Below are 49,243 nucleotides of genomic sequence, written 5' to 3'. Positions count from 1 at the left end.
CCGGCGAACAGCGGCGTCGCGAACATCAGCAGCATGATCGTGCCGTGCATCGTGAACGCCTGGTTGAACTGCTCGTTCGACATGATCTGCAGACCTGGCCGGGCCAGCTCGGCGCGCATGAACAGCGCCATCACGCCACCCAGGCAGAAGAAACCGAACGCCGTGACGAGATACAGCGTCCCGATCGTCTTGTGATCGGTGGTCGTCAGCCATCTGACGCCCTTGATGTCGGGGATCCTGAGGTCGATGCTCTTCACACCCCGCCTGTGTCCGCACGGTCGGCGCAGGTCACACTCGAAGGACGCGACAAGAATCACGGAGCGGGGGTGTGACGATCCGGCCGGTGCCGGACACCAACCGGGCATGAGCAACGACGAGATCTTCGCCGCTGCCTATCGCGAGCACTACTGGGCGGTCACCCGCTATGTCGCACGGCGACTGGCGGGGCGTACCGACGCGGTGGAGGAAGTGGTGGCGGAGGTGTTCACGGTCGCCTGGCGCCGCCGGGCCGAACTGCCGCCCGCGCCGCTTCCCTGGCTGTACGGGGTGGCACGCAACTGCCTGGCGAACGCGGTACGCGGCTGGGGCCGCCGGCGCCGACTGGTCGACCGGCTCGGCAACGACGACGCCGCGCACCGCCGGCACATCGTGGACAGCCCCGACACGGAGGCCCCCGGCGCCTGGGTGCATGACGCGTTGGCCCGGCTCTCCCCGGCGGACCAGGAGGTGCTGCGCCTGACGACGTGGGAGGACCTCGCCGTCGACGAGGTAGCCGTCGCCCTCGGCTGCGGCACCCGGGCCGCCGCGATGCGTCTGCACCGGGCGCGGCGCCGCCTGAAAGCCGAGATCGACCGCATCCGCCCGGCCGCACCCACCGCCCCACCACCGCCCACGGACGCCCCACCACCGTCCACCGCCGGCGCACACCCGTCCCCCGCCGGCCCGTCACCGGCCCTCGCCGGTACACACCCGGCCACCGACGATGCACACCCGGCGCCGCGCCCCGCCCCCGCCGCCGCGACCCCCTCGGAGGACCACGGCCATGGCTGACGAACTCGACCTGCTGCGCCGCGCCAACCCGGTGCCGGCGAACAGCGCGCACACCGGCGACGGACCGCTGGACCAGCACGGCGAACGCGTCCTGAACCGGCTGCTGCACGACCCGCACCCCGGCCGCCGCCGTCGCCGTACCCGGCTGGCCTGGTCCCTCGCGGCCTGCGCCGTCGTCATGGCGACCGTCCTGGCCGCGCTGCTCGGCAGCACGGGCACCACCCCCGCCATCGCCGCGCCCCGCCCGCTCGTGGTAAGCCCCCACTCCGCCGCCGTACCCCTGGACCGCCTCGCCGAACTGGCCGAGGCGGCCGCCGCGGACGGCTCCCCGCGGCTGCGCAAGGGCACCCACGTGCAGACCTGGAGTCTCGGCATGAGCGACGACCGGCCGCCGATCACGCTGCCCGAGGAACGCGTCGTGCGCTGGCACCCCGACGCCAGCCGCACCGAAGTGGTCGTCGCGACCGACCCCCTCCACCCCGGCCGTCCCGTCCTCACCGACGAGGACGACGGGCCGCGCCGGGTCGCGGACGGGCAGGTGCTCAGCCGGCGGACCTACCCGCCGAGCTGGAGCGACGCCCCGCCGGAGGCAGAGCCCCCGCACGAGCCGGCTCAGTTGCGCGACTACCTCGCCGAGACCGTCCGCACCGGCACCCTGACCACGGCCGAACTCCTCGACGCCACGAAGGAGTTGCTGGACCACTGGACACTCGGTGCCCGCGAGTCGGCCGCGCTCGTACGCCTCTTCGCCGACGCCCCGGGCCTGCGACCCGCCGGCCGTGTGACGGACCGGCTCGGGCGGCCCGGCCAGGCGTATGTGTATGACGCGCACGGCGCCCGCCGGATGCTGATCCTGGATCCGGCCACCGGAACCGTGCTCGGGCTGGAGACCACCTTCCGCGTGGCCGCCCCCGAGTACGGCGTGCAGTCCGGCGACGTCATGGACTACAGCGCCTGGCTCCCCTGATCACCCGACCAGCCCCCCGGCAGCCGCAACGGTCTGCGCCAGCAACACAGCAAGCGTCACAGGCCCAACCCCAGTTGGTGGGGGTGGCGTTCAGTGGGGGTGGGGGGTTCGGGGTTTGCGTGGGGGTGGGTGGGGGCGGGTGGTGCGGAGGAGCGTTCGGAGTAGTGCCAGGGCTGCCGGGCGGCTCACGGTCAGCGTCCGGGTACGGTGTGCGCCCGGTCGGCCCCCGAATGTCGCCCGAGCCGAGAAGGTCCAGGTCAGACGGGAGGTGACCTGGACTCTCGCGGCCCTTCTCGCTACTCGTCCCATGCCTGGATCAGGATCTGCTCGGCGATCTTTCCGTCGCGCAGCGTGATCATGGACTCGGCGAGGACACGGACGCCGTCCGCGTACTCGCAGGACTCGCTGTAGGCGGCATGGTCGCCCTGCACGACGCACTGCTCCAGGTGGTGCGTCATGTCGCGGCTGTAGATGTCGTCGATCATCTCCGCGATCTGCGGCCGGCCGCGCAGGACCTTGGGGTGACTGGGCTGGGTGTGGTGGTCGACGATGCGGATCTCCGCGTCGTCCGCGTACAGCGACAGAAGGCTGTTCCCGGTGTTCCCCTCGATGCCCCGGCGCAGCGTCTCGGCGGTGAAGGCGGAGCCGGTCGCGGTGCCCATGGTGACCTCCTTCGAAGGGCCGCGGCCCGGCGAGGAGCGGGCCGTGCGGGCCCCTTCTTCGAGCGTCCTCCGCCCCGGCGGCCCCGGCAAGCGCAGTCCGGCCGCTGCGCCTCACGGGTGAGCGGCGCCGGGCGCCCGTGTCCGCCGGGTATCCGGTGCCGTTGCTGAGGACATGATCCCAACACGACGTATCGTCGCCGCCGTCGGGCTCGCCGCGGGTGTCACCGGCCTCGCCGCACCGCTCGCGCACGCGGCGCCCGCGCCCGCCCAGGACGCCGGGAAGATCAGCCCGATGGCGACGCTCGACTCGCTCGCCGTGAGCGACATCCCCGCGGCGCACCGGGGCGAGGTTCCGCGCGTCTCCGAGCAGCTGCGGGGGCTGAACGGGCTGCACGGCCTCGGGGAGCTGCACCAGGTCACCGATCTTGCGGCCCCCGTGACCGGGCTGCTGCCCGCCGTCGAGTAACCGGCCGCGCCCTGCCGGCCGACCTGGGGCCGTCCGGAAACGGGCGGCCTCGCGCATGTCCGGGATCATCCGGGACCATGGGGTGGGCGGGGAGAATAGTATACCCCTGAGGGTATACAGGGAGTGGAGGGGTGGCCGTGGAGCTGCGGTTCGAGGGTGATGAGCTGTCATCGGTGCTCAACCGGTTGCGCCGGGCGCAGGGACAGATATCGGGTGTGGTCAGGATGATCGAGGAGGGCCGCGACTGCGAGGACGTGGTCACCCAGCTCGCCGCGGCCTCGCGCGCCCTCGACCGGGCCGGTTTCGCGATCATCGCGACGGGGCTCCAGCAGTGCCTCAACGGCGAACAGGAGGCCGCCGACGGCGCCACGGCCGAGCAGATGAAGGCTCGGCTGGAGAAACTGTTCCTGTCCCTGGCGTGAGCGCTCCGCTGGGGCGCCGTCGGGCGTCTGTCGTCGGTTGTCTGCGGCGGCGTCGTGGCTGGTCGCGCCCGCGCGGCGGAGCCGCATATCGATACAGCCCCGCGCCCCTTCGGGGGCGCGGTCGCTCAGGGTTGCTCGCCTGACTTTACCGATCAGTCACGCGTAGGGTCGGAGGAGAGTCGTATCCACGGGGTACATCGACAGACAGAAGGGGCCAGGACATGGCGCAGGAAGTACGCGGCGTGATCGCACCGGGGAAGGACCAGCCGGTGCGGGTCGAGACGATCGTCGTGCCGGACCCGGGTCCGGGGGAGGCGGTCGTACGCGTCCAGGCCTGCGGTGTCTGTCACACGGACCTGCACTACAAGCAGGGCGGCATCTCGGACGACTTCCCCTTCCTGCTCGGTCATGAGGCCGCCGGTGTCGTGGAGTCGGTCGGCGAGGGCGTCACCGACGTCGCCCCCGGCGACTTCGTGATCCTCAACTGGCGTGCCGTCTGCGGCAGTTGCCGGGCCTGTCTGCGTGGCCGCCCCTGGTACTGCTTCAACACGCACAACGCGCGGCAGAAGATGACCCTGACCGACGGCACCGAACTCACCCCGGCCCTCGGCATCGGCGCCTTCGCGGAGAAGACGCTGGTCGCCGCCGGGCAGTGCACCAAGGTCGACCCGGCCGTCTCCCCGGCCGTGGCCGGCCTGCTGGGCTGCGGCGTGATGGCCGGCATCGGCGCCGCGATCAACACCGGCAACGTCGGCCGCGGCGACTCCGTGGCCGTCATCGGCTGCGGCGGCGTCGGTGACGCGGCCGTCGCCGGGTCCCGCCTGGCCGGCGCGGCCAAGATCATCGCCGTGGACATCGACGACCGCAAGCTGGCCAAGGCCCGCGCCCTGGGCGCCACCCACACCGTCAACTCCCGCGAGAGCGACCCCATCGAGGCGATCCGCGAGCTGACCGGCGGCTTCGGCGCCGACGTCGTCATCGAGGCGGTCGGCCGACCGGAGACCTACCGGCAGGCCTTCTACGCCCGCGATCTCGCCGGCACGGTCGTCCTCGTCGGCGTGCCCACCCCGGAGATGAAGCTGGAACTGCCGCTCCTGGACGTCTTCGGCCGCGGTGGCGCGCTCAAGTCCTCGTGGTACGGCGACTGTCTGCCCTCGCGGGACTTCCCCATGCTGATCGACCTGCATCTGCAGGGACGCCTCGACCTGGCGGCGTTCGTGACCGAGACCGTCCAACTCGACGAGGTGGAGAAGGCGTTCGAACGGATGCACGGCGGCGACGTGCTGCGCTCGGTGGTGGTGCTGTGATGGCCGCGCGCATCGAACGCCTCGTCACCTCCGGCCGGTTCACCCTCGACGGCGGCAGCTGGGAGGTGGACAACAACGTGTGGATCGTCGGCGACGACGAGGAGGTCATCGTCATCGACGCCGCGCACGACGCCCGCGCCATCGCCGAGGCGGTCGGCGACCGGCGGCTGACCGCCATCGTGTGCACCCACGCCCACAACGACCACATCGACGCGGCCCCCGCGCTCGCCGACCTCACCGGCGCCACCATCTGGCTGCACCCCGACGATCTGCCGCTGTGGAAGCTGACCCACCCCGACCGGGACCCGGACGAGCATCTGGTCGACGGTCAGGTGCTGGAGACCGCCGGCGCCGATCTGACCGTGCTGCACACCCCCGGCCACGCGCCGGGCGCCGTCTGCCTCTACGACCCGGGTCTCGCCACCGTCTTCACCGGCGACACCCTCTTCCAGGGCGGCCCGGGCGCCACCGGGCGCTCCTACTCCCACTTCCCGACGATCATCGCCTCGATCCGTGACCGCCTGCTGACCCTCCCGCCCGAGACGAAGGTCCTCACCGGGCACGGCGACGCCACCACGATCGGCGTCGAGGCCCCGCACCTCGAGGAGTGGATCGCGCGCGGCCACTGAGCCGGAAAATCGGGGGAACCGGCGCCGCGGCGTCCGTAGGATCGGCTGTCATGACCTCGAACACGCTGGTGACCCTGCGGGACGTACGCGTCCTGAGCTGCGCCCCCGACGGCCCGCTCCTCGACGGTGAGCGCGCGGCGCTCGATCTGATCGGGGACGCCCTCGGCCAGGAGGCGCAGCTGGTCGCGGTGCCCGTGGAGCGGATCGCGGACGAGTTCTTCCGGCTGCGCTCCGGCGTCGCGGGCGCCGTCGTCCAGAAGTTCGCCACCTACCGGCTGCGGCTCGCGGTCGTCGGCGACATCTCCGGGCACCTCGCCGGGAGCACGGCGCTGCGGGACTTCGTCTACGAGTCGAACCAGGGCGACCAGCTGTGGTTCCTGACCGACCCCGGCGAACTCGACGCCAGACTGCACCCCTAGCACCGAAGGACCGGCCCGGGGCGACGGACCAGGTGGGAACCGAGCGCGCCGATCACGACGCCCAGCAGGGCGGGCAGTAGCGGGAGGAACGCGGATGTGACCGCACGCTGTCCCGGCCAGGCGAAGGCGTGCCGGGGTCTGTCGTATCGATGGTCGCGTCCGTACGGTCGTTGCCATGACCGAACCCCAGCGCTTCGCAGGACACGCGGTTCTCGTCACGGGTGCCGCCCGTGGCATCGGTGCGGCCGTCGCCCGTCGGCTCGCCGACGAGGGCGCGCGGGTCCTGGTGACCGACCGGGACCTGCCCGAGGCGGAGCTGACCGCGGGCGTGTTGCGTGAACGCGGCCTGACGGCACGGGCGTTCGCCTGCGACGTGGCCGACCGGGCCGACGTGGAGGCCGCGGTCGCCCATGCCGTCGACGCCTTCGGCTCGCTCGACGTCCTCGTGTGCTGCGCCGCACACTGCACCCCCGACGCCCCGCTCTTCGAGGACGAGCCGGACGAGGGCTGGGCACGGGACCTGGACGTCACGCTCACCGGCGGCTTCCGCTGCTGCCGCGCCGCCCTCCCGCACCTGGCCGCCTCCGGACGGGGCGCGATCGTCCTGGTCGGCTCCGTCAACGGCATCCAGGACTTCGGCAACCACGCCTACAGCGCGGCCAAGGCCGGACTCGAATCGCTGACCCGCACCCTCGCCGGGCATGCGGCCCCGCGCGGGGTCCGGGTCAACATGGTGGTGCCCGGCACGGTGCGCACCTCCGCCTGGGAGGGGCGGGACGCCGAACTCGACGCCGTCCGCGGGCTCTACCCGCTAGGGCGGGTCGGGGAACCGGAGGACATCGCGGCTGCCGTGGCCTTCCTCGGCTCTCGTGATGCGGCCTGGATCACCGGTACCGCGTTGCGCGTCGACGGCGGACTCACCGCCGTCCACACCGGGTTCCGCGCGGCCCTGGACGGCGCGGACGGCTGACCGGACCGCGTTCACGCAGCCCGACTTCACCATTTGGTCACAACCCGAGCGGCCGCGCAACCGAAGCCGTCACACCGGGGTCTAGGTTTCCGGGACCGCGGGAGCCGCGGACGCAGCAACGGGGAGGCCCGACATGGGGCACATAGGCAGGCGCGGCGCCGCCGCGCTCGGCATCACGGGACTGGTGGCACCGCTCACCCTCGCGCTCGGCGCCGCACCGGCGCAGGCCGCGAGCTGCACCACGCAGACCGGGCCGTACCAGAAGCAGGTGGAGAAGTTCCTCGGCCGTCCGGTCGACGGAAAGCAGTCCGCCGCCGACTGCAAGGCCATCCGGGCCTTCCAGAACAAGCACGGCATCACACCCAACATCGGCTATGCGGGCCCGGTGACCTGGGGTGTGATGAACCTGATGAACAAGCAGAAGGCCGTCGGGAACAACCCGAACAAGGCAGGCAAGTGCCCGGTGAACAAGGGCCGCATCGCCTGCGTCAACCTGACGCTCCAGCTGAGCTGGATCCAGGACGGCAAGAAGCTGGTGTACGGGCCGGTCCCGGTGCGCACCGGCCGCAACGGCTACGAGACCCGCACCGGCCTGAAGAAGATCTACTGGCGGGACATCGACCACGTCTCGTCCATCTACGACGTGCCGATGCCCTACAGCCAGTTCTTCGACGGCGGTCAGGCCTTCCACTCGGTCGGCCTCAGCATGTGGAACCCGCCGGGCTCGCACGGCTGCGTCAACATGACCACGAAGGACGCCAAGAAGTACTGGTCGCTGCTGAAGAAGGGCGACGACGTCTTCGTGTACGGCCGCAAGCCGGGCACCTGAGCACACCCAGGCACCCGGCTAGCCGGTCCTCAGCTCCCCGGCGCCGGAGGGCAGGGCGCGGGTGTTCACCGCGGTCACGAAGTCGTCCTAGTGACGGGTCGTCGGGGGACAGGGCCGGTCTGGCTCCAGCAGTTGGCTGATGTCCCGCACCCCGCTCTTGTCCTGCCAGAAGGCCACCGTGGCGAGCTGTTCCGAGCCGCCGCCCGCCACCTCGAACAGCGCGGTCGCGTTGGAGACGTCGTTGTCGAACCGGCTGACCGAACGGTCGAAGACGCCGTCCCGGGGTGGGCCTGGAAAAGGGCGGCGAACTGGCCGGCGCCGGGATGAAGTGCCCTGTGATCCCGGTGGGTTGACGTGATGAGCAACACGGTCCGTTATGTCCCATATCGGGGGTACTTGCTCACCTCGTCTTCACGCCGATCGGCATATGCTTCACACCATGTCCACCACAGTTGAAGCCGCCTCCGAGCGATCGGCCGCGGAGGTCAACGAGCAGATCCGGGCCCTGTGGCTGCGGTCGGGCGGGACACTGAGCGTCGAGCAGCGCGAGGAGTACCAGCGGCTCGTCCTGGAGTGGGCCGCCGCGGTCCCGCAGTCGCCGAAGGCGGCCTGAGCGCCGCCGTCAGCTCCCCTGCCCCGATGCGGGCAGCGACTGCTCGAACCAGACCACCTTGCCCGTGCTCAGCCGGGTCGCTCCCCAGCGCAGCGCCAGCTGATCGACCAGGAACAGCCCCCGGCCGCCCTCGTCGCTCGGCTGGGCGTGCCGCAGCCTCGGCACCAGCGGCGAGTCGTCGCCGACCTCACAGCGCAGCACATCCGTGCGCAGCAGACGCAGGGTGATCGGCCGTCCGGCGAACCGCACCGCGTTCGCCACCACCTCGCCGACCAGCAGCTCCGTCTCCTCGTTCAGCACGTCAAGACCCCAGCGCTGCAGCGTGCGCCGGACGAGCCTGCGGGCCTGCCCGGCGGTGCGCGGATGCGGAGCGAGATACCAGGAGGCGACGGTCTGCGGATCGAGGCCGACGAACCGGGCGGCCAGCAGCGCGATGTCGTCGTCCCGGTCCCGCGACCCCAGGATGCCCAGCGCCTCCTCGCACAGCGTCTCCAGCGCCGGGGGCGCGGCCCCGGCGGGCCCGGCGGCCGCGGCGCGCAGCCGGTCCCGCAGCCGTTCCACCCCCGCCATCACGTCCGAGTCACGGGACTCCACGAGGCCGTCGGTGTAGAGCAGCAGGGTGGCGCCGGCGGGCGCGGACAGCTCGGTGGTCTCGAAACCCCCGGTGCCCACGCCGATCGGCGCCCCGGGCGGCACCCGGACGATCTCCGCCCGGCCGTCGGGGCGCAGCAGCAGCGGCGGCGGGTGGCCCGCGTTGGCCACCAGCAGCCGGTGGCGCACCGGATCGTAGACGGCGTACAGACAGGTCGCGATGTGCCGCCCGCCGAGCCGTTCGGCCTGTTCGTCGAGGTGGTGCAGCACCTCGTCCGGCGGCAGGTCGAGCCGGGCCAGGGTCTGCGCGACGGTGCGCAGCTGCCCCATGATCGCCGCCGAGGTCAGTGAGTGCCCCATCACATCGCCGATGACCAGCGCGACACGGTTGCCGGGCAGCGGCACCGCGTCGTACCAGTCGCCGCCGACCCGTGAGGTCCGGGAAGCGGGCAGATAGCGGCTGGCGAGCCGCACTCCCGTCGGCGCGGGCAGCGACGGCGGGAGCATCGTGCGCTGCAGCGCGTCGGCGAAGGACGCCTCGCGGCCGTACAGCACCGCCCGGTGCGCGCCGAGGGCGGTGTACGCGGCGAGCTGGGCGGCGACATACCGGTCCTCGTCGGTGAACGGCGGCCGGCCCGCCCCGCGGGTCAGGACGACGCAGCCCAGGAACCGGCCGCCGGCGCGCAGCGGGGCGACGAGCAGACGCCGTCCGTACGGTACCGGTCCGGGTGTGTCCGCCGCCGTCGGCAGCGCGCCCACCACCTCGGCGACGCCCGGGCCGTCGCCGAACACGGGCCCGCCGGCGTCGAGCAGCCCGGCGAGCCGGACGGCCGCCTCCGGCGGCGCGGTCGGACCGGACGGGGGCGGGGCCGGGACGTCCGGCGGTCGTGCGGGCGTCCGCTCGGTGGCGTACAGCCGCAGCACGGGGTCGGCGGCGGGCAGCTCCTCGCCGAACGGCAGCGGATCGCTCAGATGGACGAAGACATGGTCGGCGAAGGCCGGGACGGCGGCCTGGCACAGTTCGTACAGCGTCGCGTCGAGTGCCAGACCGCGGGAGATCCGCCCGGTCGCCTCGTCGAGGAAACGCAGCCGGTCGAACTGCGCCCCGGAGTGCTCCGGGCTGGCGTCCCGGCCGAGCCGCAGCGGACGGCGGCCGGCCCCGAGGCCCTTCGTCACCGCTCGGGCTTCCGTCTGCAGCGCAGGAAGATCTGCTCCTCCGGCTGGACGTCCGCGGAGGCCGGCGCATACGAGTAGAGGGATTCGCCGACGATGTCGAAGCCCGCCCCGTCGACCACCTCGCGCAGCTCCTCCCGCAGATAGCCGGAGACCCGGACGGTGCTGCCGATGAACGGGATCGCGAAATCGTCGACGTCGGCCTCGACCATCGACAGGGCGAACAGGCCCTGCGGGGCCAGCAGCCGGCGGACGGTCTCCAGCGCGAGCGGGATCTCCGCGCGCGGCAGCATGAGCAGGGCGAAGAACGCCACGACCGCGTCGAAGGTGCCCAGATCGCGGGGGCCGCCGGGGCGCAGGTCCGCGATGTCCAGCCGGTGGAACTCCGCCTCCGGCACGTTCGCCCTGGCCAGGTCGACCATCACCGGCGACAGGTCGACGCCGACGACCTCGAACCCCGCGTCCGCCAGCCGGCGCGCGGTGGGCCGTCCGGTGCCGCATCCCAGGTCCAGCACGCGGGCGCCGGGCGGCAGCGACCCGACCAGCCACTCGGCGGCGGCCACCTGGCCCTCCTTGTGCGGGAAGGCCTCGTCGTAGCGGTCACCGATCGCGTCGAAGGCCGCGGCCTGGCCACCGCGGTCCGGCTGTATGTCCCCGTAACCGGGCCGGCTGCTCGGGCTGCTCACGGATCATCTCCCCTTGGCGACCTCTGGGTGGATCTTCGCACGGATCGTCCGGTGGTGAGGGCCTGAGCCGCCCGGACGACCGGTGCGGAAGTCGTCACCAAGAGTAGTTGCCTTTGGGGCAGGATCAACCCCAGGTGGCCGAGTAGTACCGCTGGTACGCCTTGCGGTCCTGTTCCGCCCGGATGTAGCGGGTGGCGACCAGGGCGATCAGACTGCCCGCGATCACCAGCAGGCCGGGCCCGACGGCCCGGCCGTCCGTGAGCCGGGACAGCGCACTCGCCTCCCGCGCGACACCGGTGACCGGAGCCGAGGAGCCGGGTGAGGCCGCGCCGGGGGCGAGCGCGCCCTGCGTGGCGGCGGCGGACGGCGCGGGGGAGGGCGCGGCGCTCCCGGCCCCGCCTCCCGGCGCCGCGACGATCAGCCGCACATCGAGCGCGGCGAGCGCCTTGGTCACCGGCTGGAAGAAGGTGGTGCCGCCCGTGGTGCAGTCGCCGCTGCCGCCGGAGGTCACGCCCAGCGCGATGCCCTCGGAGAACAGGGGGCCGCCGCTGTCGCCCGGCTCGGCGCACACATCGGTGCGCACCAGACCGGTGACGGTGCCCTCGGGATAGTTGACGGTCGCGTCGAGCCCGGTCACCTGACCGTCGCGCAGCCCGCTGGTGCTGCCGCTGCGGAACACCCGCTGCCCGACCGTGGGGTCGGCGGCGCCCGTGATCCGCACACCCCGGCCGCCGCCGACGGCCACCACGTCCGCCCCGTCGCCGGCCCGGCCGGACGCGTATGCGACGAGGGAGAAGTCGCTGCCCGGGAACTCGGTGCGCACCGTCGTGCCGAGCTGCCGGCCGCCCCGGCCGTCCGCGAACCAGAGGGTGTCCGCGGGCCCGCAGTGCCCGGCCGTCAGGATGAAGTCCCGCTGTCCGTCGGTGACGTTGAAGCCCGCCGAGCAGCGCCCGCCGGTGGACAGGATCGGCTGCGCCCCGTTCAGGCGGGTGGTGAACGCGCCCCGGGTGCGCTCCATGTGGACGAAACCGCCGATGCCCGCGGCCACCCGGGACAGCCGGGACCAGTCGCCGGCGGAGACGGTCGCGTCGCCCTGCACCACGACCCGGTTGGTGCGGTAGTCCAGGGCCCACGCGGTGCCCGCGACCCGGGGCGCGGAACGCAGCGCCGCCGTGGCCGACCTCAGCTCGTTCATGCTGTGCCGCACGACCTTCGCCTCGGCCCCGGCCCGGCGCACCGACCGCGCGGCCCCCTCGTCGGTCACCGCCACGACCGGGCGGCCGTCGGCACCGGTCCAGCTCCCCGCCGTACGGGCGGTGCCGAGCCGCGCCACCAGATCGGCACCGGGTCCGGCGGCGCCTTGCGCCGCGCTGAACGGGGCGGCGGACGGGCCGGGCGGCTCGCCCGCCACGGCCCGGGCGACCATCGTGCCGCCCAGGAGGAGTCCGCCGACCGCCGCCAGCTGTGCCGTCCGCCGGACGAACCGTCGTCGTGCGTGCCTCATGCATGGCTCCCGAACCCCGAACGCGCGGTGCCGACACCGCGGGGCCCTCCGGTCGTCGAGCGCCCGCCCCTGCATACGTGGCCCGGCACGCGTGCGTTCACCGCGCCCCGGCCCCGGATGCGGGACGGTGCGCCGCACGGCCTTCTAGACTGCCCGGCATGACGGATTCGCCGCTGGACCGGCTCGGCGCGGGCAAGTACCTCCTCGTCACCAGCTACCGCAGGGACGGCAGCCCCGTCGCCACCCCGGTCTGGGTGGTGCGCGACGGGGACGCGCTGGGCATCTGGACGGTCGCCGACTCCTGGAAGGTGAAGCGGATCAGGCGCCGCGCCGATGTCCTCGTGGGGCCCTGCGATGTGCGCGGCAGGCCGACCGGCGAGCAGGTCCCCGCCACCGCCGAGATCGGCGACGCGGCCACCACGGCCCGCTACCGCGACCGGATCGCCCGCAAGTACGGCGTCGTCGGCCGCCTCACCCTGCTCGGCAGCCGGCTGCGCCGCGGCGTCCGGGGAACCGTCGGTATCCGGCTGACGCTCACCCCCTGAGCCGGCACCCACGCAGCGCCGCCGCCTCGTCCGGGACGGGCGGTCGCATCGCGCCCGGCCGGGAACCGGCCCTCGTACCGCGGGCGTTCCTGCGCCGGAACCGTGATCGGGACGGACGGGCCGGGGGCCGGCGGGCCGTCAGGTCCAGGCCCCGTACGGCTCGTCCAGCAGTTGGAAGACCGGCTCGCCGCGCACCGGGTCCTGGGCCGTGGACAGCCGGACCCGGTCCCCGCTGTGCACGCCCACCGGCGGCCCCATGACCCGGCCGCGCAGGATGAAACCCTCGGCCATCTCCACCAGGGACACATTGCGGGCGGCGGGTGTGTTGCGGTGCAGCACGGAGGAGTGGCGGACCGTGCCGATGCCCTCGCTGCGCTCGGTGCGCAGATCGCTGCCCCGGCACACCGGGCAGAGCAGCCGGTGGTACATGGTGGTGCCGCACCAGGTGCAGCGCTGGAAGAAGAGGACGGTGCCGGAGCCTTCCGGCGTGGGGTCGAGAACGCCCGTCGTGGTGCCGGCCACCGCGCGGGCGGCGTTTGCTGAGTGGTGGTACACGCTGGTCAACTCCCTGCACTCGGCCGGAATCCGGCGTGCCCGGCACCGACCGGGCACGCGTGTGCGCGGTACGCCGTGCCACCGTGCACGCCGACAGGTTATGGCACTCAGTGTCAAGCGTAAAGGCACTCGGTACCCCGAATTTCCCGTCAGTCGCGGCCCAGCGCCGACTCCAGTTGCTGCACCACCCGCCACAGGGGCGCGTCGCGCCGGGAGACGAGGACGACCACGTCCTCGGGGCCCTCGGCGCGCGGGACTTGGGGTGCCGCGCCACCCTCCGTGCGCGGGCGGGCGAAGGCCGACTGCACATGGCCCAGCGCATGGTCGACGGCGGCGCCCGGGTCGCCCCGGCCGTCCGAACGCAGCCAGGAGCGCAGGGCGTTGTTGTGCGCCGCGACGACCGCGGCGGCGATGACGTCGGCCCGCAGCGTGCCGTCCGGCTCGCCGGCGAAACGGCGGCGCAGATACCCGGCCAGCGCACGCTCGTAGCGCCACACCACCGACAGTTCGTACGCGCGCAGCCCCGGCACCTGCCGGGTGAGCCGGTAACGCTGCACGGAGAACGCCGGGTTGACCGCGTACATCCGCAGCACGAGGCGGGCCGCGTCGCACACCCGCCGCACCGGCTCGTGCTCCTCGCCGTCCTCGGCAAGGAAGGCGGTCATCTCGGCCAGGCAGCGCTCGTGGTCGGGGAAGACCACGTCCTCCTTGGAGGGGAAGTAGCGGAAGAACGACCGCCGTCCGACCCCCGCGAGCGCCACGATGTCGTCGACGGTGGTCCGTTCGTAGCCGCGTTCCAGAAACAGCCGGAAGGCCGCCGCGACCAGGGCGTCCCGCATCGGCGGCTTCGCGGCCGGGGCCGCGCTGCTGGAGCTCATGGACGCGAACGTAGCACCCGCGCGGGCCGGAACGGCACTCCGTGCACGCTCCTCGGGGTACTGAGTGCTCCCCGGCGGTCCGCGCCCGTCCCGGGCCCGGCTGAACCGGCGGGCCGCCGCGGCCGTATCACTGGCCGGGGATCGCTGCCCGGGGATCGCGGAAGGAGAGCGGCGTGCCGACACCGCCGGATGCCGAGGAGCCGCAGCGCGGCCCGGTCCTGGAACCCGTCCGGGTGCTGCGGCCCCGGCGCTTCGACGCGCTCGCCGAACTGATGCGGGAGATACGCGAGGACGCCGAGGGGTACGAGGCCGTCACCGCGGAGCGGCGCACGGACCGGGCCGAGGAGCAGACGCAGGAACTGCCCACGGTGCGCACACCCGGCGCCCGCACCGGTGCCGGACTGCGCCGGGCCGCCGTCGCGGCCGTCGTCGGCGCCGCCGCCCTCGTCGGGTTCGGCGGCGCCCTGCTGCTGCCCGGCCGCGGTGACGCCGCCCCGAGCGCCGGGCCGTCCCGCTCCGCCCCGGCCGCGCCACCGGCGGTGAGCGCTTCCGCCGCCGACCCCGACGGCCCCGGCACCCTGCGCGAGGGCGACAGCGGAGCCGAGGTCGTCGCGCTCCAGCAACGCCTGCTGCGCATCCCGGACGTCTACCGCGACGGGGCCACCGACGGCCGCTACGACGCCGTGCTCGCCGCGGCCGTGGCCCGCTTCCAGCTCTGGTACGGCATCAGGGGGGACGAGACCGGCGTCTACGGCGACGACACCCGCCGCGATCTGGAGTCCCGCACGAACTCGGGCGGCGGCTGACCGCGTCTCCCTGCGGGGCGTCTGCCGTTTGTTGGCTGGCTCGTCGTGGTGGTTGGTTGCGCAGTTCCCCGCGCCCCCCTGCGGGGCGTCTGTCGGTTGTTGGCTGGTCCGCCGTGGTGGTTGGTTGCGCAGTTCCCCGCGCCCCTTGGGGGGTGTCTGTCGGTTGTTGGCTGGCTCGTCGTGGTGGTTGGTTGCGCAGTTCCCCGCGCCCTCTGGGGGGTGTCTGTCGGTTGTTGGCTGGTCCGCCGTGGTGGTTGGTTGCGCAGTTCCCCGCGCCCCTTGGGGGGTGTCTGTCGGTTGTTGGCTGGTCCGCCGTGGTGGTTGGTTGCGCAGTTCCCCGCGCCCCTTGGGGGGTGTCTGTCGTCTGTTGGCTGGCTCGCCGTGGTGGTTGGTTGCGCAGTTCCCCGCGCCCCTGCGGGGGCGGGGCTCAGCGGCTGGGGGGGTGTGCGAGCAGGGCGTCGGTGACCGCGCGTACGCTGCGGGCGATGTACTGGAGTTGGCGTATCTCGGCCGCGTACATCTTGATCGTGTGTTCGATGACCGACTCGGGCAGGCCCAGTGAGGGCAGTTCGGAACGGGCGGTCTGCAACGCCGTACGGGCCACCCGCATCTCGTGGTGGACCTGTATCTGCGCATGCCGGGCGAGCAGCACCGGATGCCGGATCAGCGCCGGGTAGCCGGAGTAGCGGGCCGGTACCAGTTCGCGCAGCCACTTGGCCGCCGAGCGCTCCCAGTCGTAGCTGCCGGGCTGCTTGACCTGGCGGGGCCAGTCCGGACTGATGCGCGTGGTCGTCAGGGGCATGATCATCGCTTCCGGGTGTGCTGCGTCGTGCGGGGTGGTGCGACGGGTTCGGGCGGCCCCGGTCTAGGGGATGACCGGGGCCGCCACGGGCGAATCGCGCAGGCGATGCCCCACCGAACACCCCAGGTGCCGGCGCGGGTAGGGAGCGACGGCTCGGGGTGCTCGTAGCGGGGCCCCGGGGGCCGGAGCCGGCGCGATGAGCGGTGCGGCGGCGTGCGCATGGGCGGTCCGGCTTTCTCGGGGCGGTGCGACAGGTGCGTCCTGGGGTGCGGAACGCTCCCGGAGGGAAGCCGGGTGCGATCTGTTGAGCAGTATTTATATATGCCGTCGTCTTGGCAAGAAGCATGAAAACATTCATGACGGATCTGTGGTGAATGATCCCGATCGGTCCCGGTGACCCGCCGCCGAGGCGCCTTCCCGGCTCAGTCCTTCAGGAAGAACTGGTGCTGCTCGGCGACCTGTTCGTACTCCTCGAGACGGGCCTGGGTGCGCTCGGGATCGGCGTCCGTCATGGCCTGGAGCAGCGCCGCGGACAGCACGCCGGGCGCGGCGTAGGAGTCGAAGACCAGCCGCGAGCCGGTACCGGTGGCGAAGGTGACGTCCGCCTCGTCGGCCAGCGCCCCGAGCGCCAGATCGGTCACCAGGGCGACCCGCAGCCCGGCGCCGCGCGCGACCCGGATCGCGGTAAGGGTCTCCTGCGCGTGCCGCGGCATGCCGAACGCCAGGATCCAGGTGCCGCCCGCTTCCCGCGACTGCAGCAGCGCGTCGTACGCCACGCTCCCGCCGCGGGTCACCAGCCGTACGTCGGGATGGATGCGGCGGGCGGCGTAGGCGAAGTACTCGGCGAGCGACACGGAGATGCGCAGCCCGAGCACGGTGAGCGGGGTCGACCGGGACAGCTCGCGGCCCACCCGGATCACCCGGTCCGGATCGGCGAAGTCCCGCCGCAGATTCTCCAGGTTCGCGATCTCGGCGTCGACGGCCGCCTGGAGTTCGTTGCTGCGCCGCATCTCCTCGGCCGCCGCCGCGGCGCCGCCGGGGAGGGCGGCCAGCGCGATCGACTGGAGCCTTTCCCGCAACGCGGGGTAACCGCTGAAGCCCACGGCCGCGGCGAACCGGGTCACCGAGGGCTGGCTCACGCCCACCCGCTCGGCGAGATCGGTGATCGAAAGGAACGCGGCCTCGGTGATGTGCTCGATCAGGTACTGGGCGATCCGCCGCTGGCCCGGGGACAGCCCATGGCCGTCGAAAAGCTCTCTGAGCTGGGAGGTCGGTGCGGCTTCCGCCTCCGGCACGGTCTTGCCCGAGGTGATCGCGGACGCCTGCGCGCGTGCCTGCTGCGGCGATGGCACCGGGGTGCCTCCTTTGTCTCCCACGAAGACTCAACATAGCTCACGGACCGTGGCGGCCAGGGGCGTGGCTCAGCGCCGGTAGATCATGATCGAATGACCGACCTGGTCGATGGAGCGGCTGCTGTCGATCAGTTCGGCCAGCCTTCCGCGGGCCTTGGCGACCGAGGAGTCGGACACCACGAGCACGCCGCGCACCTCGGACGGCGGCACCCGGCGCGGATCGGCCGCGTGGATGCCGTAGTAGGCGGGCACCCCACTGCCCTTGTAGACGAGCCAGATCCGCTCGCCCCGGTACCGCTCGGCGAGCCGGTCCGCGAGCCGGCCCAGGTCCTGACCCCAGTCCACGTTGGAGTCGTGCAGTCGCAGCCGGGTGTGCCCGGGCCCGCCGAACGCCTCGTTGGAGTACGGCAGATAGGCGGGGTAGGTGCGCAACGAACTGACGGCGGCGAACACCACAAGGGCCCCCGTGACCACCGGGCCCCACCGCCACCGCGCCGCGAGCACACAGGCCGCCGCGACCGCCAGGAACATCGGCACGAACACGGCGTAGCGGGTGCCGAAGTCCCGCGACCCGGTCATCGCCACGGCCAGCAGCACCGCCGGCGGCAGCAGCAGATACGGCGCGGCGGGCCGCAGCCGGCGCACCGTCACGACCGCCGCGCCCCCGGCCGCCCCGAGCGCGAGCAGCCCGAGGGGCGTCTTCACCAGCAGGGCAGCCGGCAGGTAGTACCAGAGGGAGCCCGTGTACAGCCGACCGAACAGGAAGCCCTGCCAAGGGTGTTCCTCCAGGCCGAACTGCATCCGCATCCCCACCCGGTACGCCTCCGGGAACGGCAGCAGCCCGACCAATCGCCCGCGAAGCCCGTGCAGGGCGGGCACCGGCTCCGCCGAAGCGAGGCGCAACCGCGGATCGACGGCCAGATAGACGGCCCACACCACGGCGACCGCGGTCAACGCCACGACCGCCGCCCCGGCCGCGCACTCCGCCGGCGTCGCGCGCCGGCCGGTCCGCCCCGCCGCGCCCCGGGCATGCCGCACCGACACCGCGGCCAGCGGCATCAGCACCACGATGGCGGGCAGCGCGCTCATCTTGGTCGCCACGGCGGCGCCGAGCGCCGCCCCGGCGAGCGGCAGACACCGCCAGGGCCGCCGCCGCGCCCGCCACACCAGCCAGACCGACGTCAGCACGAAACCGGCCGCCGGAATGTCCAGCGTGGCCAGCGAGCCATGGGCGACGACATCCGGGCAGAAGGCGTACAGGGCGAGCGCGACCAGCCCGCCCACCGGTCCGGCGACCTCGCGCGCGAAGGCCAGGACGACCAGCCCGAACAGCAGCGTCAGCACGATCACCGGCAGCCGGGCCCACAGCATCAGCCGCCACGGGTCGTTGCCTGACTCGTACAGCAGATGCCGCCCCACCTGGCCCTGTGTACCGGGGTACGAGGAGTCGTAGTGCGGATCGGCCACCGCCACCCCGGCCATGACGACGAGCTTGCCGAGCGGCGGATGTTCGGGATTGAGCCGCAGCCGGTGCTCGTGCAGGTAGTCCGCGGCGGCGGCCACGTACACCGGCTCGTCGATGGTCGGCGTCTGCTGCACGGCCGCGGTCACCATCGCCACGGCCGACTGCCCCAGCAGCAGCACCACGAGGAGCGGCACCGGCCAGCGCCGGGGGCGGCGCAGCGCCGCGCGCAGCCGCGACCCGAACGCGGCCTTCGCGCGCGCCGGCAGCGGCGGGGTCGCGCCGCCGGCGGACACCTCGGAGGTGGGTGTCCCGGGGATCCCGGGTGCGCGGACCGAGTGCTGTTCGTGTGCCATCTTCCGCCCCGCGGCGCCGAGCCGGACGGCGGCCGGAGCGATCCGGGGCCGCGTCCGGGCCCCGCCGCCGCCCCGCTCCCGCCGCCGGGCACGTCACCGCTTCACGCGTCGTACCGGCAGACCCTCTGCCGTACACACCGGTACGGCCCGCGACCGGCCGCGGTTCAGCCCGAGGTGGCCGGACCGCGCCCGGACGCGGACCCGACGGGCTCGCGTCCGCCGCCGGGGACGGCCCGGCCGTCCGCACCGGGGCGTGCGCCGCGGGGTCGAGCCCGCTGTGATCCGCGCCGGCCCGCGGTGCGCCGATGAGTTTCCGCGCGGCCCGCGGTCCTCACCTCGACGCCCCGCCGCTGGGCGGGGCAGGAAGGAGGACCGGACCGTGTCCGACGACGAGACACAGATCCGCGGCCTGATCACCCGCTGGGCCGAGGCCGTCCACCGCGGCGACCTCGACGGCGTGGCCGCCGCGCACACCGAGGACGTCGTGCTGTTCGACGTGCCGCCGCCGCACGACGGGGTGCGTGGACTGGCCGCCTACCGGGAGGTCTGGCCGCCCTTCTTCGTCTGGCAGGCCGAGGGCGCCTGTTTCGAGATCGACTCCCTCGATGTGACGGCCGGTACCGATGTCGCCTTCGCGCACGCCCTGTTGCGCTGCGGCACCCCGGCCGAACTCGCCGAACACCCCGCCCGGCGGCTGCGGCTGACCATCGGACTGCGCAAACGGGACGGCCGCTGGCTGATCGCCCATGAACACCACTCGTTCCCGCACGGCTGACCGGCGCGCCGCTCCAGGAGGGCACGGCCGGGTATGAATTCGCCGAGAAGGACACCCGATGTGGCACGCGCCACTCAGTGCCGGGCTTGTTGTGGGGAACAGTGCTGGGTATGACACAGCTCGGTCTGCCCGACCCCATCCTCGCCTGCCTGTTCGACCTGGACGGCGTCGTCACCAAGACGGCCGTCGTGCACGCCGCCGCCTGGAAGGAGACGTTCGACGCCTTCCTGCGGGAGCGGGACGGCGAGCACTTCCGCCCCTTCGACGCCACCGCCGACTACGCCGAGTACGTCGACGGCCGCCCCCGGGCCGACGGCGTGCGCACCTTCCTGGCCGCCCGCGGCATCGAACTGCCCGAGGGACACCCCGACGACCCGCCCGACGCCGCCACGGTGCACGGCCTCGGCAACCGCAAGAACCGGCTGCTCCTGGCGAAGATCCGCAACCAGGGCGTCGAACCGTACGAAGGCACGCTGCGCTACGTCGAGGCCGTCCGGGCCCACGGGCTGCGCACCGCGATCGTCTCCTCCAGCGCCAACACCGTGGACGTGCTGCGCTCGATCGACGCCGAGCACCTTTTCGACGTCCGCATCGACGGCGTGGTCGCCGCCGAGCGCCGGCTGCCGGGCAAGCCGCACCCCGACACCTTCCTCGCCGCCGCCCGCGATCTGGGCGTGCCACCGGCGCGGGCCGCCGTGTTCGAGGACGCCCTGGCCGGGATGGAGGCGGGCCGCGGCGGGCACTTCGGGTACGTCGTCGGCGTCGACCGGGCCGGCCGGTCCGACGCCCTGTACGCGCACGGCGCCGACGTGGTCGTCGCGGACCTGGCCGAACTGGGGGGCAAGCAGTGATCACCCAACGGGCGTACACCGTCGAACCGTGGGCCGTGCGCGAGACGGACCTCGACCTCGACGTCCTGGCGCAGAGCGAGTCCGTGTTCGCCCTGTCCAACGGGCACGTCGGCTGGCGCGGCAACCTCGACGAGGGCGAACCGCACGGGCTGCCCGGCAGCTATCTCAACGGCGTGCACGAACTGCACCCGCTGCCGTACGCCGAAGCCGGCTACGGCTACCCGGAGTCCGGCCAGACCGTCATCGACGTCACCAACGGCAAGGTCCTGCGGCTGCTGGTCGACGACGAACCGTTCGACCTGCGCTACGGCCGGCTCGTCCGCCACGAGCGGACGCTGGACCTGCGCCGCGGCGTCCTGGAGCGGACCTGCGAGTGGACCTCGCCTGCCGGTTCGACCGTCCGGGTCCGCTCGACACGGCTGGTCTCGCTCACACAGCGGGCGGTGGCCGCCGTGGCCTACGAGGTGGAGGCCGTCGGACGCCGCACCCGCGTGGTGATCCAGTCGGAGCTGGTCGCCAACGAGCAACTGCCCGAGTCCGACGCCGATCCGAGGGCGGCGAAGGCGCTGCAGTCGCCGCTGGAGCCGGAGGAGGACTTCGCCTCGGGACACCGGCTGCGGCTGGTGCACCGCACCCGGCGCAGCGGTCTGCGGGTCGCCGTGGCCGCCGACCACACGGTCACCGGGCCCGAGGGGACCACGACGCGCAGCGAGAGCACCCCCGACGTGGCCCGGCTGACGGTCACCTCCGTGCTGGAGCCGGGCGCGCGGCTGCGGGTGCAGAAGCTGGTCGCCCACGGCTGGTCCGGGACCCGGTCGCTGCCCGCGATGAGCGACCAGGTCGACGCCGCCCTCGCCGCCGCGGCGCACGGCGGCTGGCCGGGCCTCCTCGACGAACAGCGTGCCTTTCTGGACGACTTCTGGGAGCGCGCGGACATCGAGGTGGACGGCGACGGGGAGATCCAGCAGGCGGTCAGGTTCGCGCTGTTCCATGTGCTGCAGGCCGGTGTCCGCGCCGAACGGCGGGCGATTCCCGCCAAGGGGCTGACCGGGTCGGGCTACGACGGGCACGCGTTCTGGGACACGGAGATGTTCGTGCTGCCCGTCCTCACCTACACGGCGCCCGAGGCGGTCGCCGAGGCGCTGCGCTGGCGGCACGACACACTGCCCGCCGCCCGCGAACGGGCGGCCCAACTCGGTCTGGAGGGCGCCGCGTTCCCCTGGCGCACCATCGCGGGCTCGGAAGGGTCGGCGTACTGGCCGGCCGGCACCGCCGCCTTCCATGTGAACGCGGGCATAGCCGACGCCGTGGTGCGCTACGTGACCGTCACGGGGGACCGGCGCTTCGAACGCGAGGCGGGCGTGGAACTGCTGGTGGAGACCGCCCGGTTGTGGCGCTCCCTGGGCCACCACGACCAGCACGGCGCCTTCCACATCGACGGCGTGACCGGACCGGACGAGTACAGCGCGGTCGTCGACGACAACACCTACACCAACCTCATGGCCCGCGCGAACCTGCTGGCCGCCGCCGACGCCGTCGAACGCCACCCGCGTCAGGCGGACCTGCTCGGCGTCGACGCGGAGGAGAGCGCCGCCTGGCGGGACGCGGCCGAGGCCATGCACATCCCGTACGACGACGAACTCGGCGTGCACGAACAGCACGCCGGCTTCACCCGCCACCAGCGCTGGGACTTCGCCCGCACCCGCCCCGACCAGTACCCGCTGCTGCTGCACTTCCCGTACTTCGACCTCTACCGCAAGCAGGTGGTCAAGCAGGCCGACATGGTGCTGGCCATGTACACATGCGGCGCGTTCTTCGACGAGGAGCACGTCGCGCGGAACTTCGCCTACTACGAAGCGCTCACCGTGCGGGACTCCTCCCTGTCGGCGTGCTGCCAGGCCGTCATCGCCGCCCAGGCGGGCCATCTCGGGCTCGCCCACGACTACGCGGCCGAGGCCGCGCTGATGGATCTGGCCGACCTGGAGCACAACACGCGCGACGGGCTGCACATCGCGTCGCTCGCCGGTACCTGGATGGCGCTGGTGGCGGGCTTCGGCGGACTGCGCACGCAGGGCGACGGGGTGCGGTTCGCGCCGCGACTGCCCGAGCGGATCAGCCGGCTCGCCTTCAACCTGTGTCTGTTCGGCCGCCGCCTGCGTGTGGAGATCCAGGCGGACAAGGCGACCTACACGCTGCTGGACGGGCCGCCGCTCGCGCTCCACCACCACGGGGAACCGCTGACGGTGCGCACCGACGGACCGGTGATCCGGGCCGTACCACCGCTCACCCCACGCCCGGCCCCCGACCAGCCCGAACACCGCCGCCCGCACCACGCCTGACGAAGCGGGCCCCCTGCCGGAGGCGTACCCGCGCCATGGACGAACGGATCCACCGCGGGACGCCGCCGGGCGCTGTACCGGACGACGGCGTGTGGTGGGCGCCGGGTCGAACGAGGGCGGGCGCCGGGCGCTGTACCGGACGTTCGCGGGCGCCGGGCCCCGGGCCGGACGTCGGCGGGCGCCGGGCAGCCCGGCCGCCCGGCGCTCCCGCACACCCGCGTCCGCGCCGGGTGTTCAGAGGAGGGCGCTGGTCAGTGGGGTGAGGAGGTCGTTGGTGGCGTCGGCGGCGCAGAGGGGGGCGAGGATGGCGAGGGCGAGCACGGCGAGTGCGGCGGACCACAGGCGTGGGGGCGGTGCCGTCTGCAGGGCGGCGACCCGACGGACGACGGCCCGCTCCGCGAAGCCGAGCGCACACACCGGCCGGGCTCGGCCGGCGCAGAGCGCGGCCCGGGCCAGGGCGCGCGCGGCGGTCCCGCGGTCCCCGACCGCTCCCGCGGCCTGCTCGTCGGCCCAGCGCTCCACCAGGAACGCCACGGCCCGGCGGGTCGGAGCGAGCAGCGGATCGGCAGCGGCGGCCAGCGTCACCGCCGTCACCAACGCCCCGTGCCGGTGGGCGAGATGGGCCCGCTCATGGGCGAGCAGCACCCGCCGCTCGGCCGGCTCGAGCGCGCCCAGCATGGCGGAGGTCACCAGGATCCGCCCCGGACGGCCCGGGATGGCGAACGCCAGCGGCACGGGGGAGGCGGCGACGATCAGCTCGGTGTCCGCGGGATGCCCCTGGGCGAGGCGCCGCAGGGCCCGCCGGGTGGCGCGTTCGGCCCGCACCGCGCGGTGCACCCGCCAGGCGACGACGGCCAGCGCAGCGCACGCCGCGACGCCGATCGCCTCGGGCACCGGGTCGGCCAGCCGGTGCCCGTCCTCGCGGGCCTCGGCGACCACCGGGGGCGCGCTGCCGACCAGCGCGGTGGCGAGCAGCACCAGGGACCAGGCGGTGGCCGCCGCGGTGAGCACGGCCGCGGCGGTGAGCACGCGGGCGGCCAGCGCCGGGGCCATCCGGCGGCCGATCACCGGGCTGACGGCGGGCAGCAGCAGCGACAGCAGCAGCGGTGTGTACACGTCCACCCTCATGCGCCGCCCCCGCCCAGCAGGTCCCGCAGGGCCCGCTCCTCCTCGGCGCTCAGCCCGGTCACGAACTGCTGGAGGGCGGCGATCGGGTCCGGGCCCCGGTCCAGGGCCTCATGCATGGCCTCGGCGGTCAGCTCGGCCGCGTTCTTCGCCGGCCGGTACGCGCCGCGCCGCCCGTCGGCGTCCCGCAGCACAAGCCCCTTGTCGTACAGCCGTTTCAGGATGGTGTGCACCGTGTTGTAGGCGAGTCCGCCGTCGATGTCCGCCTGGACCTCGGCGGGGGTCAGCGGCCGTTCGGTCGCCCAGAGCGCGGCCAGCACCTCGCTCTCCAACTCCCCGGCGCTGCGCCGTTCCGCCCTGCCGCGGGAATCCGTGCCAGCCATGCCCCCAACCTTACAGCGCGTAGGGCCGTCCTACTTATGGCCGTAGCTGCGCCGCACGACCGGGTGAGGAGGGTTATTTTGCTCGTGTTTATCCTCGGCTCCCACCCTAGGCACTACAGCCTGTAGGGTGTCGGGAACCCTACACACTGTAGGGCTGGAGGGGTGGATGATGGCCGGCAGCGCGAACGTCACACTCACCGGGGCACGCCGCGACGGACGGCGCCCCCGATCCGGCGCCACCCGCGCGTTGCGCGCGGACCGCCCGCTGGCCGCCGTGGCCGCCGCCTTCACCCTCGCGCAACTCGTCCTCGTACGGCCCGCGATGGGCCTCGGCTGGGACGAGACCGTGTACGTCAGCCAGGTCAGCGGGCACGCCCCCGCCGCCTTCTTCAGCGCGCCCCGCGCCCGCGGCATCTCCCTGCTCGTCGCGCCGGTGACCAGTTGGTCCTCGTCCACGCCGCTGCTGCGCGGCTATCTCGCGGTGCTCTCCGGGCTCGCCCTGTTCCTGGCACTGCGCGCCTGGCGGGGCCTGTTCCCGGTGCGTGTCCTGGCCCTGGCGGGAGCCCTGTTCGCCTCCCTGTGGGTGACCCTCTTCTACGGCCCGCAGGCCATGCCCAACTACTGGGTCGCGGTCGGCGCGCTCGCCGCCGTGGCCTGCTTCCTGCGCGCCCGCGCCGACCGGGCCGACCGCGCCGCGCTGTGGGGCCTGGCCGTGAGCGCGGCGCTGATGGCCTGGATGCGGCCCACCGACGCGGTCTGGACCACCCTGCCGCTGCTCGCCGCCGCCCTGTACCGCCGCCACTGGCGCCCGCTCGCCGCCCTTCTGGCCGGTCTCGCGGCCGGCGCCGTCGAATGGGTCGTCGAGGCGTACGTGAGCTACGGCGGTCTCGCACGGCGGCTGTCCGACGGCTCGGACATCCAGGGCGGCCTAGGCTGGCACCTCGCCGTCGCCGACCAGCTGCGCAGCCTCGGCGGCCGTGCACTGTGCCGGCCGTGCACCGGGGCGATGCCGCATCCGCTGGTCACGGTGTGGTGGTTCGTGCTGCCCCTGCTCGCCCTGTACGGCCTGGCCGTCGCCGTACGAGCCCGGCGCACCGCCGGCACCCTGCTGCCCTCGGTCTGCGCGGCCACCGCCGCCTTCCCCTACCTGTTCCTGATCGGATACGCGGCGCCCCGCTTCCTGCTGCCCGCCTACGCCCTGCTCGCCATCCCGGTGGCCGGCGCGCTCGTCCACCTGGTGACCGCGACCGGCCGGGCCCGGCGTACGGCCGCCGTCGGCCTGGTCACGGCCGGGCTCGTCGCACACCTCACGGTGCAGATCGCCGTGCTGGAACACACCGTCGCGCGCACCACGGCCGCCCACCGCGACTGGGCGCGCACCGCGGCCGAACTGCACCGTCTGGGCGTCCGGCCGCCCTGCCTGCTCACCGGACAGGACGCCATCCCGATCGCCTTCTACGCCGGCTGCTCCTCGGCCGCGACCTCGGGCCACAACGCCAACACCACCCGGGCGGGCATCGAACAGGCAGCGCGCCACACCCCCGTGGCCACGCTCGTGACGGCGGACGGCCGGCCACCCGCGTACGCCCGCTCCTGGCCGTCCACGGCCTTCGGCGGACTGCGCATCTACCACGTCACACCGGCGGCCGGCTCATGACGGCCCCCGCGGACCTCGTCACCGCGGCCGGCCGGCGGCGCGCGTACTGGCACACCGGCTGCTGCCTCGCCGTCCTCGTCGTCGCCGGCTGGCTGGCCCTGCGGCACTGGCCCACCGTGGAGACGGGCGCCGTGCGCCTGGCCGTCGCCGACCAGGGCTGGCTGCTGGTGGGTGCCACCGCGGCGGTCGCCACCTGGGCGTCCGCGGCACTCGCCCAGCAGGGCGCGGTGCCGTGCCGGCTGCCCGGCGGCCGGCTGGTGGCCGCGCAGTTCGCCGCCTCCGCCGCCAACCACGTGCTGCCCGCCGGGCTCGGCGCGGGTGCCGTCAACCTCCGCTTCCTGATGCGCTGCGGGCTCCCGGCGGGCCGCGCGGCGAGCGCCCTCGCGGTCAAGGCCACCGCGGGCGCCGCCGCCCGCGGCGCGCTGATCGCGGTGCTCGCCGCGGCCTGCCCGGGACTGCTGCGCCTGCCGCGCGTCCCCCCGGTCGTCTTCGGTGCCCTGCTCGCCGCGGTCGCCCTCCTGGCGGTGCTGCCGCGCACCCGGCTGTGGCCCCGCTGCCGGCGTGCCGTCGGCGCGGTGCTCGCGGACATCCGCGCCGTGCACGCGAACCCGCCCCGCGCCGCCGCCCTGTGGGGCGGCTCGCTGGCCTTCGCCGCGCTGCACTCCCTGGTGCTGATCTCCGTCACCCAGGCCGTCGAACTGCCGCTGTCCCCCCTCCGGGTGGCCCTGCTGTACCTCGCCGCCAGCAGCGCCGCCGCCCTGCTGCCCACCCCGGGCGGCATCGGCTCCCTGGACGCCGCGCTCGCCTTCGCGCTCACCGTCAACGGGGCCCCGGGCGCCGCGGCGGCCTCCGCCGTGCTCGGCTACCGTCTGCTGACGGTATGGCTGCCCCTGGTTCCGGGCCTGCTGGTGCTCGGGGTGCTGATGCGGCGCAACGCGCTGTGAGCGGCCCGGCGTTTCCCGCGGGCCCGCGCCAGGTAGGAGTCGGATGCCGGCGCCTGCCGCACCGGACGAGGCCGTACCACACAGAACGACGCAGAACGACGCAGAACGACGACGGACTAGGGGGGAATGCCATGGTGGGAGACGACACCGGCGGGCGGCTCGGGGAGGAGTTCTTCACACCCGGCAGCGCGTCCTTCACGGAGTTCCTGGCCGCGCACCGGCCCGAACTGCTGCCGACGCGCCGCCCCTTCCCGGACGGCGTACGGGCCGCGGACGACCGGTTCCCGCACGGCACCACGGTCCTCGCCCTCGCCTACCGCGACGGCGTACTGATCGCCGGCGACCGCCGGGCCACCATGGGCAACCTGATCGCCCAGCGCGACCTGGAGAAGGTGCACCCCGCGGACGACCACGCGGCGGTCGCGTTCGCCGGCACGGTCGGGCTTGCGCTGGACATGGTGAAGCTCTATCAGGTCGAGCTGGCGCACTTCGAGAAGATAGAGGGCACCCCCATGACCCTCAACGCCAAGGCGACCCGGCTGGCCGGCCTGATCCGGCAGAACCTCGGCCAGGCCATGCAGGGCCTCGCGGTCGTCCCCCTGCTCGCCGGATACGATCCGGCGGCGCCCGAGGGGCGGCGGGGCCGCATCTTCAGCTTCGACGTCGCAGGCGGCCGCTACGAGAAGTCCGACTTCCACGCGGAGGGCTCCGGTTCCCCGTATGCGCGCGGCGCGTTGAAGAAGCTGTTCCGGCCCGGCATGCCCCGCCGTGACGCCGCACTCGCGGCCCTCCAGGCGCTGTACGACGCGGCGGACGACGACTCGGCGACCGGCGGTCCCGACATCAACCGGCGGATCTTCCCCCGGGTCTCCGTCATCACCGAGGACGGCTTCGAGCGGCTGTCCGAGACCGAGACGGAGGCGCTCAGCCACGCGATGGTGGAACAGCGCCGCAGCCGCCCGGACGGCCCCGGCACCACCCCCTGACCGGCCCGCGGCGCACGGGTGGTCGCGGGCCCCTAGAACAGGTCCGTCTCCAGCCGGTAGGCGCGCCCGCGCACGGTGGAGATCCGGGGCAGCCGCACCGGACGCGGCGCGGTCCTGGCCGCGTCGGCCAGGCGGCGGCTCAGGCTCGCCACGGTGACGTCGAGCGCCGCCCCCGGTCCTGAGGGGTCCTCCACCCGTGCCCTGGCCGCCAGGTGTTGCCCGGTCACGGCCGTGTCCGCATACCGGGCGAGCACGATGAGCACGGCGAACTCCTCGGGCGGCAGCGGGACTTCGGCACCGTCCAGGGTGCAGCGCCGGGCCGCCGCTTCGATCACGAGGTCGCCGAGGCGGACCGGATCGCTCAGCGGGGCCGCCGAGTACCGGGGGCGCAGATGCACCCGCAGCCGGCTCAGGAGCGCGTCGAGGCCGAACGGTTTCGCCAGATGGTCGTCGGCGCCCGCCTCCCGCCCGGTGACCACGTCGGCGCCGTCCTCGCGGGAGGTGAACACGACGATCCGCAGACGGGGGAACCGGTCCCGCATCCTGCGGACCACGTCGAGGCCGTCGGTGTCCGGCAGCCCCAGGTCCAGCAACAGCGCGTCGTACGACGCCCGTTCGGCCTCGGCCAGCGCATCAGCCCCGGTGCGGCGCCAGGTCGGCGCATAGCCGTTGCCGCGCAGCCCGCTCTCCAGCCGACGGCCGAACGTGTCGTCGTCCTCGACGAGCAGAACGCGGAAGGGGCGGGGGTCCGGTGTTGCCGCGGGTGTGCGCATGACCGTCAGCGTAGAGCCGGCGCCGTTGCGCGGGGAGCGGCGGTGGGCGGTCAGGATGCGTTCAGGTTTCCGATGGCACCGTCGGGCCTCATGACCTCACAGACCTCCCGGACCCCCGTGGCCGCGACCGTGGCGCCCGGCCGCCCGTCGCGCTGGAACAAGGTGCCCGAAATCACCGTCTACTTCTGGGTGATCAAGGTGCTGTGCACCACCGTCGGCGAGACCGCGGCGGATCTGCTCAACGAGAAGGCGGGCCTCGGCCTGACCGGTGTGTCGCTGCTGATGAGCGCGCTGCTCGCGGTCGTCCTCGTCGTGCAGTTCCGCATGCGGGCCTACCGGGCCGCGGTGTACTGGACGGCCGTCGCCCTGATCAGCGTCGTCGGCACCCTCATCAGCGACAACCTCACCGACAACATGGGCGTGCCGCTGGAGGCCAGCACCACGGTGTTCGCTCTCGCCCTCGCCGTCGTCTTCGGCGTCTGGTACCGCCGCGAGCGGACGCTGTCGATCCACAGCATCGACACCGGCGCCCGCGAGACCTTCTACTGGCTGGCCGTGCTGTTCACCTTCGCCCTCGGCACGGCGGCCGGCGACCTGGTCGCCGAGCGCATGGCCCTCGGCTACTGGCTGTCCGCCGTGCTGTTCGCCCTCGCCATCGCGGCGGTCGGCGTCGCCCACTTCGCGCTCGGCCTCGACGCCGTGCTGGGCTTCTGGATCGCCTACGTCCTCACCCGCCCGCTCGGCGCCTCGGTCGGCGACTACCTCTCGCAGCCGGGCGGCGACGGCGGCCTGGGGCTGGGCACCGTGGTGACCAGCGGGCTCTTCCTCGCGGTCATCCTCGGCCTGGTCACCTATCTCACCGTGACCCGCAAGGACGTCACCGAGGAGCGGGCCGTCCCCGCATCCGGGTGAGTGAGGTGCCCGCCCGGCGGGCGGCGGCGCCCGGAGCGGGTCCCTACCCGGCGGGCAGCGTCACCCGGAAGCGCGCCCCCGTGACGCTCCCGGGCTCGTAGGAGACCTCACCGCCGGCGGAGCGGGCCAGGCGTCGCGCCAGCGGCAGCCCCAGGCCCGCCCCGCCGTGCCCGTCACCGGGGTCGGCCCGCCGGCCCGGCTGGAAGAGCCGGCCCGCGAACCACTCCGGTACGCCAGGACCGTCGTCCGTGACATCGACGCGTACGCCGTCCGCCGTCGCGCGGGCGGCGATCGTGACCTCCGTACGGGCGTAGCGCAGCGCGTTCGCGACGAGCGGGCCGACGATCCGCTCCAGGAGTGCGGCCCGCACCCCGGCACGCAGCGGCTCCGGCCCGGTCACCGCGATGCGCACCGCGTCGGGTGCCTCCACGGCGGCGACGAGACGACGCAGCGCGGGCAGCACGTCACTCGTGCCGGGGGCCGGTCCGAGGCCGTCGCGGGCCTCGTCCAGCAGGGTGTCGTAGATGGTGCCCATCGACCGGGCCGCCTCGGCGATCACTTCGTGGGTGGCCCGGGTCTCGGCGCCCGACCGCGGGCGGGCGTGCCACCAGTCGAGTTCGGCGACGATCCGGCTGAGCGGCGTGCGCAGTTCGTGCGACAGTTCCGCGGTGAGTTGCCGCTCGTGCCGCAGCACCGCCCGGATGCGGTCGAGCAGGGCGTCCAACGAGGCGCCGAGACCGGCGAGTTCGGCCGGGCGCCCGGCCGAGCCGAAACGCTCGTCGGAGGCCGTGGCGCTCCACTGGGCGGCCTGGTCCGTCATGGTGCGCACGGGCCGCAGTGCCCGGCCGACCGCGAGCCGGGTCAGCCCGTAGGTGCAGGCGAGCATCGCGACGTCGAGGGCGAACGAGCCCAGCAGCAGCGTCTTCGCCGAGTTGCGGTACGGCGACAGGTCCAGGGCCGTGACGACGGTGGCGGCGCCCGCAGCGCCACCGGAGACCGGCTCGGCGCACAGCCGGACCGGATCGCGGCCCTCGACGGTGCCGCAGCCCCGGCCCGCGCGGACGAGTGCGTCGACCGCCCCGGTGAGGGCGTCGGCACGGGCCGTGGACGGCGGGCGTTCCAGCAGCCGGGGGCCTGCGTAGATCCACACGTTCGTGTCCAGGAGGGTGTCGTCCGCGCTCTCCAGGACCCGTACCGAACCGCCGCGGGTGTCGACGGTGGTGGCGACGGCCGCCGCCCGGGTGCGCAGTTCGTCGTCCGCCTCGCGCTGGAGGCGCTGCCCGGCCACGGTGTTGAAGGCCACGGTGAGGACCGCCATCAGCAGCGCGGCCGTCGTCAGCGCGATCAGCGACAGCCGGCCGCGCAGGGTCCGCGGCGCCCACCGCGAGGACGTCCTCATGTCAGCCGGTGGCCGACGCCGCGCGCGGTGCCGACCGTCATCCCGCTGCCCGCGGCGCGCAGCTTGCGCCGCAGCCGGGTCAGATACTGGTCCAGGGTGTTGTCGCTGACCTGCGCGCCCTCCGGCCAGCCGGCCCGGACCAGTTCGCGGCGGCGCACGATCTCCCCGCCCGCCGCGGTGAGCGCCGCGAGCAGCCGGAACTCCGTCGGGGTGAGGGCGATCCGGCCGCCCTCCACGGTGGCGCTGTGCCGGACGGGGTCGAGGACCAGGCCGCCGGCCGCGGCGACGGACGGCGGGGCCGCGGCCGGCGGCGCGGCGCGCCTGAGCGCGGCGCGCAGCCGGGCGGCGAGTTCGGTCAGGTGGAAGGGCTTGGGGAGATAGTCGTCACCGCCGGCGGAGAACCCCGACAGCCGGTCCGTCAGACCGCGCCGCGCCGTCAGGAAGATCACCGGCGCCAGGAACCCGCCCGCGCGCAGCGCCTGGCACACGTCCCGGCCGTCGGCGTCGGGCAGTGCGACGTCCAGCACCGCGGCGGCCACGTCGGGCGTCGCCAGCCGCAGGGCCGTCGCCCCGTCCGGGGCGGGCACCGTGTCGAAGTCCTCGTCGCGCAGGCCGCGGCGCAGGACGTCACGCAGGGCGTGATCGTCCTCGACGACCAGGATCTTGGGGCGCATCTTCCTCGCTCGTCACCTTCGTCGCGTTCATCGAGTTCGTCGCGTTCCTCGCGCCGGTCGTGCCGTTCGCGCCGGTCGTGCTCGCCGGGCCGGTGACGAGCCGTGCGGGCAGCCACCGGGCCGCCGCGTACAGGCAGACGCCGAGCCAGCCGACGGCGAACAGCCAGCCGCCGAGCACATCGGTGAACCAGTGCACGCCGAGATGGACCCGGGTCAGCCCCACCAGCACGCCCCAGCAGCCGACGGCCAGGCACAGGGGCGTTCTGCCGCGCGGGGCGCGCACACCGACCGCGAGGATCACCAGCCCGGCGGTGAGGGCCGCCGTGGTGCTGTGGCCCGAGGGGAAGGCCCAGCCCGAGGCGTGTGTCTGCCAGTCGGGCCGGGGCGGGCGGGCCCGTGCGACCAGTTCCATGACGCCGTAGCGCACGGCCTGTCCCGCGCCGAGGCAGGCCGCGCCCAGCAGCACGGCGGCAAGCCGCTGCCGCGCGGTGCGCCCCACGACCAGCGCGGCCACCACCAGGGCGTACGGCAGCACCCCCGTGCCGGTGGCGGTCAGCCCGCGGGCCACGGCCAGCGCCACGGCCGGACGGTGGCCGAGGGACCAGTGCAGCAGGGCCTCGTCCGGGAACAGCGGGGCGCCGTGACCGCCGGCCACGACCGCGGCCAGCACCCCGAAGGCGGTCCAGGCGCCGAGTGCGATGCCGCCCGCGAGCCCGGCGACGCCCTTGCGGTTCATGACACCAGGAGCGGGCGCAACCGGGTCGCCGACAGCCGCAGGGCGAGCCCGCTCGGCAAGCGCCGCAGCACCGTCATCGCCACGAACGCGACGAGCCCGCCGAGCACGACGCCCGCGAGCACGTCGTGCGGATAGTGGACGCCGATCCACACCCGGGAGACCGCCATGGCGCCCGCGGCCAGGGCGGCGACGGCCCCCAGCCGGCGCGAGACGAAGCACAGGGCCACCGCCGCGGCGGCCGCGATCGCCGCGTGATTGCTCGGGAACGACCAGTCGCCCGGCGCCGGACACGCCTCCAGCGTGCTGACCCGCAGGCTCCGGCACGGCCGGCTCTCCCGCACCAGCGCCTTCAGAGCGGTGTCCACGCCGAACGCCGCGAGCACCACCAGCGGAACGGCCAGGGCCGTCATCGCAGCCCCCGCACCCGAGCGGCGCGAGCGCCACCAGCCGATGGTCATCAGCACCGCGAAGAGGGCCAGGCCGTAGGCCGACCAGGCCGTCACCGCGCCGTCGACCCAGCCGGGTGAGCGGTGCGCCAGCGCCACGACGTCCGTGTAGGACTCCCCGTCGAGCGCCACGGGCGAGAACGCAAGGATCATCGGGCCTCCTTCGCCGCCCTGCGGGAACGCAGCACCTCGGCGACGAGTGGGAGCAGGGACACCACCACGATCACCGCGATCACCGGCAGCAGATAGCGGTCGATGTTCGGCACGGAGGAGCCCAGCGCATACCCGGCGAGGGTCAGACCGACGCTCCACACCAGTCCGCCGATCACCTGCCACACCGTGAACGTCCGGGCGGGCACGCCGAGTGCCCCGGCCATCGGATTGAGCACCGTGCGCACCACGGGTACGAACCGGGCGAGGACGATCGCCTTCGCGTGCCCGTAGCGGTCGAGCAGTTCCTCGGCGCGCCGCGCACCCTCGTGCAGCCGCGCCGAGCGGCTGCGCGCGAGCAGGGCGCGGCCCGCGTTGCGGCCGAGCAGATACCCGCACTGCGAGCCGGCCAGCGCCCCCACCGCGGCGGCGACCAGCAGCGGCGCCAGGGACAGCCGCAGCCCCCGGTCGGCGGTGCCGGTGCACAGCAGGCCCGCCGTGAACAGCAGCGAGTCGCCGGGCAGGAAGAAACCGATCAGCAGCCCCGTCTCGGCGAAGAGCACCACGCCGACGCCCAGCACGCCGAAGGCGGCCAGCAGCGAGTGGGCATCCAGCACGTTGACAGCGAGCTGCGACGACAGGTGTGCAGCAGTGAGCATCGTCGCGCGCCCCTTCATTCGACTACATGAGTGTAGACGGTCTACGAAACTGTAGACGATCGACGGGCGTTCCGCGTTCCCGCGGTCTGTCGCACGGCTTCCCGCGCCCCTTTGGGGCGCCGTGCGTCATCCTCGCAGGCCCAGGTCGCCGCGCCGGCGCAGGAGCTGCTTCTCCGGGTCGCCCGTGTACGACCACGGGACGCGGGTGGCGCGCCGGCCCATGATGCGCAGCGTGGCCGAGGCGATGTCCGTGGTACCCGCGTGGCAGGCCGCATGCGCGAGGTGGTTCAGGTCGCGCAGTTCCGCCGGGGCGACGGCGGCCTCGCCCCGGCCCGCGAGCCACCGCAGCCAGGTGCGGCGCACATCGCTGACCGCGCCGTCGTGGCTCCAGTGCTGGCCCGGGCCCACCGCCCCGTGCACCCCACTCGCGCCGTCCAGGGCGTACCGGAACTCCTCGACCCGGGCGTACTGCACCAGCACCGGCAGCGCGCAGCCGGGCGGCGCGACCCCCGCCGCGTCCCGGGCGAAGTCGTACATCAGGCCATGGCTGCCGTGCCAGCGCGCCGAATAGTAGTGCAGCACCTGGAGGTGGCCCTCCACGCTGTAGCGGTCGCGCCGGTGCAACTCGTCCCACCAGCGGGCCAGTTCCCGCCGTCGTACCCCCGTCGGATAGAGCCGGGCCACCGAGATCAGCGAGACCCACGGCGTCGGGTCCTCGGGCCATGCCTCGGCGGCCCGCAGGCAGGCCAGCACGGCGGTGTCGATCCGTTCCCGGTCGATCGGCACACCCCGGCCCGCCGCGATGGCCAGCGTGAAGGCCCGTACCGTCTCGGTCGCCGCGCGCAGCACCAGCGCGTCGGCGCTGTGCGGCTCCGCGGCCAGCCACGTCTCCACCGTCGTACTGCCCGCGCACGCCTGTGCCAGCAGCCGCACCCGGTGCCCGCGCGAGAGCCAGTCGGCGCCGGTGGCCCGCAGCAGATCACGCAGCCCCTGCCAGCGGCCGATCACGATGTCGTGGCGGGTGGAGGTGAGCAGCGCGTCCCCGCAGTCGGGGTCGAAGTCGGGCGTGAAACGTTCCCGCACCATCGGACCGGCCCCCTCAGAAGTCGGTGGGCAGGCCCTCGTGGACACGGGACCGCGCGACCGCGCGGTCGTCGAGGACGTACCCGGCCTCGACGGTGCGCGTGGCGTCCAGCCTGGCCGGCCGGTAGTAGTCGCTGCCCCGGTGCCAGTACCAGAGCATCGGCACCAGCCCGACGGCCAGACCGCCGATGCCGATCGCCACGGCGGCGCCGCTGAGTTCGCCCAGTGACTCGACGAAGACCCAGAACATGAACAGCGAGCCGAACAACGGCCACAGACCGCCGAGGACGAACCGGGCCGGCGAGGTGAACAGCAGCTTGCGGTAGGCGACGACCGCCGCGAGCCCGGCCAGTCCGTAGTACACGGCGATCTGCAGGCCGATCGCCGAGATCGCGTCGGAGAGGATCTCCCCGACCGAACCGAGGGCGTTGGCGGCGACGAGCATCGCCAGCGCCACCACGCCGACCGCGGTGATCGCCACCCAGGGCGTGTTCCAGGTGCGGTGCACCCGGCCCAGCACGGACGGCATCGTGCGGTCCCGGCCCATCGCGAACAGCGAGCGTGTCACCTGGATGAGCGTCGTCTCCAGCGTGGCGACGGTGGACAGCATCACCGAGACGATCAGCAGCTTGCCGCCCCAGCCGGGCCAGATCTCCTCACCGAGCACGGCCAGCACATTGGCCGAGTTCCGGGCGATCTGACCCGAGGAGAGGATGACGTTCGCGGCGATCGTGAACGCCTCGAACAGCAGGAACACCACGCCCAGTCCGATCAGGCCCGCCAGTCCGGTCGTACGACGGCTGTTGCGGGTCTCCTCGCTCAGATTGCTCGCGACGTCCCAGCCCCAGTAGTAGAAGGCGGCGATCAGCGCGCCCGAGGCGAACCCGGACGTCCCGTCGAACTGACCGAAGCCCAGCCAGGACCAGTCGAACGGGCGGGCGTTGCCGGTGTGCAGGACGGCCAGCACCGCGAACAGCGTCAGCAGGCACAACTCGGCTCCGGACACCAGCAGTTGCGCCCGTACGGTGATCCGGGCGCCGCCCAGCACGATGCCGAGCATGAGCAGGAACCAGCCCGCGCCCACCGCCGTGGCGAGCGCGGTGTCCTCGGCCAGCCCCTCATCGAACAGCGCGAGCGTCATCGAACCGGCGGGCAGCGATCCGGCCACCATGAAGATGGTCGCCGAGACCACCAGCGCCCAGCCGCTGACGAAGCCCAGACACGGATGCAGCGTGCGGCCCACCCATGAGTAGCTGGCGCCCGCGTTCACATCGATCCGGCCGAGCTGCGCGAAAGCCAGCGCGATGCCCAGCATCGGGATCGCGCAGTACAGCAGCGCCGCCGGGCTGGCCAGGCCCACCGCGCCGACCAGGACGGCGGTGGTGGCGGCCAGCGAGTAGGCCGGAGCGCTGCCCGCGACGGCCATGACGACGGTGTCGAACGTACCGAGGGCATTGGCCTGCAGCCCTCTGCCCCTGCTGTTGCTCATGATGGCGCTGCTTTCCGGTCGTGCACGGCGCCCGGGCGGCCCGGCCCGAGGGCGTACGAAGTGGGGGGTGTGGACCCGTCACGGACCCGAAGAGGGATGGCCTCGAGGTCGCGGGCGGGCCCTGGGGAGGAAAGAAGGCGGTGGGCACCGTTCAGCCCTGCGTCGGCGTACGGTTACACCGAGTGTGCGTGTGATGATAGCGGTGCCCCTCGGCACATCAGGATCGACCGGCGGGTAATGTCCTGGATCGCCGTTCCCCCAACTCCTGCCTGCGCGAACGCCCTTCGCGGCCGGTCAGTCGGCCAGCCGGTCGATCTGCCGCAGCTTGTTGGTGGCGTCGAGGGCGGCGACCTTGTACGACTCGGCGAGCGTCGGGTAGTTGAAGACCGCGTCGACGAGATAGTCGACCGTTCCGCCGCAGCCCATCACCGACTGCCCGATGTGGATCAGCTCGGTGGCGCCCGTGCCGAAGCAGTGCACACCGAGCAGCGTGCGGTCCTCGGCGGAGACCAGCAGCTTGAGCATGCCGTGCGAGTCGCCGATGATCTGCCCCCGGGCCAGCTCCCGGTAACGGGCCAAGCCGACCTCGAACGGCACCCGGTCCTCGGTGAGTTGGTCCTCGGTGCGGCCGACGAAGCTGATCTCCGGGATGGTGTAGATGCCGATCGGCTGCAGCCGGTGCATGCGCCCGACCGGCTCACCGCAGGCGTGGTAGGCCGCCGCCCGGCCCTGCTCCATCGAGGTCGCGGCGAGCGCGGGGAAGCCGATGACGTCACCCACGGCGTAGATGTGCGGCACCGCGGTGCGGTAGTGCTCGTCCACCGCGATCCGGCCGCGCCGGTCGGCGGTCAGGCCCGCCTTGTCCAGGTCGAGTTCGTCGGTGAGGCCCTGCCGGCCCGCGGAGTACATCACCGTGTCCGCGGGGATCTTCTTGCCGCTCTCCAGGACCGTCAGGGTGCCACGGGGATGGCGTTCCACGGCGGCGACACTCTCCCCGAACCGGAAGGTGACGGCGAGGTCCCGCAGATGGTACTTGAGCGACTCGACGACCTCGACGTCGCACATGTCCAGCATGCCCGGGCGCCGTTCGACGACCGTCACCTTGCTGCCCAGCGCTGCGAACATGCTGGCGTACTCCATGCCGATGACCCCGGCGCCGACGATCACCATGGACCGCGGCACCCGTTCCAGGGACAGCACATTGTCCGAGTCCATGATCGTGCGTCCGTCGAACTCGACGCTGTCCGGTCTGGCCGGGCGGGTACCGGTGGCGATCACGATGTGCTCGGCGCTCAACAGGCGTTCGTGTCCGGTGACTTCGCGCAGCGCGACGGTGTGCGGGTCGAGGAAGCGGCCCGTGCCGGCGAACAGGGAGACGTGGTTGCGGGACAACTGGCTGCGGATGACGTCGACTTCGCGGCCGACCACGTGCTCGGTGCGCGCGGTCAGGTCCGCGACCGTGATGTCCTCCTTCAGCCGGTAGCTCTGCCCGTACAGATCCCGCTGGGTGAGGCCGGTCAGGTACAGCACCGCCTCGCGGAGCGTCTTGGAGGGAATGGTGCCGGTGTGGATGGAGGCCCCGCCGACCATGTCGGGGCGGTCGACGACGGCGACCCGGCGGCCCAGCTTGGCCGCGGCGATGGCGGCCTTCTGGCCACCGGGTCCGGATCCGATGACGAGCATGTCGAAGTCGAAGTCGGGCACCCACCGGAGTCTGACACCCCCGAGCCCCCACCGAAAGACCACACCGAAAACAATCACAGCGGGCCGGATCGCCCCGGCGAGAGCACGGGCTCACGCGGGCATGCCGTCTGGCGTGGCCGCCGGCGTCATCCCGGAACGGGGTCCCCAACCGTGCACCGTGCCCCCGGGCGGGGTGATCACGCCCGGCAGGGGCCGGCGGCGACGCGGACTCCTGGATGCCGCGGGTCTCCGGAGTGGGGGACGTCGTCGTGTGCGGCGGCGGGCGGGCGGGCGGCGGGCCCCGCGCCGGCGCCGGCGGCCCGAGGTCCACGGGGCCCCGAGCCGCCCGGGCTTCCGGCGAGCCGCGAGCCGCGGGCCGTGGTCCACCGCGACCCCGAGCCGTCCGGGCTTCCGCGGGCCGTGTCGTTCGGTGGGCGCGGTTGCGTGGTGGACGTGTGTTTCTGCGGCCGCCGGATCCCGGAGACCCTGCCGGGGTTTTCGCGGGCGGTCCGGGGCCTGGGAGGCCGGCGGTGGGTCGTGGTGGTCGGTCGAGCGTGGGCCAGGCGGTTCGGCGGTTGCGCGACCGGTCGGACCACCGTCGCCTTATCGCCGGCGCAAGAGGTGACCGTGTGCTACGGCAGCAGTTTCTCGATGGCGGCCGGGCCCTCCGCGGCCAGTTTGCGGCGGGCCCATTCGAGGGTGGCCGGAGTGATGTCTCTGCCGGCGGCAAGGACCAGGTCCTCCGGGCCGATGCCGGAGCCGGGGGCGGAGTGGAGCAGGGCGTCCGGGGTGCAGCGGTCGCCGGACGACTTGGATGTTTCGGGTTCTGACGTCGACATGATGTCTCCTCCTCGGGTCCGTGTGGCCGCATCGGTACCCGTGCCGCGAGACCGTGGCACTCTCTCACAATTCACCGCCAAGCCCCGCCCTGCATCCCGGAAGCCCATCCCCACCCCACCCGCCCGGCCCGCGGAAGCCCCGCCCCGCCCGCCACCCGGCCCGCGGAAGCCCCGCCCCGCCCGCCACCCGGCTCGCGGACGTGCCGCCCGCCGCCCGCCCCGCGAACACGCCCGCCCCCGTCTCGCCGCGTGCCGCCGCGCCCCACCCCGCGCTCGCCGCCTGGCCCGCGGACGCCCCGCCTCGCCTGGCCCGCGGACGCCCCGCCTCGCCTGGCCCGCGGACGTCCCGCCTGGCCCGCGGACGTCCCGTCCCGTCCGCCGCTCGCCTCGTGTATCGTCCGCCTCCGTCTCGCCGCGCCCCGCGCTCGCCGCCTGGCCCGCGGACGCCCCGCCTCGCCTGGCCCGCGGACGTCCCGCCTGGCCCGCGGACGTCCCGTCCCGTCCGCCGCTCGCCTCGCGTATCGTCCGCCTCCGTCTCGCCGCGCCCCGCGCTCGCCGCCTGGCTCGGGGACGCGTCCCCCGGCCGGGCGGCGTATGCGTGCTCGTGGGCGCGTGGGCCGTGGACGTGCCCCCGCCCGGTCGGCGCGCGTGTGGTCGCTTCGCTTTTAAGCTGGTAGCAGTCCGTACGCCCGTTGGCCGGGAGGCTGCCGTGATGTCCGAGACGCCGTTCCGCCGGGACGAACCCGGCAACCCCCGCTATCTGCCGATCGCCGAGCACGGACTGGTCGGCGATCTGCAGACCGTGGCCCTGGTCGGCAGCAACGGCACGATCGACTGGTACTGCTGCCCGTCCTTCGACGCCCCCAGCGTCTTCGCGGCGATCCTGGACGCCGAGCGCGGCGGAGCCTTCGAGTTGGCGGCCGCCGTACCGGCCCGGACCAAGCAGTTCTACTTCCCCGACACCAACGTGCTGATCACCCGCTTCTTCACCGAGGACGGCGTGGGCGAGGTCCAGGACTTCATGCCGGTGACCGGGGAACCCGCCGGCTCCGCCGAAGGCGACCGGCACCGCCTGATCCGCCGCGTCGTGTGCGTCCGCGGAGCCGTCCCCTTCCGGGCCCGGGTGGCCCCGCGCTTCAACTACGGCGCCGACCCGCACGCCGTGATCATGCGGAACGGCAGCGCCCTGTTCGAGTCCCCGGAGCTGTCCCTGTGGCTCACCTCCACCGTGGCGCTGGAGAGCGACGGCGTGGACGTCCGGGCCGACTTCAAGCTCGCCGAGGGCGAGACCGCGGTGTTCGCCCTCGACCGGGTCGGCGACGCCGTGGCCCCCCGCGGCTGCGCCCAGCTGGAGGCCGAGCACGAGTTCGCCGCCACGGTCGCCTACTGGCGCCGCTGGCTGCACCAGTCCCGCTACCGCGGACGCTGGCGCGAGATGGTGCACCGGTCGGCGCTCACCCTGAAACTGCTCACCTACGCGCCGACCGGCGCCATCGTCGCCGCTCCCACCACCAGCCTCCCCGAGCAGGTCGGCGGCGAACGCAACTGGGACTACCGCTACGTCTGGGTGCGCGACGCGGCCTTCTGCGTCTACGCGCTGCTGCGGCTGGGCTTCAGCAGCGAGGCCGAGGGGTTCATGCGGTTCCTGACCACCCACATCAGCGTCGGCGACGGCGGTGCCTCCGGGCCGCTGCAGATCATGTACGGCATCGACGGCCGCGCCGACCTGCCCGAACGCGAGCTGCCGCACCTGGAGGGCCACCAGGGCTCCGCTCCGGTCCGGGTCGGCAACGCCGCCGCCGACCAGCTCCAGCTCGACATCTACGGCGCCCTCATCGACTCGGTCTACCTCTACGACAAGTGGGCCCAGCCCATCCCCAGCGACCAGTGGGACGACGTGTGCCATCTGGTGGACTGGGTCTGCGACAACTGGGACCAGCCGGACGAGGGGGTGTGGGAGACCCGGGGCGGCCGCAAGAACTTCCTGTACTCGCGGCTGATGTGCTGGGTGGCCATCGAACGCGCCATCCGCCTCGCCAACCGGCGCGGACTGCCCGCCGACCTGCCGCGCTGGCGGCAGAGCCGCGACTCGATCTACCGGCGGATCATGGACCACGGCTGGTCGGCGGCGCGCCATGCCTTCGTCCAGTACGAGGACGGCGACGTACTCGACGCCTCCCTGCTGATGATGCCGCTGGCCAAGTTCATCGCGCCCACCGACCCGAAGTGGCTGTCCACCCTGGACGCCCTGACCGAGGACCTGGTCTCCGACTCGCTCGTCTACCGCTACGACCCGCAGGCCAGCCCCGACGGACTGCGCGGCGACGAGGGCACCTTCTCGATCTGCTCGTTCTGGTACGTCGAGGCGATGGTGCGCGCCGGGCGGCTGGAGGAGGCCCGGCTGGCGTTCGAGAAGATGCTCACCTACGCCAACCACCTGGGCCTGTACGCGGAGGAGATCGGCCGCACCGGTGAGCAGCAGGGCAACTTCCCGCAGGCGTTCACCCACTTCTCGCTGATCAGTGCCGCGTACAACCTGGACCGCGCCCTCGGCTGACCGGGAGCCTCACGGCGCCGCGGGCAGGGACTGCTCCGCCCAGATGACCTTTCCGGACGGCGTGTACCGGGTGCCCCAGCGGTCGGCGATCCGGGCGACGAGGAACAGGCCGCGTCCGCCCTCGTCCGTGCTCGCCGCGTACCGCAGGTGCGGCGAGGTCGTGCTGCTGTCGGAGACCTCGCAGATCAGGGACCGGTCGCGGAGCAGCCGCACACCGACAGGGGCGCGGCCGTAGCGGATCGCGTTGGTGACCAACTCGCTGAGGATCAGCTCCGTGGTGAATGTCATCTCCTCGATGCCCCACGCGGCCAACTGCCGGGTCACGGCGGCCCGTACGTCCGAGACGGCGGCCGGATCGGACGGCACCCGCCAGTCGGCCACCCGGTCCGGGCCGAGCGCCCGGGTGCGCGCGACGATCAGGGCGACGTCGTCGTGCGGGCGGGCCGGCAGCCGGTCGAGGACGGCCCGGCAGGTGTCCTCGGGCGAGTCGCCGGCCCGTTCCAGCGCGGTCCGCAGCAGGCCGAGACCCACGTCGATGTCCCGGGCCCGGTCCTCCACGAGCCCATCGGTGTACAGCACCAGCCGGCTGCCCTCGGGCAGGTCCAGATCGGCCGTCTCGAAGGGCAGACCGCCGAGGCCGAGCGGCGGCCCGGCCGGCACGTCCGGGAACTCGACGGTGCCGTCGGGCCTGACCAGCGCGGCCGGCGGATGGCCGGCCCGGGCGAGGGTGCAGCGCCGGGAGACCGGATCGTAGATCGCGTACAGGCAGGTCGCGCCGGTGACCGCCGCGCCGGGTTCGGCCGGCGTCTCGTCCTGGTCGATGCGGCCCACCAACTCGTCCAGCAGACCGAGGAGTTCGTCGGGCGGCAGATCCAGCGCGGCGAAGTTGTGCACCGCCGTGCGCAGCCGGCCCATCGTGGCCGCGGCGTGCAGCCCGTGCCCGACCACGTCGCCGACGACCAGCGCCACCCGGGCACCGGACAGCGGCAGCACGTCGAACCAGTCACCGCCCACCCCGGACTGCGCCGGCAGATAGCGGTAGGCGAGCTCCAGCGCGCCCTGCTCGGGCAGGCTGCGCGGCAGCAGGCTGCGCTGGAGCGTCACCGCCATGCTGTGTTCGCGGGTGTAGCGGCGCGCGTTGTCGATGGACACCGCGGCCCGGGCGACCAGTTCCTCGGCCAGGGCCAGATCCTCCTGGTCGAACGGCTCGGGCCGCTTCGACCGCCAGAAGTTGGCCAGGCCCAGGAGCAGGCTGCCCGCCCGCAGCGGCACCGTGACCAGCGAGTGGATGCCGTACTCCATCACCCGGGCGGTCCGCTCCATGTCCTGCGCGTGCCAGCCGGGCGCCTCGCTCAGCACCGGTTCGACCACGGCACGGCCGGTCGCGAGGCTGCGGCCCTGCGGCGCGGACGGCACAAAACGGATCCGCTCGCCCACCTGGTAGAGCGGGGCGTCCTTGCCGAGGCCGTTGCAGGCGACGCGGCACAGCGCGGCGCCGGGCTGCGGCTCCTCCCCGCCGAGGACAGCTTTGTACAGGTCCACGGAGACGAAGTCGGCGAAGCGGGGGACGGCCACCTCCGTCAGCTCCTCGGCGGTGCGGGTCACGTCCAGGCTGGTGCCGACACCCACCCCGGCGTCGTACAGCATGTCGAGGCGTTCGCGGGCCGTCTCCGCCCGGCCGGACAGGGCGCGCAGCTCCGTGGAGTCGCGCAGCGTGGTGACGCTGCCCGGCGGGCCGCCCCGCAGATGCGTGGGCCGCTGGTTGATCGCCAGCAGCCGGTCCTTGACGAGGTGCACCTCGTCGGTGGCGGCGCGGCCCGAGGCGATCAGACCGGCGGTGTCCGCGTCCAGGCCCAGGTCCAGGACGTGCCGGCGCTCGGCGTCCGGCGGCAGGCCGAGCAGGCGCTGCGCCTCGTCGTTGGCCAGCAGCAGCCGGCCGTCGCCGCCGACGATGAGCACACCCTCGCGGACCGCGTGCAGCACCGCGTCGTGGTGCTCGTACATCCGTGTCATCTCGTGCGGGCCGAGTCCCCTGGTCTGCCGCAGCAGCCGGCGGCTCACCAGCGCCGTGCCCGCGGTGGCCAGGGCGAGCGCGGCGGCGGCCGAGGCCAGGAGCAGCGGCAGCTGCTGGTCGGCGACGACACCCACGTGCGCGGTGGTGATGCCGGACGACACCAGGCCCACCACACGGCCGTCGGGCGCCTTCACGGGCACCACGGCCTGCACCAGCGGGCCGAGGGTTCCCTCGATCTCCTCGGTGACGGTGCCTCCGGCCAGCGCCGGGCCGATGTTCCCGACGAACTTCTTGCCGATGCGGCCCGGCTCGGGGTGCGTGTAGCGGACCCCGTCGGTGTTCATCACGACGATGAAGTCCACGCCGGTCGCCCTGCGGGCGGCCTCCGCCCTGGGCTGCAGGGCGGCGGTCGGATCCGGGCTGCGCAGCCCTTCGACCGTGCCCGGCGCGTTGGCGAACGTCTCGGCGACGGAGAGTGAGCGGCTGCGGGCCTCCACGGTGCTGTCGTGCCGCACCTGGAGCACCTGTGCCACCACGGCCGACACGACCAGCAGCAGCACGATCACCACCTGGAAAACGAAGACCTGCGCGGCGACGCTGCGCCCGCCCAGCGCCGACCGCAGCCGCCCGCGGCCGGTGCGTCGCGGACCGGCCACGGCCTGCACCCCCGCCGCCGGGGGTGCGTGGGTCTCCCCGGGCGGACGGGGCGGCCGAGTACGGGACTGGCCGGGCGGGCGGTCCATGTGCCATGTCTACACTGCCCGGCCCTGTGAGGCGAGAGGCGTCACACGTGCCGACGCCCGGCGATCCGGCACACTCGGGCTCACACACGGTGACCACCCTGTGATGCCCGGCCGGGCGGAGCGCCCGCGGAAGGGCGGGCGCGCCGTGCTCCGGCGCGCGCGGGGCGGTCGGCGCCGGCGCCGGCGTGCGGGCCGTTCCTGCCGTGCGCGCCGCCCGTTGGCTTGCTCTCCGTCCCGCTCAAGCCCGCCGTGTGAGTGACGTCACCCCGGCCGCACCCACGGCCGGGGCAACCGGGAAGATCCGCCCGGGAAGGGACCCCGTGGGGCGCCGGTGGGCGGTTCGCGGCAGGGCACCGGCGGCCCGACAGGCCCGGCGCGACCAGGGGAGGCCGGGACCCGCCGCCCCTCTGAGGCGACCCGGTGGGGCGGCAGGGTGGGCACGGGCCGACGCCGGCCGTCTTCGGCGGGGCGGGCAGGGAATCAGGGCTTCGTGCCGTCCGGCGGCAGGGTCGGGCCGCCGCGCAGACTGCGCAGCGCGAGCAGCAGCACGCCGATGTCGTCGAGGTACACCGGGTCGGGCAGCAGGTCGGCCGGCAGCACCAGGTAGAGGACGGCGCCCCAGAAGATCCAGCGCGGCCCCGTGGGCAGCCCGGCCCGCCGCAGCGTCTGCCGGGCGCGGACCAGCCGGACCAGCAGGACGAGGGCCACACCGAGGACGGCGGCCGCGAGCACCGCGGCGACCAGAAGCACGGTCGTCGTCGTGTCCATGAAGGCTCCTGTCCGTCATCTGCCCTTGCCCGGCCACTCCTTCGCCTTCCCCCTCCGGCGCCGCCGTACCGCTTCGCCCCGGATCAGGAGGGGCCCTTCACCCCGTCGGAGTCGTCCCCGCCCCGGGTACGCGACCCCTTGGCGCCGCCCGTCAGCCGGGCGAACGTCCGTGTGAACTGCCGCATCGGCGACGCCGCGGACGCTGCGGGCGGCGCGGGCCGCTCGGCGGGCGGGGCGGGCGCGTCGCGGTAGGCGGCCAGTGCCTCATGGGCCTTCTCCGCCGCCTCCCGGTACAGGTCCCGGGACCTGGTCATCGCCTCCAGCGCCTCGGCGTACATCGCCACCAGCCCGCGCTCACGGGCCAGTTCCTCCTCCAGGGTGAGCAGCGTCCAGTTGTCGCGCAGGTCGGCCAGCGCCTCCGCGGCGCCCTCGGGCGCGGGCTTCGGCAGGGCCGTGAAACGCCGCAGCGCATCGAGGAGTTCGGCGGGTTCCGAGCCGTCGAGGAAGACGCTGCGCACGGCGTACTCCGTGGCGTCGTACCCGTCCGGGGCCGGCTGCGGCGGCAGCAGGACGGCCCCGCCGCGTGGCACCTCCACGCCCTGGTCGCGCAGCGCCCAGTTGACGGCGCGCAGTTGGTGCGGCGCCGCCCGGTGCTCCAGGACGCGGTGGCGCAGCCCCGGCGGCAGCAGCCGGGCCAGCGGCAGCCTGCCCCGCTCGTCCGGGGTCATGGCCTCGTGCACGACCAGGTGGACGGACCAGGACCCGCGGGCGGCGTCGCGGAAGACCCGCCGCATGGCCTTGTCGTCCTCGGGGAGCGGGTTGATGTCGCGCAGGCGCAGCCCGGCGACGGCATGGTGGTGGTCCCAGGGGACGTCGTCCTCGTCGGGCCAGAACATGGTCGCGGGCGACGGCCAGTTGTCCTCCCACGGCCGTTCCGCCTCCGCGACGAGCAGCCACGCGCGCCCGTCCGCCCGGTCCCGCGGCGGCGGGAGCGTCAGCCGGGCCCGCACCGGCACCGCGCCGTCGACCCGCCAGCGTGCTTCGAAGACCCGCCCTGCGGTGTCCTGCGGCACGGGGGGTTCGGCGAAGTCGTCGAGAATCCTGCCGTCCTTGTGCCGACGCAGGGTGCGGCGCAGGACGTCCTCCGAGGAGGTGCCGGCATGGCGGCCGCGGGCCTGCCACACCGTGCCGGGGATCGGGGAGCGGTCACTGGCGGAGTTCGACATGGGCCCATCTGCGGTGGAGGCGGCGTGCGCCTTCCAGTATCACCGCTGGGGAACGCGGCCCGGCGGCCGGGTCGGGCCTGCGGGCCGCGCGGCGCCGGTTCCGCCCCGGCCCGCGCGCACGTGCGAGCACCCCGGCGCACCTCGGAGTGCCCGGCGCACATGCGGTGTCCACGGCGCACCTGGGTGTGCCCGGCGCACCCGGGGTGTGCGCGGCGCACCGCTCACGGCCCCGGTTCACTCATGCCGCTGAGCCGGCGCGGGCCACGACAATGGGGCGCCGAACGGGGCCCGCCCGCCCATCCGCTCAGGGGCGGACCCCGTTCTCGCTGCGCGAGGTCAAGCCGTGGTTCCGGGCCGCGGGCGATCCGGCGGAGCGGGCCGGCGGCAGGCCGGCCCAGAAGGTCGCCCGCGACGAGCCGGCCCGGCTCGTGACCCCGCGAGCGGCCGAGGACCCGACCCTGTACTGGCTCGACGGCCGCGACCTGTACGGCGGGGCCGACCGCTCCCGGCTGCCGCTCCCGGACGATCCGGTCCCGGAAGCGGCCACCCGGGAACGGCGCGACCCAAGGGTGGCGCCCCACCGGACCGCGGCGCGCGCCCATGGGCCCGGCGCGCTGTCACCGCGCGCCGGGCCCACGACCGTGTTCATCGCCTTTCGTCGCCTTACGCCCCGCTCTCGCGGAGCATGTCCTCGCGCTCGACGATCTTCACGCGCTCGCGGCCCTCGCTCTCGCCCCGCGCCTTTTCGGCGGCGTCCAGGCGGTACCAGCCGTCCCAGGTGGTGAAACGGATGTTCCGGTCGGCGAGGAACGCGTCCACGGCCTGCGGCGCAGGCGACTCCGGCGTGTGCAGACGGCCGTTCGCGTGATCGTCCAGGAGGTTGGAGACCGTCTCGTTCGCGTCGCCCTTGGTGTGGCCGATCAGACCGACCGGACCGCGCCGGATCCAGCCGGTGACATACGTGGACTGCAGGTGCGCACCGCTCTCCTCGATGACCCGGCCGCCCTCGTCCGGGACGGTGCCCGAATCCAGGTCCCACGGCAGCTTGGGCAGCTTCTCGGACAGATAGCCGACGGCCCGGTAGACCGCGGTGACGTCCCAGTCCTTGAAGGTTCCGGTGCCCTTGACGTTGCCGGTGCCGTCGAGGGCGGTGCGCTCGGTGCGCAGGCCGACGACCTTGCCGTCCGCGCCGAGGATTTCCGCGGGCGACTCGAAGAAGTGCAGGAACAGCTTGTGCGGCCGGTCGCCGACGTCGCGGATCGCCCAGTTCTCCAGCGTCTTGGCGACCATGTCGGCCTGCTTGTTGCCGCGCCGGGTCTCGATCGAGCCCGCGTCGTAGTCGATGTCCTCGGGGTCGACGATGACCTCGATGTTCGGGGAGTGGTCCAGCTCGCGCAGCTCCATCGGGCTGAACTTCGCCTGGGCCGGGCCACGGCGCCCGAAGACGTGGATCTCCCGGGCCCTGTTGGCCTTCAGACCGTCGTACACGTTCGGCGGGATCTCCGTCGGCAGCAGTTCGTCCGCCGTCTTGGCGAGGACGCGGGCCACGTCGAGCGCGACGTTGCCGACGCCGAGCACGGCCACCTTCTCGGCCTCCAGGGGCCAGGTGCGCGGCACGTCCGGGTGGCCGTCGTACCAGGAGACGAAGTCGGCGGCCCCGTACGAGCCGGCCAGGTCGATGCCCGGGATACGCAGATCGCGGTCGGCCATCGCGCCGGTCGAGAAGATCACGGCGTCGTAGAACGCGCGCAGGTCGTCGAGGCTCACGTCGCGCGGGTAGTCGACGTTCCCGAACAGCCGGATCTGCGGCTTGTCGAGCACCTGGTGCAGGGCCGTGACGATGCCCTTGATGCGGGGATGGTCGGGAGCGACGCCGTACCGGATCAGGCCGAAGGGTGCGGGCATCCGTTCGAACAGGTCGACGGAGACGCCGGGTTCGGCCGCCACCTCGGATTTGAGCAGGGCGTCGGCGGCGTAGATCCCGGCGGGGCCGGCTCCGACGATGGCTACCCGCAGGGGGCGCGGCATGATCAGGTTCCCTTCGAGCGACAATGGGCGACTCGAACGGGAAGCCTAAACTAAGGCAGACCTAAGTTAGTACGCGGGTCCGCCCTATGACCTCATAAACCGGCCTTATGCCCCGCCGTGCGGGGCCCGGGAGCGGCTGCTCAGGGGGATCATGCCGGCCGTACCACCCGGTGGATCGCCGACTCGCCGGCGCCGTAGACGGACTCCTCGCGGACGGCCGAGCCCGGCCCCGGTGCGTGCACCATCATGCCGTCGCCGACGTAGATGCCGACGTGGCTGTCGTTGTCGAAGAAGAAGACGAGGTCGCCGCCGCGGATGCCGGTGAGCGCGACCGGGGTGCCCGCGAGGGCCTGCTCCTGCGCCGAACGCGGCAGGGACACCCCGGCGGCCTTCCACGCGGCCTGGGTGAGGCCGGCGTAGTCGTACGAGTCGGGCCCGGTGGCGCCCCAGACACACGGACGTCCGATCTGCGCCCGGGCGAAGGCCACGGCCTGCGCGGCCCGGCCACCGGCCGCCGCGGGAGCGAGGGAATCCGTGCCCGCCGGAGTGCCGGCGGCGAAGGACTTCGTGCCGACGGGGGAGCCGATGCCGGGACACCCCGCGGGCACGGCCGCTTCAGGCCGGGGCGCGAACGCCGCCACCGCCATGCCTTCCGGTCGCGGTGCGAACGCAGCCGTCATGGCTCCCGGCTGGGCGCCGATCGCCGCCACCGCCGCCGCTTCCGGCCGCGGCACGAACCCCGCAACCGCCACTGGTTCCGGCTGGGGGGGCGAACGTCGTCGTCACTGGTTCCGGCCGCGGTTCGAATGCCGTCGTCACCGGTTCCGGCTGGGGGGCGAACGCTGTCGTCACTGTTTCCGGCTGGGGGGCGAACGTCGTCGTCACTGGTTCCGGCCGCGGTTCGAATGCCGTCGTCACCGGTTCCGGCTGGGGGGCGAACGCTGTCGTCACTGTTTCCGG

General features: G+C 73.8%; 46 protein-coding genes and 2 pseudogenes. 20 read left to right on the top strand and 28 right to left on the bottom strand.

Going from position 1 to position 49,243, the window contains the following annotated elements; genetic code table 11:
* A partial coding sequence (locus ACIRFL_RS23005) for a cbb3-type cytochrome c oxidase subunit I (protein ID WP_404031290.1) occupies positions 1-257 on the bottom strand: 257 nt, incomplete at its 3' end.
* A 106-nt stretch (positions 258-363) separates the two neighbouring features.
* Here ACIRFL_RS23005 and ACIRFL_RS23000 point away from each other — a divergent pair.
* Positions 364-870 (top strand): annotated as a pseudogene (locus ACIRFL_RS23000) (RNA polymerase sigma factor); the annotation flags it as partial.
* Positions 871-1,042: 172 nt separating this feature from the next.
* The gene (locus tag ACIRFL_RS22995; protein ID WP_404031288.1) at positions 1,043-2,017 is read left to right on the top strand and encodes a CU044_5270 family protein; all 975 of its coding nucleotides are present in this window, start codon (positions 1,043-1,045) and stop codon (positions 2,015-2,017) included.
* 296 nt (positions 2,018-2,313) lie between these two features.
* Here the strand turns inward: ACIRFL_RS22995 and ACIRFL_RS22990 are convergent, their stop codons facing one another.
* Positions 2,314-2,679, bottom strand: a complete 366-nt coding sequence (locus tag ACIRFL_RS22990) for a nuclear transport factor 2 family protein (RefSeq protein ID WP_404031286.1) — start codon at positions 2,677-2,679, stop codon at positions 2,314-2,316.
* 172 nt (positions 2,680-2,851) lie between these two features.
* Here ACIRFL_RS22990 and ACIRFL_RS22985 point away from each other — a divergent pair, with 172 nt between their 5' ends.
* The 7 genes from ACIRFL_RS22985 (at position 2,852) to ACIRFL_RS22955 (ending at position 7,721) form a co-directional block, all read left to right on the top strand.
* Entirely contained in the window at positions 2,852-3,145 is a 294-nt protein-coding gene (locus ACIRFL_RS22985) for a hypothetical protein (protein ID WP_404031283.1), read from the top strand.
* Between the two features lie 137 nt (positions 3,146-3,282).
* The gene (locus tag ACIRFL_RS22980) at positions 3,283-3,567 is read left to right on the top strand and encodes a metal-sensitive transcriptional regulator (protein WP_404031307.1); all 285 of its coding nucleotides are present in this window, start codon (positions 3,283-3,285) and stop codon (positions 3,565-3,567) included.
* Between the two features lie 221 nt (positions 3,568-3,788).
* A complete protein-coding gene (locus tag ACIRFL_RS22975; protein WP_404031281.1) occupies positions 3,789-4,874 on the top strand; it encodes an S-(hydroxymethyl)mycothiol dehydrogenase in 1,086 nt (361 codons plus the stop codon).
* On the top strand, positions 4,874-5,503 hold the full coding sequence (locus tag ACIRFL_RS22970) for an MBL fold metallo-hydrolase (RefSeq protein ID WP_404031278.1): 630 nt from the start codon (positions 4,874-4,876) through the stop codon (positions 5,501-5,503). Before ACIRFL_RS22975 ends, ACIRFL_RS22970 begins: the two co-directional genes overlap by 1 nt.
* Before the next feature lie 50 nt (positions 5,504-5,553).
* A complete protein-coding gene (locus ACIRFL_RS22965; protein WP_404031275.1) occupies positions 5,554-5,922 on the top strand; it encodes a DUF4180 domain-containing protein in 369 nt (122 codons plus the stop codon).
* 175 nt (positions 5,923-6,097) lie between these two features.
* Positions 6,098-6,892 (top strand): SDR family NAD(P)-dependent oxidoreductase, encoded by a 795-nt coding sequence (locus ACIRFL_RS22960; protein ID WP_404031273.1) that lies wholly within the window; start codon positions 6,098-6,100, stop codon positions 6,890-6,892.
* A 133-nt stretch (positions 6,893-7,025) separates the two neighbouring features.
* The gene (locus ACIRFL_RS22955) at positions 7,026-7,721 is read left to right on the top strand and encodes a L,D-transpeptidase family protein (RefSeq protein ID WP_404031271.1); all 696 of its coding nucleotides are present in this window, start codon (positions 7,026-7,028) and stop codon (positions 7,719-7,721) included.
* A gap of 43 nt (positions 7,722-7,764) precedes the next feature.
* On the opposite strand, the pseudogene ACIRFL_RS22950 reads toward ACIRFL_RS22955, so the two are convergent.
* Positions 7,765-8,000, bottom strand: a pseudogene (locus tag ACIRFL_RS22950) (gfo/Idh/MocA family oxidoreductase); the annotation flags it as partial.
* 148 nt (positions 8,001-8,148) lie between these two features.
* Here ACIRFL_RS22950 and ACIRFL_RS22945 point away from each other — a divergent pair.
* Positions 8,149-8,334: a hypothetical protein gene (locus ACIRFL_RS22945; protein ID WP_404031268.1), complete on the top strand. Its 186-nt coding sequence runs from the start codon at positions 8,149-8,151 to the stop codon at positions 8,332-8,334.
* Positions 8,335-8,343: 9 nt separating this feature from the next.
* On the opposite strand, the gene ACIRFL_RS22940 is transcribed toward ACIRFL_RS22945, so the two are convergent.
* The 3 genes from ACIRFL_RS22940 to ACIRFL_RS22930 form a co-directional block, all read right to left on the bottom strand.
* Positions 8,344-10,101: a SpoIIE family protein phosphatase gene (locus tag ACIRFL_RS22940; protein WP_404031265.1), complete on the bottom strand. Its 1,758-nt coding sequence runs from the start codon at positions 10,099-10,101 to the stop codon at positions 8,344-8,346.
* Positions 10,098-10,784: a class I SAM-dependent DNA methyltransferase gene (locus ACIRFL_RS22935; RefSeq protein WP_404031263.1), complete on the bottom strand. Its 687-nt coding sequence runs from the start codon at positions 10,782-10,784 to the stop codon at positions 10,098-10,100. Before ACIRFL_RS22935 ends, ACIRFL_RS22940 begins: the two co-directional genes overlap by 4 nt.
* A 124-nt stretch (positions 10,785-10,908) precedes the next feature.
* Positions 10,909-12,288, bottom strand: coding sequence for a S1 family peptidase (locus ACIRFL_RS22930; protein WP_404031260.1), 1,380 nt, complete (start codon positions 12,286-12,288; stop codon positions 10,909-10,911).
* Between the two features lie 158 nt (positions 12,289-12,446).
* On the opposite strand from ACIRFL_RS22930, the gene ACIRFL_RS22925 reads away from it, so the two are divergent.
* Positions 12,447-12,833: a PPOX class F420-dependent oxidoreductase gene (locus tag ACIRFL_RS22925; RefSeq protein WP_404031258.1), complete on the top strand. Its 387-nt coding sequence runs from the start codon at positions 12,447-12,449 to the stop codon at positions 12,831-12,833.
* 138 nt (positions 12,834-12,971) lie between these two features.
* Here ACIRFL_RS22925 and ACIRFL_RS22920 read toward each other — a convergent pair whose 3' ends face one another.
* Together ACIRFL_RS22920 and ACIRFL_RS22915 are read right to left on the bottom strand one after the other, a co-directional pair.
* Positions 12,972-13,388, bottom strand: a complete 417-nt coding sequence (locus ACIRFL_RS22920; RefSeq protein WP_404031255.1) for a Zn-ribbon domain-containing OB-fold protein — start codon at positions 13,386-13,388, stop codon at positions 12,972-12,974.
* A 149-nt stretch (positions 13,389-13,537) separates the two neighbouring features.
* Positions 13,538-14,266, bottom strand: coding sequence for a TetR family transcriptional regulator (locus ACIRFL_RS22915; RefSeq protein WP_404031253.1), 729 nt, complete (start codon positions 14,264-14,266; stop codon positions 13,538-13,540).
* A gap of 173 nt (positions 14,267-14,439) precedes the next feature.
* On the opposite strand from ACIRFL_RS22915, the gene ACIRFL_RS22910 reads away from it, so the two are divergent.
* Entirely contained in the window at positions 14,440-15,072 is a 633-nt protein-coding gene (locus ACIRFL_RS22910) for a peptidoglycan-binding protein (RefSeq protein WP_404031250.1), read from the top strand.
* Between the two features lie 427 nt (positions 15,073-15,499).
* On the opposite strand, the gene ACIRFL_RS22905 is transcribed toward ACIRFL_RS22910, so the two are convergent.
* From ACIRFL_RS22905 to ACIRFL_RS22895, 3 genes are all read right to left on the bottom strand, one after another.
* Entirely contained in the window at positions 15,500-15,880 is a 381-nt protein-coding gene (locus ACIRFL_RS22905; protein WP_404031248.1) for a hypothetical protein, read from the bottom strand.
* Positions 15,881-16,296: 416 nt separating this feature from the next.
* A complete protein-coding gene (locus tag ACIRFL_RS22900; RefSeq protein WP_404031246.1) occupies positions 16,297-17,226 on the bottom strand; it encodes a MurR/RpiR family transcriptional regulator in 930 nt (309 codons plus the stop codon).
* A gap of 69 nt (positions 17,227-17,295) precedes the next feature.
* On the bottom strand, positions 17,296-19,044 hold the full coding sequence (locus ACIRFL_RS22895; protein WP_404031244.1) for an ArnT family glycosyltransferase: 1,749 nt from the start codon (positions 19,042-19,044) through the stop codon (positions 17,296-17,298).
* A 379-nt stretch (positions 19,045-19,423) separates the two neighbouring features.
* On the opposite strand from ACIRFL_RS22895, the gene ACIRFL_RS22890 reads away from it, so the two are divergent.
* From ACIRFL_RS22890 to ACIRFL_RS22880, 3 genes are all read left to right on the top strand, one after another.
* Positions 19,424-19,819 (top strand): YybH family protein, encoded by a 396-nt coding sequence (locus ACIRFL_RS22890; RefSeq protein ID WP_404031241.1) that lies wholly within the window; start codon positions 19,424-19,426, stop codon positions 19,817-19,819.
* Between the two features lie 110 nt (positions 19,820-19,929).
* Positions 19,930-20,670 (top strand): HAD family hydrolase, encoded by a 741-nt coding sequence (locus tag ACIRFL_RS22885; protein ID WP_404031239.1) that lies wholly within the window; start codon positions 19,930-19,932, stop codon positions 20,668-20,670.
* A complete protein-coding gene (locus ACIRFL_RS22880) occupies positions 20,667-23,009 on the top strand; it encodes a glycoside hydrolase family 65 protein (RefSeq protein WP_404031237.1) in 2,343 nt (780 codons plus the stop codon). Before ACIRFL_RS22885 ends, ACIRFL_RS22880 begins: the two co-directional genes overlap by 4 nt.
* Before the next feature lie 234 nt (positions 23,010-23,243).
* Here the strand turns inward: ACIRFL_RS22880 and ACIRFL_RS22875 are convergent, their stop codons facing one another.
* Positions 23,244-24,137, bottom strand: coding sequence for a M48 family metalloprotease (locus ACIRFL_RS22875; protein WP_404031235.1), 894 nt, complete (start codon positions 24,135-24,137; stop codon positions 23,244-23,246).
* Positions 24,134-24,517, bottom strand: coding sequence for a BlaI/MecI/CopY family transcriptional regulator (locus tag ACIRFL_RS22870; protein ID WP_388704898.1), 384 nt, complete (start codon positions 24,515-24,517; stop codon positions 24,134-24,136). Before ACIRFL_RS22870 ends, ACIRFL_RS22875 begins: the two co-directional genes overlap by 4 nt.
* A 169-nt stretch (positions 24,518-24,686) precedes the next feature.
* Here ACIRFL_RS22870 and ACIRFL_RS22865 point away from each other — a divergent pair, with 169 nt between their 5' ends.
* From ACIRFL_RS22865 to prcB, 3 genes are all read left to right on the top strand, one after another.
* Complete coding sequence (locus tag ACIRFL_RS22865; RefSeq protein ID WP_404031304.1) at positions 24,687-26,174, top strand: hypothetical protein; 1,488 nt, start codon at positions 24,687-24,689, stop codon at positions 26,172-26,174.
* Positions 26,171-27,118: a lysylphosphatidylglycerol synthase domain-containing protein gene (locus ACIRFL_RS22860; protein ID WP_404031232.1), complete on the top strand. Its 948-nt coding sequence runs from the start codon at positions 26,171-26,173 to the stop codon at positions 27,116-27,118. The genes ACIRFL_RS22865 and ACIRFL_RS22860 overlap by 4 nt, the downstream gene beginning before the upstream one ends.
* A 131-nt stretch (positions 27,119-27,249) precedes the next feature.
* The gene (prcB, locus tag ACIRFL_RS22855) at positions 27,250-28,104 is read left to right on the top strand and encodes a proteasome subunit beta (protein WP_404031230.1); all 855 of its coding nucleotides are present in this window, start codon (positions 27,250-27,252) and stop codon (positions 28,102-28,104) included.
* 32 nt (positions 28,105-28,136) lie between these two features.
* On the opposite strand, the gene ACIRFL_RS22850 is transcribed toward prcB, so the two are convergent.
* Complete coding sequence (locus ACIRFL_RS22850) at positions 28,137-28,877, bottom strand: response regulator transcription factor (protein ID WP_404031227.1); 741 nt, start codon at positions 28,875-28,877, stop codon at positions 28,137-28,139.
* Between the two features lie 90 nt (positions 28,878-28,967).
* On the opposite strand from ACIRFL_RS22850, the gene ACIRFL_RS22845 reads away from it, so the two are divergent.
* Positions 28,968-29,789 (top strand): hypothetical protein, encoded by an 822-nt coding sequence (locus ACIRFL_RS22845; RefSeq protein ID WP_404031225.1) that lies wholly within the window; start codon positions 28,968-28,970, stop codon positions 29,787-29,789.
* Between the two features lie 43 nt (positions 29,790-29,832).
* Here ACIRFL_RS22845 and ACIRFL_RS22840 read toward each other — a convergent pair whose 3' ends face one another.
* The 9 genes from ACIRFL_RS22840 to ACIRFL_RS22800 form a co-directional block, all read right to left on the bottom strand.
* Positions 29,833-31,188 carry a sensor histidine kinase gene (locus tag ACIRFL_RS22840; protein WP_404031222.1) on the bottom strand — a complete coding sequence of 452 codons (1,356 nt, stop codon included), beginning with the start codon at positions 31,186-31,188 and terminating at the stop codon, positions 29,833-29,835.
* Positions 31,185-31,862, bottom strand: coding sequence for a response regulator transcription factor (locus ACIRFL_RS22835; RefSeq protein ID WP_404031220.1), 678 nt, complete (start codon positions 31,860-31,862; stop codon positions 31,185-31,187). The genes ACIRFL_RS22840 and ACIRFL_RS22835 overlap by 4 nt, the downstream gene beginning before the upstream one ends.
* The gene (locus ACIRFL_RS22830; protein WP_404031217.1) at positions 31,816-32,598 is read right to left on the bottom strand and encodes a phosphatase PAP2 family protein; all 783 of its coding nucleotides are present in this window, start codon (positions 32,596-32,598) and stop codon (positions 31,816-31,818) included. Before ACIRFL_RS22830 ends, ACIRFL_RS22835 begins: the two co-directional genes overlap by 47 nt.
* Positions 32,595-33,197 carry a phosphatase PAP2 family protein gene (locus ACIRFL_RS22825; RefSeq protein ID WP_404031214.1) on the bottom strand — a complete coding sequence of 201 codons (603 nt, stop codon included), beginning with the start codon at positions 33,195-33,197 and terminating at the stop codon, positions 32,595-32,597. The genes ACIRFL_RS22830 and ACIRFL_RS22825 overlap by 4 nt, the downstream gene beginning before the upstream one ends.
* A complete protein-coding gene (locus ACIRFL_RS22820) occupies positions 33,194-33,853 on the bottom strand; it encodes a DedA family protein (protein ID WP_404031212.1) in 660 nt (219 codons plus the stop codon). Before ACIRFL_RS22820 ends, ACIRFL_RS22825 begins: the two co-directional genes overlap by 4 nt.
* A 126-nt stretch (positions 33,854-33,979) precedes the next feature.
* The gene (locus tag ACIRFL_RS22815; protein WP_404031209.1) at positions 33,980-34,939 is read right to left on the bottom strand and encodes a hypothetical protein; all 960 of its coding nucleotides are present in this window, start codon (positions 34,937-34,939) and stop codon (positions 33,980-33,982) included.
* Between the two features lie 13 nt (positions 34,940-34,952).
* Positions 34,953-36,425 carry an APC family permease gene (locus ACIRFL_RS22810; protein WP_404031206.1) on the bottom strand — a complete coding sequence of 491 codons (1,473 nt, stop codon included), beginning with the start codon at positions 36,423-36,425 and terminating at the stop codon, positions 34,953-34,955.
* 294 nt (positions 36,426-36,719) lie between these two features.
* On the bottom strand, positions 36,720-38,108 hold the full coding sequence (gene sthA, locus ACIRFL_RS22805; RefSeq protein ID WP_404031301.1) for a Si-specific NAD(P)(+) transhydrogenase: 1,389 nt from the start codon (positions 38,106-38,108) through the stop codon (positions 36,720-36,722).
* Positions 38,109-38,740: 632 nt separating this feature from the next.
* Complete coding sequence (locus ACIRFL_RS22800; RefSeq protein WP_404031204.1) at positions 38,741-38,947, bottom strand: hypothetical protein; 207 nt, start codon at positions 38,945-38,947, stop codon at positions 38,741-38,743.
* Positions 38,948-39,659: 712 nt separating this feature from the next.
* Between ACIRFL_RS22800 and ACIRFL_RS22795 the strand changes: the two genes are divergently transcribed.
* The gene (locus tag ACIRFL_RS22795; RefSeq protein ID WP_404031201.1) at positions 39,660-41,504 is read left to right on the top strand and encodes a glycoside hydrolase family 15 protein; all 1,845 of its coding nucleotides are present in this window, start codon (positions 39,660-39,662) and stop codon (positions 41,502-41,504) included.
* A gap of 9 nt (positions 41,505-41,513) precedes the next feature.
* On the opposite strand, the gene ACIRFL_RS22790 is transcribed toward ACIRFL_RS22795, so the two are convergent.
* The 5 genes from ACIRFL_RS22790 to ACIRFL_RS22770 form a co-directional block, all read right to left on the bottom strand.
* Positions 41,514-44,261 carry a SpoIIE family protein phosphatase gene (locus ACIRFL_RS22790; RefSeq protein WP_404031198.1) on the bottom strand — a complete coding sequence of 916 codons (2,748 nt, stop codon included), beginning with the start codon at positions 44,259-44,261 and terminating at the stop codon, positions 41,514-41,516.
* Between the two features lie 480 nt (positions 44,262-44,741).
* Positions 44,742-45,029, bottom strand: a complete 288-nt coding sequence (locus ACIRFL_RS22785; protein ID WP_404031195.1) for a YkvA family protein — start codon at positions 45,027-45,029, stop codon at positions 44,742-44,744.
* Positions 45,030-45,112: 83 nt separating this feature from the next.
* A complete protein-coding gene (locus ACIRFL_RS22780) occupies positions 45,113-46,255 on the bottom strand; it encodes a hypothetical protein (RefSeq protein ID WP_404031193.1) in 1,143 nt (380 codons plus the stop codon).
* A gap of 663 nt (positions 46,256-46,918) precedes the next feature.
* Positions 46,919-48,283 carry an FAD-dependent oxidoreductase gene (locus ACIRFL_RS22775; RefSeq protein ID WP_404031190.1) on the bottom strand — a complete coding sequence of 455 codons (1,365 nt, stop codon included), beginning with the start codon at positions 48,281-48,283 and terminating at the stop codon, positions 46,919-46,921.
* A 149-nt stretch (positions 48,284-48,432) separates the two neighbouring features.
* Positions 48,433-48,963: a C40 family peptidase gene (locus ACIRFL_RS22770; RefSeq protein ID WP_404031188.1), complete on the bottom strand. Its 531-nt coding sequence runs from the start codon at positions 48,961-48,963 to the stop codon at positions 48,433-48,435.
* Between the last annotated feature and the right edge of the window lie 280 nt (positions 48,964-49,243).

This window comes from Streptomyces sp. NPDC102462 (genome assembly GCF_044765425.1).
Lineage (GTDB): Bacteria > Actinomycetota > Actinomycetes > Streptomycetales > Streptomycetaceae > Streptomyces.
This window is presented reverse-complemented; position numbering and strand designations above follow the sequence as displayed.

Coding starts and splice junctions, on each gene's coding strand:
- ACIRFL_RS22995 (WP_404031288.1), top strand. CDS start 1,043: ATGGCTGACGAACTCGACCTGCTGCGCCGCGCCAACCCGGTGCCGGCG.
- ACIRFL_RS22990 (WP_404031286.1), bottom strand. CDS start 2,679: ATGGGCACCGCGACCGGCTCCGCCTTCACCGCCGAGACGCTGCGCCGG.
- ACIRFL_RS22985 (WP_404031283.1), top strand. CDS start 2,852: ATGATCCCAACACGACGTATCGTCGCCGCCGTCGGGCTCGCCGCGGGT.
- ACIRFL_RS22975 (WP_404031281.1), top strand. CDS start 3,789: ATGGCGCAGGAAGTACGCGGCGTGATCGCACCGGGGAAGGACCAGCCG.
- ACIRFL_RS22970 (WP_404031278.1), top strand. CDS start 4,874: ATGGCCGCGCGCATCGAACGCCTCGTCACCTCCGGCCGGTTCACCCTC.
- ACIRFL_RS22965 (WP_404031275.1), top strand. CDS start 5,554: ATGACCTCGAACACGCTGGTGACCCTGCGGGACGTACGCGTCCTGAGC.
- ACIRFL_RS22960 (WP_404031273.1), top strand. CDS start 6,098: ATGACCGAACCCCAGCGCTTCGCAGGACACGCGGTTCTCGTCACGGGT.
- ACIRFL_RS22955 (WP_404031271.1), top strand. CDS start 7,026: ATGGGGCACATAGGCAGGCGCGGCGCCGCCGCGCTCGGCATCACGGGA.
- ACIRFL_RS22945 (WP_404031268.1), top strand. CDS start 8,149: ATGCTTCACACCATGTCCACCACAGTTGAAGCCGCCTCCGAGCGATCG.
- ACIRFL_RS22930 (WP_404031260.1), bottom strand. CDS start 12,288: ATGAGGCACGCACGACGACGGTTCGTCCGGCGGACGGCACAGCTGGCG.
- ACIRFL_RS22925 (WP_404031258.1), top strand. CDS start 12,447: ATGACGGATTCGCCGCTGGACCGGCTCGGCGCGGGCAAGTACCTCCTC.
- ACIRFL_RS22915 (WP_404031253.1), bottom strand. CDS start 14,266: ATGAGCTCCAGCAGCGCGGCCCCGGCCGCGAAGCCGCCGATGCGGGAC.
- ACIRFL_RS22905 (WP_404031248.1), bottom strand. CDS start 15,880: ATGATCATGCCCCTGACGACCACGCGCATCAGTCCGGACTGGCCCCGC.
- ACIRFL_RS22895 (WP_404031244.1), bottom strand. CDS start 19,044: ATGGCACACGAACAGCACTCGGTCCGCGCACCCGGGATCCCCGGGACA.
- ACIRFL_RS22885 (WP_404031239.1), top strand. CDS start 19,930: ATGACACAGCTCGGTCTGCCCGACCCCATCCTCGCCTGCCTGTTCGAC.
- ACIRFL_RS22875 (WP_404031235.1), bottom strand. CDS start 24,137: ATGAGGGTGGACGTGTACACACCGCTGCTGCTGTCGCTGCTGCTGCCC.
- ACIRFL_RS22870 (WP_388704898.1), bottom strand. CDS start 24,517: ATGGCTGGCACGGATTCCCGCGGCAGGGCGGAACGGCGCAGCGCCGGG.
- ACIRFL_RS22865 (WP_404031304.1), top strand. CDS start 24,687: ATGGCCGGCAGCGCGAACGTCACACTCACCGGGGCACGCCGCGACGGA.
- ACIRFL_RS22860 (WP_404031232.1), top strand. CDS start 26,171: ATGACGGCCCCCGCGGACCTCGTCACCGCGGCCGGCCGGCGGCGCGCG.
- prcB (WP_404031230.1), top strand. CDS start 27,250: ATGGTGGGAGACGACACCGGCGGGCGGCTCGGGGAGGAGTTCTTCACA.
- ACIRFL_RS22850 (WP_404031227.1), bottom strand. CDS start 28,877: ATGCGCACACCCGCGGCAACACCGGACCCCCGCCCCTTCCGCGTTCTG.
- ACIRFL_RS22845 (WP_404031225.1), top strand. CDS start 28,968: ATGACCTCACAGACCTCCCGGACCCCCGTGGCCGCGACCGTGGCGCCC.
- ACIRFL_RS22840 (WP_404031222.1), bottom strand. CDS start 31,188: ATGAGGACGTCCTCGCGGTGGGCGCCGCGGACCCTGCGCGGCCGGCTG.
- ACIRFL_RS22835 (WP_404031220.1), bottom strand. CDS start 31,862: ATGCGCCCCAAGATCCTGGTCGTCGAGGACGATCACGCCCTGCGTGAC.
- ACIRFL_RS22830 (WP_404031217.1), bottom strand. CDS start 32,598: ATGAACCGCAAGGGCGTCGCCGGGCTCGCGGGCGGCATCGCACTCGGC.
- ACIRFL_RS22825 (WP_404031214.1), bottom strand. CDS start 33,197: ATGATCCTTGCGTTCTCGCCCGTGGCGCTCGACGGGGAGTCCTACACG.
- ACIRFL_RS22820 (WP_404031212.1), bottom strand. CDS start 33,853: ATGCTCACTGCTGCACACCTGTCGTCGCAGCTCGCTGTCAACGTGCTG.
- ACIRFL_RS22815 (WP_404031209.1), bottom strand. CDS start 34,939: ATGGTGCGGGAACGTTTCACGCCCGACTTCGACCCCGACTGCGGGGAC.
- ACIRFL_RS22810 (WP_404031206.1), bottom strand. CDS start 36,425: ATGAGCAACAGCAGGGGCAGAGGGCTGCAGGCCAATGCCCTCGGTACG.
- sthA (WP_404031301.1), bottom strand. CDS start 38,108: ATGCTCGTCATCGGATCCGGACCCGGTGGCCAGAAGGCCGCCATCGCC.
- ACIRFL_RS22800 (WP_404031204.1), bottom strand. CDS start 38,947: ATGTCGACGTCAGAACCCGAAACATCCAAGTCGTCCGGCGACCGCTGC.
- ACIRFL_RS22795 (WP_404031201.1), top strand. CDS start 39,660: ATGTCCGAGACGCCGTTCCGCCGGGACGAACCCGGCAACCCCCGCTAT.
- ACIRFL_RS22790 (WP_404031198.1), bottom strand. CDS start 44,261: ATGGACCGCCCGCCCGGCCAGTCCCGTACTCGGCCGCCCCGTCCGCCC.
- ACIRFL_RS22785 (WP_404031195.1), bottom strand. CDS start 45,029: ATGGACACGACGACGACCGTGCTTCTGGTCGCCGCGGTGCTCGCGGCC.
- ACIRFL_RS22780 (WP_404031193.1), bottom strand. CDS start 46,255: ATGTCGAACTCCGCCAGTGACCGCTCCCCGATCCCCGGCACGGTGTGG.
- ACIRFL_RS22775 (WP_404031190.1), bottom strand. CDS start 48,283: ATGCCGCGCCCCCTGCGGGTAGCCATCGTCGGAGCCGGCCCCGCCGGG.
- ACIRFL_RS22770 (WP_404031188.1), bottom strand. CDS start 48,963: ATGACGGCTGCGTTCGCACCGCGACCGGAAGGCATGGCGGTGGCGGCG.